This window comes from Citrobacter sp. RHB35-C17 (assembly GCF_013816795.1).
Classification (GTDB): Bacteria; Pseudomonadota; Gammaproteobacteria; order Enterobacterales; family Enterobacteriaceae; genus Citrobacter_A; species Citrobacter_A amalonaticus.
In genome coordinates this window covers 980,418-1,038,088 of sequence record NZ_CP057150.1, presented here as the reverse complement: position 1 = coordinate 1,038,088, position 57,671 = coordinate 980,418, and the positions used below count along the sequence as shown (strand labels likewise).

Annotated in this window: 50 protein-coding genes (2 of these 50 cut by a window edge); 16 read left to right on the top strand and 34 right to left on the bottom strand. The window is 54.7% G+C overall.

Translation table 11 applies throughout. From position 1 onward, the window contains the following. On the top strand, positions 1-814 hold the 3' portion of the coding sequence (locus HVZ37_RS04940) for a YaeF family permuted papain-like enzyme (protein ID WP_125339474.1). Its footprint begins 11 nt before the window's first position; only the last 814 of its 825 coding nucleotides appear in the window; its start codon lies beyond the left edge, outside the window; it ends in the stop codon at positions 812-814. A 78-nt stretch (positions 815-892) separates the two neighbouring features. Here the strand turns inward: HVZ37_RS04940 and nlpE are convergent, their stop codons facing one another. The 3 genes from nlpE to HVZ37_RS04925 are packed head-to-tail and all read right to left on the bottom strand — an operon-like array spanning position 893 to position 2,585. After that, positions 893-1,567, bottom strand: a complete 675-nt coding sequence (gene nlpE / locus HVZ37_RS04935; RefSeq protein ID WP_192926956.1) for an envelope stress response activation lipoprotein NlpE — start codon at positions 1,565-1,567, stop codon at positions 893-895. A gap of 56 nt (positions 1,568-1,623) precedes the next feature. Then, on the bottom strand, positions 1,624-2,043 hold the full coding sequence (gene arfB, locus HVZ37_RS04930; RefSeq protein ID WP_181628157.1) for an alternative ribosome rescue aminoacyl-tRNA hydrolase ArfB: 420 nt from the start codon (positions 2,041-2,043) through the stop codon (positions 1,624-1,626). After that, positions 2,040-2,585: a YaeQ family protein gene (locus tag HVZ37_RS04925; protein ID WP_044327028.1), complete on the bottom strand. Its 546-nt coding sequence runs from the start codon at positions 2,583-2,585 to the stop codon at positions 2,040-2,042. Before HVZ37_RS04925 ends, arfB begins: the two co-directional genes overlap by 4 nt. Before the next feature lie 187 nt (positions 2,586-2,772). Here HVZ37_RS04925 and HVZ37_RS04920 point away from each other — a divergent pair, with 187 nt between their 5' ends. Beyond that, positions 2,773-2,973 (top strand): YaeP family protein, encoded by a 201-nt coding sequence (locus tag HVZ37_RS04920; RefSeq protein ID WP_042323658.1) that lies wholly within the window; start codon positions 2,773-2,775, stop codon positions 2,971-2,973. Continuing rightward, on the top strand, positions 2,960-3,220 hold the full coding sequence (rof, locus tag HVZ37_RS04915) for a Rho-binding antiterminator (RefSeq protein WP_042323659.1): 261 nt from the start codon (positions 2,960-2,962) through the stop codon (positions 3,218-3,220). Before HVZ37_RS04920 ends, rof begins: the two co-directional genes overlap by 14 nt. 28 nt (positions 3,221-3,248) lie before the next feature. On the opposite strand, the gene tilS is transcribed toward rof, so the two are convergent. From tilS to rpsB, 20 genes are all read right to left on the bottom strand, one after another. Beyond that, positions 3,249-4,556: a tRNA lysidine(34) synthetase TilS gene (gene tilS, locus HVZ37_RS04910; RefSeq protein ID WP_181628156.1), complete on the bottom strand. Its 1,308-nt coding sequence runs from the start codon at positions 4,554-4,556 to the stop codon at positions 3,249-3,251. Positions 4,557-4,618: 62 nt separating this feature from the next. After that, positions 4,619-5,008, bottom strand: a complete 390-nt coding sequence (locus tag HVZ37_RS04905) for a VOC family protein (protein WP_181628460.1) — start codon at positions 5,006-5,008, stop codon at positions 4,619-4,621. Positions 5,009-5,073: 65 nt separating this feature from the next. Continuing rightward, positions 5,074-7,212 carry a lysine decarboxylase LdcC gene (gene ldcC / locus HVZ37_RS04900; RefSeq protein ID WP_181628155.1) on the bottom strand — a complete coding sequence of 713 codons (2,139 nt, stop codon included), beginning with the start codon at positions 7,210-7,212 and terminating at the stop codon, positions 5,074-5,076. 98 nt (positions 7,213-7,310) lie between these two features. After that, positions 7,311-8,270 carry an acetyl-CoA carboxylase carboxyl transferase subunit alpha gene (accA, locus tag HVZ37_RS04895; protein ID WP_042997855.1) on the bottom strand — a complete coding sequence of 320 codons (960 nt, stop codon included), beginning with the start codon at positions 8,268-8,270 and terminating at the stop codon, positions 7,311-7,313. Positions 8,271-8,282: 12 nt separating this feature from the next. Then, the gene (gene dnaE, locus HVZ37_RS04890; protein WP_042997856.1) at positions 8,283-11,765 is read right to left on the bottom strand and encodes a DNA polymerase III subunit alpha; all 3,483 of its coding nucleotides are present in this window, start codon (positions 11,763-11,765) and stop codon (positions 8,283-8,285) included. 24 nt (positions 11,766-11,789) lie between these two features. Continuing rightward, positions 11,790-12,386 carry a ribonuclease HII gene (rnhB, locus tag HVZ37_RS04885; RefSeq protein WP_042997857.1) on the bottom strand — a complete coding sequence of 199 codons (597 nt, stop codon included), beginning with the start codon at positions 12,384-12,386 and terminating at the stop codon, positions 11,790-11,792. Then, entirely contained in the window at positions 12,383-13,531 is a 1,149-nt protein-coding gene (gene lpxB / locus HVZ37_RS04880; protein ID WP_181628154.1) for a lipid-A-disaccharide synthase, read from the bottom strand. Before lpxB ends, rnhB begins: the two co-directional genes overlap by 4 nt. Further along, complete coding sequence (gene lpxA, locus HVZ37_RS04875; protein ID WP_042997859.1) at positions 13,531-14,319, bottom strand: acyl-ACP--UDP-N-acetylglucosamine O-acyltransferase; 789 nt, start codon at positions 14,317-14,319, stop codon at positions 13,531-13,533. The genes lpxB and lpxA overlap by 1 nt, the downstream gene beginning before the upstream one ends. 3 nt (positions 14,320-14,322) lie before the next feature. Next, positions 14,323-14,778 carry a 3-hydroxyacyl-ACP dehydratase FabZ gene (fabZ, locus tag HVZ37_RS04870; RefSeq protein WP_003018528.1) on the bottom strand — a complete coding sequence of 152 codons (456 nt, stop codon included), beginning with the start codon at positions 14,776-14,778 and terminating at the stop codon, positions 14,323-14,325. Between the two features lie 103 nt (positions 14,779-14,881). Beyond that, entirely contained in the window at positions 14,882-15,907 is a 1,026-nt protein-coding gene (gene lpxD / locus HVZ37_RS04865; protein ID WP_042997860.1) for a UDP-3-O-(3-hydroxymyristoyl)glucosamine N-acyltransferase, read from the bottom strand. Positions 15,908-15,910: 3 nt separating this feature from the next. After that, on the bottom strand, positions 15,911-16,396 hold the full coding sequence (gene skp, locus HVZ37_RS04860) for a molecular chaperone Skp (RefSeq protein WP_042323679.1): 486 nt from the start codon (positions 16,394-16,396) through the stop codon (positions 15,911-15,913). Between the two features lie 125 nt (positions 16,397-16,521). Continuing rightward, on the bottom strand, positions 16,522-18,951 hold the full coding sequence (gene bamA, locus HVZ37_RS04855; RefSeq protein ID WP_044255371.1) for an outer membrane protein assembly factor BamA: 2,430 nt from the start codon (positions 18,949-18,951) through the stop codon (positions 16,522-16,524). A 31-nt stretch (positions 18,952-18,982) separates the two neighbouring features. Continuing rightward, the gene (gene rseP, locus HVZ37_RS04850; RefSeq protein WP_044255374.1) at positions 18,983-20,335 is read right to left on the bottom strand and encodes a sigma E protease regulator RseP; all 1,353 of its coding nucleotides are present in this window, start codon (positions 20,333-20,335) and stop codon (positions 18,983-18,985) included. Between the two features lie 11 nt (positions 20,336-20,346). Continuing rightward, complete coding sequence (cdsA, locus tag HVZ37_RS04845; RefSeq protein ID WP_042997863.1) at positions 20,347-21,204, bottom strand: phosphatidate cytidylyltransferase; 858 nt, start codon at positions 21,202-21,204, stop codon at positions 20,347-20,349. A 12-nt stretch (positions 21,205-21,216) separates the two neighbouring features. Beyond that, entirely contained in the window at positions 21,217-21,975 is a 759-nt protein-coding gene (gene ispU, locus HVZ37_RS04840; protein WP_042997864.1) for a (2E,6E)-farnesyl-diphosphate-specific ditrans,polycis-undecaprenyl-diphosphate synthase, read from the bottom strand. A 313-nt stretch (positions 21,976-22,288) separates the two neighbouring features. Then, a complete protein-coding gene (gene ispC, locus HVZ37_RS04835) occupies positions 22,289-23,485 on the bottom strand; it encodes a 1-deoxy-D-xylulose-5-phosphate reductoisomerase (protein WP_142764878.1) in 1,197 nt (398 codons plus the stop codon). Between the two features lie 92 nt (positions 23,486-23,577). Next, positions 23,578-24,135, bottom strand: coding sequence for a ribosome recycling factor (gene frr, locus HVZ37_RS04830; RefSeq protein WP_042323692.1), 558 nt, complete (start codon positions 24,133-24,135; stop codon positions 23,578-23,580). Positions 24,136-24,407: 272 nt separating this feature from the next. Next, complete coding sequence (pyrH, locus tag HVZ37_RS04825) at positions 24,408-25,133, bottom strand: UMP kinase (protein ID WP_042997866.1); 726 nt, start codon at positions 25,131-25,133, stop codon at positions 24,408-24,410. A 152-nt stretch (positions 25,134-25,285) separates the two neighbouring features. Further along, positions 25,286-26,137: a translation elongation factor Ts gene (gene tsf, locus HVZ37_RS04820; RefSeq protein ID WP_042323696.1), complete on the bottom strand. Its 852-nt coding sequence runs from the start codon at positions 26,135-26,137 to the stop codon at positions 25,286-25,288. A 259-nt stretch (positions 26,138-26,396) separates the two neighbouring features. Beyond that, positions 26,397-27,122 (bottom strand): 30S ribosomal protein S2, encoded by a 726-nt coding sequence (gene rpsB / locus HVZ37_RS04815; RefSeq protein ID WP_012133990.1) that lies wholly within the window; start codon positions 27,120-27,122, stop codon positions 26,397-26,399. A gap of 322 nt (positions 27,123-27,444) precedes the next feature. On the opposite strand from rpsB, the gene map reads away from it, so the two are divergent. From map to HVZ37_RS04795, 4 genes are all read left to right on the top strand, one after another. Next, positions 27,445-28,239 (top strand): type I methionyl aminopeptidase, encoded by a 795-nt coding sequence (gene map, locus HVZ37_RS04810; RefSeq protein WP_042997867.1) that lies wholly within the window; start codon positions 27,445-27,447, stop codon positions 28,237-28,239. A gap of 108 nt (positions 28,240-28,347) precedes the next feature. Continuing rightward, positions 28,348-31,020, top strand: coding sequence for a bifunctional uridylyltransferase/uridylyl-removing protein GlnD (gene glnD, locus HVZ37_RS04805; protein ID WP_042997868.1), 2,673 nt, complete (start codon positions 28,348-28,350; stop codon positions 31,018-31,020). A 30-nt stretch (positions 31,021-31,050) separates the two neighbouring features. Further along, the gene (dapD, locus tag HVZ37_RS04800; protein ID WP_042997869.1) at positions 31,051-31,875 is read left to right on the top strand and encodes a 2,3,4,5-tetrahydropyridine-2,6-dicarboxylate N-succinyltransferase; all 825 of its coding nucleotides are present in this window, start codon (positions 31,051-31,053) and stop codon (positions 31,873-31,875) included. 109 nt (positions 31,876-31,984) lie between these two features. Continuing rightward, a complete protein-coding gene (locus HVZ37_RS04795; RefSeq protein ID WP_042997870.1) occupies positions 31,985-32,371 on the top strand; it encodes a DUF3461 family protein in 387 nt (128 codons plus the stop codon). 97 nt (positions 32,372-32,468) lie between these two features. Here HVZ37_RS04795 and cdaR read toward each other — a convergent pair whose 3' ends face one another. From cdaR to dgt, 3 genes are all read right to left on the bottom strand, one after another. Continuing rightward, complete coding sequence (gene cdaR / locus HVZ37_RS04790; protein WP_044255383.1) at positions 32,469-33,626, bottom strand: DNA-binding transcriptional regulator CdaR; 1,158 nt, start codon at positions 33,624-33,626, stop codon at positions 32,469-32,471. Positions 33,627-33,776: 150 nt separating this feature from the next. Then, positions 33,777-35,204, bottom strand: coding sequence for a serine endoprotease DegP (degP, locus tag HVZ37_RS04785; RefSeq protein ID WP_044255385.1), 1,428 nt, complete (start codon positions 35,202-35,204; stop codon positions 33,777-33,779). Positions 35,205-35,333: 129 nt separating this feature from the next. Beyond that, complete coding sequence (dgt, locus tag HVZ37_RS04780) at positions 35,334-36,851, bottom strand: dGTPase (protein WP_042997873.1); 1,518 nt, start codon at positions 36,849-36,851, stop codon at positions 35,334-35,336. Positions 36,852-36,933: 82 nt separating this feature from the next. Between dgt and mtnN the strand changes: the two genes are divergently transcribed. From mtnN to HVZ37_RS04765, 3 genes are read left to right on the top strand one after another with little or no spacing between them, the layout of a single operon-like run. Continuing rightward, the gene (mtnN, locus tag HVZ37_RS04775) at positions 36,934-37,632 is read left to right on the top strand and encodes a 5'-methylthioadenosine/S-adenosylhomocysteine nucleosidase (protein WP_042997874.1); all 699 of its coding nucleotides are present in this window, start codon (positions 36,934-36,936) and stop codon (positions 37,630-37,632) included. After that, a complete protein-coding gene (gene btuF, locus HVZ37_RS04770) occupies positions 37,625-38,425 on the top strand; it encodes a vitamin B12 ABC transporter substrate-binding protein BtuF (RefSeq protein WP_181628153.1) in 801 nt (266 codons plus the stop codon). Before mtnN ends, btuF begins: the two co-directional genes overlap by 8 nt. A 36-nt stretch (positions 38,426-38,461) precedes the next feature. Beyond that, positions 38,462-39,085 carry a TRIC cation channel family protein gene (locus tag HVZ37_RS04765; RefSeq protein WP_042997876.1) on the top strand — a complete coding sequence of 208 codons (624 nt, stop codon included), beginning with the start codon at positions 38,462-38,464 and terminating at the stop codon, positions 39,083-39,085. A gap of 66 nt (positions 39,086-39,151) precedes the next feature. Here HVZ37_RS04765 and erpA read toward each other — a convergent pair whose 3' ends face one another. Both erpA and clcA read right to left on the bottom strand, forming a co-directional pair. Further along, complete coding sequence (erpA, locus tag HVZ37_RS04760; RefSeq protein WP_042997877.1) at positions 39,152-39,496, bottom strand: iron-sulfur cluster insertion protein ErpA; 345 nt, start codon at positions 39,494-39,496, stop codon at positions 39,152-39,154. 81 nt (positions 39,497-39,577) lie between these two features. Next, positions 39,578-40,999, bottom strand: a complete 1,422-nt coding sequence (gene clcA, locus HVZ37_RS04755; RefSeq protein ID WP_042997878.1) for a H(+)/Cl(-) exchange transporter ClcA — start codon at positions 40,997-40,999, stop codon at positions 39,578-39,580. 168 nt (positions 41,000-41,167) lie between these two features. Between clcA and hemL the strand changes: the two genes are divergently transcribed. Further along, on the top strand, positions 41,168-42,448 hold the full coding sequence (gene hemL / locus HVZ37_RS04750; RefSeq protein WP_058587660.1) for a glutamate-1-semialdehyde 2,1-aminomutase: 1,281 nt from the start codon (positions 41,168-41,170) through the stop codon (positions 42,446-42,448). 111 nt (positions 42,449-42,559) lie between these two features. Here the strand turns inward: hemL and fhuB are convergent, their stop codons facing one another. From fhuB to hrpB, 6 genes are all read right to left on the bottom strand, one after another. After that, a complete protein-coding gene (gene fhuB / locus HVZ37_RS04745) occupies positions 42,560-44,542 on the bottom strand; it encodes a Fe(3+)-hydroxamate ABC transporter permease FhuB (RefSeq protein WP_044328511.1) in 1,983 nt (660 codons plus the stop codon). Continuing rightward, a complete protein-coding gene (gene fhuD / locus HVZ37_RS04740; protein WP_042997881.1) occupies positions 44,539-45,429 on the bottom strand; it encodes a Fe(3+)-hydroxamate ABC transporter substrate-binding protein FhuD in 891 nt (296 codons plus the stop codon). The genes fhuB and fhuD overlap by 4 nt, the downstream gene beginning before the upstream one ends. Then, positions 45,429-46,226, bottom strand: a complete 798-nt coding sequence (gene fhuC, locus HVZ37_RS04735; RefSeq protein ID WP_044255394.1) for a Fe3+-hydroxamate ABC transporter ATP-binding protein FhuC — start codon at positions 46,224-46,226, stop codon at positions 45,429-45,431. The genes fhuD and fhuC overlap by 1 nt, the downstream gene beginning before the upstream one ends. 47 nt (positions 46,227-46,273) lie before the next feature. Next, positions 46,274-48,526, bottom strand: coding sequence for a ferrichrome porin FhuA (gene fhuA / locus HVZ37_RS04730; RefSeq protein WP_181628152.1), 2,253 nt, complete (start codon positions 48,524-48,526; stop codon positions 46,274-46,276). A gap of 283 nt (positions 48,527-48,809) precedes the next feature. Then, complete coding sequence (mrcB, locus tag HVZ37_RS04725) at positions 48,810-51,338, bottom strand: bifunctional glycosyl transferase/transpeptidase (protein ID WP_044255398.1); 2,529 nt, start codon at positions 51,336-51,338, stop codon at positions 48,810-48,812. A 124-nt stretch (positions 51,339-51,462) separates the two neighbouring features. Next, positions 51,463-53,892 carry an ATP-dependent helicase HrpB gene (gene hrpB / locus HVZ37_RS04720; protein WP_181628151.1) on the bottom strand — a complete coding sequence of 810 codons (2,430 nt, stop codon included), beginning with the start codon at positions 53,890-53,892 and terminating at the stop codon, positions 51,463-51,465. A 73-nt stretch (positions 53,893-53,965) separates the two neighbouring features. Between hrpB and thpR the strand changes: the two genes are divergently transcribed. The 5 genes from thpR to pcnB form a co-directional block, all read left to right on the top strand. Beyond that, a complete protein-coding gene (gene thpR, locus HVZ37_RS04715) occupies positions 53,966-54,496 on the top strand; it encodes an RNA 2',3'-cyclic phosphodiesterase (RefSeq protein WP_156595603.1) in 531 nt (176 codons plus the stop codon). Between the two features lie 15 nt (positions 54,497-54,511). Continuing rightward, positions 54,512-55,216 carry a DNA/RNA nuclease SfsA gene (gene sfsA, locus HVZ37_RS04710; RefSeq protein WP_042997887.1) on the top strand — a complete coding sequence of 235 codons (705 nt, stop codon included), beginning with the start codon at positions 54,512-54,514 and terminating at the stop codon, positions 55,214-55,216. Between the two features lie 177 nt (positions 55,217-55,393). Continuing rightward, entirely contained in the window at positions 55,394-55,849 is a 456-nt protein-coding gene (dksA, locus tag HVZ37_RS04705; RefSeq protein WP_003829221.1) for an RNA polymerase-binding protein DksA, read from the top strand. A gap of 108 nt (positions 55,850-55,957) precedes the next feature. Next, complete coding sequence (gene gluQRS / locus HVZ37_RS04700) at positions 55,958-56,854, top strand: tRNA glutamyl-Q(34) synthetase GluQRS (protein ID WP_042997888.1); 897 nt, start codon at positions 55,958-55,960, stop codon at positions 56,852-56,854. 80 nt (positions 56,855-56,934) lie between these two features. Further along, positions 56,935-57,671, top strand: partial view of a polynucleotide adenylyltransferase PcnB gene (gene pcnB / locus HVZ37_RS04695; protein ID WP_205685287.1) — the 5' portion only. It continues 661 nt past the right edge of the window; 737 of the gene's 1,398 nt are visible here — the first part of the coding sequence; its start codon is at positions 56,935-56,937; its stop codon lies beyond the right edge, outside the window.

Below are 57,671 nucleotides of genomic sequence, written 5' to 3'. Positions count from 1 at the left end.
CACGGCGTATTACCGCCTGTTCCTCCCTTGCCTTCTTTTGATTTCGGCCTGCACCGTTGACGTCAGCCCACCGAATAAATCCGCCGCCGCCATTGATGCACAATCCAAAAAATGGGCGGTTACATTCCAGCGCCAGAGTTCATTCACGAATAAAGCACTCGTCGAAATTACCGATACCGACCTTAAGCCAGGCGATCTGTTGTTCTCCTCCAGCCTCGGGGTGACCTCATTAGGCATCCGCGCGTTCAGCAATGCTTCCGTAAGCCATGTTGCCGTCTATCTGGGCGATAATGAAGTCGCAGAAGCCACCGGTGCTGGGGTACAAATCGTGTCACTCAAACAGGCGATGAAACACAGTGATAAACTTTTTGCCCTGAGAGTCCCGGAGCTGACTCCGCAACAGGCCGCTGAGATCAAAACCTTCGCCTATAAAATCAAAGACAGCGGCTATAACTATCGCGGTATCGTAGAATTCATTCCGTTTATGGTGACTCGCCAGATGTGTTCGCTAAACCCCTTTTCTGCGGATTTCCGGCAACAGTGCGTCAGCGGGCTGGCGAAAGCGCAGTTGAGCGATCCCCGCGAGGGAGAAAAAACGGCGTGGTTTTGCTCCGAATTCGTCACTGATGCGTTTACCAAAGCGGGACATCCGCTAACCCTGGCGCAATCGGGCTGGATCAGCCCTGCTGACCTGATGCACATGCGGGAAGGCGACGTTGCCGCATTTAAGCCAGAAACGCAGCTACGCTATGTCGGTCATTTGAAGTTAGGGATTTATATCAAGACGGGACGTTTTGTAGGACTGACGCGTTAAGCGCGATACACAATAGCAAAACTGCGGGTAAGACGATAACTGTCCAGTCACCCGGACAGCTATCATTGAGTCCATCACTCAGTCGGTGCAGCTCTTACCCGGAATAAATTTAATCTCTTTATCGGCCATCAGCGTTTTCACCGGCTCATGGGTATCCGGATTCGCCTCCAGCGTGAAGTGCCCTTCGACGGACAACAGCACCGGTTTCTCACTGGTGCCACGCGCCGCAAGATAACCGCGTTCCAGTTCTGCGTTACTGGCAACAGAAACCTGCTTTCCGGTTGCGCAGTCGGTAAAGGTCGCGGCATCCGCCATATAGAAATACATGCCACGCATCGCCATTGGCGTTACCGGCAAACTGGATTTCACCGGTTCAAGCGTATAGTTAAATTGTGATTCAACCGGATTGCCTTCCCGATCCAGCATCTCCAGCGCTTCGCCTTTCGCGCGATAATAAGACTTCTCACCCTGACTGTCGGTCAGCACCAGTTTATCGGCCGTGCGCGCCCAGGTGCCGTAGGAAGCAAAAGAAGACGGCTCTTCACGCACGCCCTGATAGCGTTCGTTCATTACCCATGTGCCATCTTTCTCCAGAAACAGTGAGGTCTCAATACCCTCGCAGTCGGCACAAGGCAGAATGCCCCGCCAGCTTTGCTGCATCGGTTTTAATTCTGCAACCTGAGTCGGCTGGATAACATCAACCTCTGAACGGTTGTTACAGCCAATCAATGCGAAGAGCGTAAATGCCGCCATCGCTGAAAGTAGTGTTTTTTTCACCCTGACTCCCTATCACATTTTATTCCTGCCCGTCAGTCATCACGACGGACTTTACCGCGAAGGGCTTTTACTGAGGATTTCTGCGCCTTCGAGTTTAATCTTCGCTCTTTCGATGCCCGCGTCGGTCGGGTTGCGCGTCGGCTTTTTTGTACTGCGGTGAGCTCTTTTATAACCGCTACCAGTCTGGCAAGCGCCGCTTCCCGGTTGAGTTCCTGGTTGCGGTACTCCTGCGCCTTAATAATCATCACGCCATCAGCGGTAATCAGATGATGGCTGGCAGCCAGCAGACGTTCCTTATAATACTCTGGCAGGCTGGAGGCCCGAATGTCAAAACGCAAATGTATCGCCGTTGAGGTCTTATTGACGTTCTGTCCTCCTGCGCCCTGGGCGCGAATGGCGGTGATCTCCAGCTCATCGTCGGGGATCGAGACAGTCCGCGAAATGACGATCATACCGGTTGTTGCCAAGGCGTCAGATGAATTTCCAGATTATTCTGAGAATCAGACAGCCAGATCGCCCCGTCCTGAATTGTCGCCTGTAGCGTCATGGTACGGCTCGCAAAGGCGCTAAGCTGGGCCAGTTGTTCATCATCCAGATACCAGACAGTGAGATTCGAAAACTGCGCGCATTTGCTTTGATTCTGCTGCCACCAGATCTGCGCCGCCCGGCTATTGTAGGCAAACAGCGCCACATCAGCAGCCTGAGAACACGCTTTCTTAATACGGCGCTCATCCGGTAGCCCCAGTTCAACCCACAAGTCGATACCCAGATGATCGTTACGCAACCACGCTTCCGGTTCATCCTCTGCGCTTAAACCACGCGTAAACTGGAGACGCTCATCCGCATACTTAATCCACGCCAGCAGACGCAACATCATTCGTTCCTGGGTTTCAGAGGGGTGACGCGCCAGCGTCAACGCCGCATCAAGAAACTGGTTGCGGTCAAGGTCAGCCACGTTGACGACGGCTTTATAAATTGTCGCTTTAAGCGCCATGGAAAAACTCCTTTCGAATCAGGCAGCCATTGTAGCGAAAAAGGAGCCAAAAGGCTGTCCGGGGATCATCAATCAGGCGCTGATATTGCGTGAATGGCTGTGGTATAGTCACCTTGCTAAACAGAGTTTATCTTCGTAGGCTTAGACTTGCATCCACGGTTAAGTCAGAATGCTGACAGGAGGGCATGTGGAAAAATATTGTGAGTTAATACGCAAGCGGTATGCGGAAATCGCCAGCGGAGACTTAGGGTATATCCCGGATGCGCTGGGTTGCGTATTGAAGGTGCTTAATGAAATAGCGGCAGACAGTGCCCTTTCAGAGTCGGTCAGGGAAAAGGCGGCGTATGCTGCGGCGAACTTACTGGTGAGCGATTATGTCAATGAATGATACATACCAACCCATCAACTGTGATGACTACGACAACCTTGAGCTCGCCTGCCAGCATCATTTATTACTGACGCTGGAACTGAAAGATGGTGAAGTTTTGCAAGCGAAAGCCAACGATTTGGTTTCACGGAAAAACGTGGAATACCTAATCACCGAGGTTGCGGGTGAAACGCGCGAGCTTCGTCTCGATAAAATTGTCAGCTTCAGCCATCCGGAAATCGGTACCGTGGTGGTTAGCGAATCCTGAACCCATATTGCCTGGTGGCGCTGCGCCATCAGGCATTTCCACCGATTTGATCCCACACCAGTCTCACCCCCGACTCCTCACCCGCCGCGCCGTCACGCGTGACAAATACGCCTGCAGCCGCAATCAGCGTTTCGCCGTAAAACAGCAATGGCGTGGTATCTCGTCGCCAGGAAGGTACATTCAACTCCTGCCAGATTTTCTTGAGCTTGCGGCCACCGCTACGGCCAACGATATGCAGCATTCCCGGCGCTTTAAAACGGATACTGACACGCTCATCCTCATGAGGCGCGCGTAATTCGTCCCCCACCAGTAACCGCAGATGGCCCAGCCCGGCAGGCAACGTGAGCGGTAACTGCCAGCGAGGCCAGGGCAGTATTGTCTCACTTTGTTCGACAACAGATTTAATCCACCACAGCTGTCCCTGAAAGCGCCGCACCTCGTACTCGCCGAAACGCAGGCACGGTGACGCATCTTCACGCGCCAGCGCCACCTCCTGCCAGAGACGTTCCAGTCCATCGCGTGAAGGCATCGGCGCATTTTTCGCCGCCAGCCAGCGGCGAAGTAGCGCAGCGCGCCGGACACGGGTCATCGCCATGAGCGGCGTTAACTCCAGCGTGCCGTTATCTGTGGTGCAAGAAGACAGTTCATCGGCAAGCAGTTCATCCAGCAGACTCTCTTGTTCAGCACACAGCGCTGCGCTGCGTGCCGTGGCGTCAGCGAAATGCGGCCAGCGCTGTTGCAGAAGCGGCAGAACCTGCAAACGCAGGAAGTTGCGATCGTAGGCGTCATCCTGATTGCTTTCATCTTCAATCCAGCGAAGCTGATGCTGCATTGCCCATTGCTCCAGTGCCGCACGGGGTTGTGTCAATAACGGACGAATGAGTAACGTGCCCGCAAACTCAGCACTCTCCGCCATTGCAGACAGCCCAGCCGGTCCGCTGCCGCGTTTGAGCGCCAGCAAAAAGGTTTCACACTGATCGTCAAGATGCTGGGCAGTCACCAACACCTCACCGGGCAATAGCGCATCGGCAAATGCCTGATACCGCGCCTGCCGGGCCTGCGCTTCGATTCCCAGCCCGGCGTCCACCAGCGTGACCCGCTCCACCACCAGCGGAACCTGCCATTGCGCGCAGACGGCTTCACAGTGTGCCACCCACTCATCGGCGTGAGCGCTAAGTCCATGATGGATGTGCATGGCGCGAAGCGAGAGGGTCGGTTGTTGCATCCGCCATTGCACCAGTTGGTGTAAAAGCACGGTAGAGTCCAGACCGCCGCTAAAGGCGACTAGTATCTGTCGGGAAGTGATAAGCGAGGTGTTCAGCGTGAGTGTTGTCATAGCGGTTATTTACAGTGACGATTGCCCGGCACGTTACCGGGCAATCGTCACAATAACAAGCCTTACTGCTCATACAATTCGAGCGGCAGGCCATCCGGGTCTTTAAAAAAGGTGAAGCGCTTGTTGGTGAAGGGATCAATGCGGATGGCTTCACAATTTACGTGATTCGCTTCCAGATGCGCTACCGCATTATCCAGGTTATCCACGCTGAACGCCAGATGGCGCAAGCCACAGGCTTCCGGATGCCCTGGACGCGCCGGCGGGAAAGGAAATGAAAAAAGCTCAATCACATATTGTCCATTCAGCGCCAGATCGCCCTTCCACGAGTCTCGTTCTGCGCGATAGGCCTCGCTCAGCAGCGTAAACCCCAAAATATCGCAATAGAAGGACTTACTCGCGGCATAGTCTGTCGCAATAATCGCAATATGGTGAACCCGTTTTAATCCCAGCATAGTGTCTTCATCTCCGTTATTTATCATCAGCACGTTACCCGCCCGGGAGCGCTGAAGGCAAGTCGTCATGCCGTTTTTAAGACTCGTACGAGGTATACGCCGTCGTCATCCTGTTTCGCCCCGTGAATATCCGTTTCAAAGCCCGGATAACGCTGACCAACAGAACAGAGCATCAGCAGAAAATCGAGTACGGCGCGACTCTGCTCGGTGAGCATTTCTCCCGGCATCAGCAGCGGAACGCCGGGAGGGTATGGCAGGATCATATTCGCCGACACGCGTCCCACCAGTTGATCGAGGGGGACCGTTTCGACTTCGCCTTTGATCTGTCGCTGCCAGGCCTGATGCGGCGTCATGATCATTTCCGGCAATGTATCAAACGCACGCAGCATCAGACCGGAAAGATCGTGTTGGCGGATGAGCTTGTGGATCCCTTGCGCCAGATCCTGAATACGCATGTTGCGATAAAAATCAGGATCTTCTGCATACAGATCCGGCAGCATATTCTTCACGCGCAAATTGAGATCGTAAGAGCGTTTAAATTCGGTCAGTCCACGCAACAGCCCCATTGCCCGGGTTTTATCGATACCAATACTGAAGAGAAACAGCAGATTGTACGGCCCGGTTTTCTCCACCACCACGCCGCGCTCATCAAGGAATTTCGCCACCAGCGCGGCGGGGATCCCCTCGTCACTCATCTCCCCTTGCTCGTTCATACCGGGCGTCAGGATCGTGACTTTTACCGGATCGAGGAACATATGGTCATCGTCGGCATCGGTAAATCCGTGCCAGTCTTCACCGGGTGCCACCGGCCAGCACGCGGCTTCATCAACCTCTTCCGGCTGCCAGATATCAAAGAACCAACCGTCAGACTCTTCACGTAGCCGCTGCACTTCTTTGCGAAAATGTAACGCGCGCTCCACAGAGCGATTGATTAATCGCTTACCGGAATTTCCCCGCAGCATCGCTGCCGCCGTCTCGATGGAGGCGACAATCGGATAACTCGGTGAGGTCGAGGTGTGCATCATAAACGCTTCGTTGAAGGTTTCTTCGTCATAGTCTCCTTTAATATGGATCAGCGACGCCTGCGATAGCGCCGCCAGCATTTTGTGGGTGGATTGCGTTTCGAAAATCACCTTGCCCTGCACCCGTTCACCGCTCATCCCGCTTTTCCCCTGATAAATGGGATGAAAGTGGGTATAGGGCACCCAGGCAGAATCGAAGTGGATAGAAGGGACATCCAGCGTCTGTTTGATCCAGTTAGTGTTATACAGCAGGCCGTCATAGGTCGAGTTAGTGATCACGGCATGAACTGGCCACTGCGCCTGCGCCGTGGTGGCAACTTTGTTCGCAATACTCTCGCGCGTGAACTCACGCTTCGGAATGCCGCCCAGAATACCGAGCGCATTACGCGTTGGTTTCAGCCAAATCGGGACGACGTCGCTCATCATTAACAAATGCGCGAGCGACTTATGGCAGTTACGGTCAATCAACAGCGTACTGCCGGTTGGCGCGGCATACATCCCCACAATTTTGTTTGAGGTGGAGGTGCCGTTAGTCACCATATAACTCTGCTCTGCGCCGAACGTTCGGGCGATATACTCTTCGGCCTCCAGATGTGGCCCGGTGTGATCGAGTAACGAACCCAGTTCAGTGACTGATATCGACACATCCGCTTTCAGGGTATTGCCACCGAAAAAGTCATAGAACAGGCAGCCAACTGGACTTTTTTGATAGGCCGTTCCGGCCATGTGACCCGGCGTGCAGAAGGTGTATTTTCCCTCTTTCACATAGGTGAACAGCGCTCTGGTAAAAGGCGGCGTGATATTGTAGAGGTACTCGTTGGTGTACTGGCGAATGCGCGTCGCGATATCTTCCGCCTGCCCGAGCGCATACTCGAAAAACCATAGCGCCATGCGCATGTCGTGAACGCTGACATCCATCGTCGAATGCGTGTTGATAAACGCATACAGCGGTAAATACTCATTGAGCTGGTTAATCTCACTGCACAAATCGAGACTGTACTCATCCCAGTCAAAAATCACCCCACAAATGCGCGGGTTGTGTTCGATAAATTTCAGTAGGTCGACGCTGTTTTGCGGCCAGATAATCTGAAATCCCTGTGATTGCAGCGCACGCTCAAGCTCGTTAATGGGCTCGTCTTTATAAAAAACCCCGTGCGGCCCCATAATGGCGATGATATTCATGCGTTCCTCCTGGAAAAACCTTAGCTAATCATAGCCTGTTCAAACCGCAGGTAAAAAAAAGGGCCACAAATTGTGGCCCTTTTCGGAATGGTCAACGCTTAGGCGTAGCCGTAGCTCATCAGACGCTGATAGCGACGGTTCTTCAAATCTTCTGTGCTCAATACATCGAGATCCGCGAGGTCAGCCAGCAGCTGCGCTTTCAGCGAAGCCGCCATCGCTTCCGGATTGCGATGCGCGCCGCCCAGCGGTTCCGGGATGATGGAATCAATCAGCTTCAGCTCTTTCAGACGCGGCGCAATGATCCCCATCGCTTCTGCGGCCAGCGGCGCTTTGTCTGCACTTTTCCACAGAATGGAAGCACAGCCTTCCGGAGAGATAACGGAATAGGTGCTGTATTGCAGCATATTCACTTTATCGCCCACGCCGATCGCCAGCGCGCCACCGGAACCGCCCTCGCCGATCACGGTGCAGATAACCGGCACGCTCAGACGTGACATTTCACGCAGGTTACGGGCGATAGCTTCGGACTGACCGCGCTCTTCGGCACCCACGCCTGGGTAAGCCCCCGGAGTGTCGATAAAGGTAATGATCGGCATGTTGAAACGCTCGGCCATTTCCATCAGACGCAGCGCTTTACGATAGCCTTCCGGCGCCGGCATCCCGAAGTTACGACGGATTTTCTCTTTGGTCTCGCGGCCTTTCTGATGACCAATGATCATCACCGGACGACCGTCCAGACGCGCAATGCCGCCGACGATAGCTTTATCGTCCGCATAAGCGCGATCGCCCGCCAGTTCGTCAAATTCATCAAACGCCAGGCGAACATAATCCAGGGTGTAAGGACGCTGCGGATGGCGTGCCAGTTGGGCAACCTGCCATGCGCCAAGATCGGCGAAGATTTTACGCGTCAGTTCTACGCTTTTTTCACGCAGACGATGCACTTCTTCATCGATGTTAATATCCAGTTTCTCGTCCTGACGGCTCACCGCAGTCAGAGAATCGATTTTTGCTTCCAGCTCTGCAATCGGCTGTTCAAAATCAAGGAAATTCAGACTCATAGTATTCCTGTATTAGTCAAACTCCAGTTCCACCTGCTCCGAACCAATGAGGCCACGGAGATCGTTAAGCAAACGATCGCTCGGAGAGACACGCCACGTCGCGCCAAAACGCAACCGCGCACGTGCATCCGCCCTCTGATAGTAGAGATGTACTGGAATTGTCCCCGAGCGGTGGGGTTCCAGAGACTGACGGAGTCGGTTTAAAAGCTGGTCATCAATTTGCCTGTCCGTCAGCGAGATAGCAAGCCCGCGAGCATATTTTTCCCGGGCTTCGTCAATATCCATCACTTCGCGGGCGGTCATTTTAAGCCCCCCGCTGAAGTCATCAAAGCTGACCTGTCCGCTGACGATAAGTATGCGGTCTTTTTCCAGCAATTGCTGGTATTTATCCAGGGCGTCGGTAAATAACATCACCTCCAGACGTCCGGAACGGTCATCCAGCGTACAGATGCCGATACGATTGCCGCGCTTGGTGACCATAACCCTTGCGGCAATGACGAGCCCCGCAGCCGTGGTCACTTTACCACGTTCTGTCGGATGCATGTCTTTCAGCCGGTAGCCTCCGACATAGCGCTCAATTTCTTTCAAATACTGGTTGATCGGGTGACCCGTCAGGTACAACCCCAACGTTTCGCGTTCCCCATCTAACACCACCTGCTCTGGCCACGGCTGGCAGCTGGCGTAGGATTGTTCAATTTGCTCCGGCTCTTCCGCCAGCACGCCGAACATATCTGCCTGACCAATCGCTTCTGCTTTCGCGTGCTGATCGGCGGCTTTCAGCGCATCGCCCAGCGAATTCATCAGTGCAGCACGATGCGGCCCCAGCCTGTCAAATGCCCCGGACATGATCAATTTTTCCAGCACCCGCCGGTTGAGCTTTTTGGTATCGGTGCGCGCGCAAAGATCAAACAGCTCACGGAAATAGCCGCCGTTGTTACGCGCCTCAATGATCGCCTCGATCGGGCCTTCACCCACGCCTTTGATCGCGCCGATACCGTAGACAATCTCGCCATCGTCGTTGACGTGGAAGTGGTACAGCCCGGAGTTGATATCCGGCGGCAGGATTTTCAGCCCCATGCGCCAGCATTCATCCACCAGCCCCACCACCTTCTCGGTGTTGTCCATATCGGCAGTCATTACCGCCGCCATAAACTCAGCAGGATAGTGCGCTTTCAGCCACAGCGTCTGGTAAGAGACCAGCGCGTAGGCAGCAGAGTGCGATTTGTTAAACCCGTAACCGGCGAATTTCTCCACCAGGTCGAAGATTTTCATCGCCAGTTCGCCGTCAATACCGTTTTTCTTCGCGCCGTCTTCAAAGATGGAGCGCTGTTTGGCCATCTCTTCCGGCTTTTTCTTACCCATCGCACGACGCAGCATATCCGCACCGCCAAGAGTATAGCCAGAAAGCACCTGGGCAATCTGCATGACCTGTTCCTGATACAGGATGATGCCGTAGGTTGGCTCCAGTACTGGTTTCAGGCTTTCGTGTTGCCACTGCACATCCGGATAGGAGATCTCTTCGCGCCCGTGCTTACGATCGATGAAGTTATCTACCATCCCGGACTGCAACGGCCCCGGACGGAACAGGGCCACCAGGGCTATCATATCTTCGAAGCAGTCAGGCTGTAGACGCTTAATCAGGTCTTTCATGCCGCGGGATTCAAGCTGGAAGACCGCCGTGGTTTCCGAGCGTTGCAGCATATCGAAGCTTTTCTTATCGTCCAGCGGGATAGCGGCAATATCCAGCGGCGGCTCACCGTTCTTTTCACGGCGGGCGTTAATCATCTCCAGCGCCCAGTTAATGATAGTGAGTGTACGCAAGCCAAGGAAGTCGAACTTCACGAGGCCGGCATATTCCACGTCGTTTTTATCAAACTGGGTAACCGGATGCAGCCCCTGTTCATCACAGTACAGCGGCGCAAAATCGGTGATTTTCGTCGGGGCGATAACCACACCACCGGCGTGTTTACCGGCGTTTCGGGTCACGCCTTCCAGCTTACGCGCCATGTCGATCAGCGCTTTAACCTCTTCATCTGCCTCGTAGATTTCTGGCAGTTGCGGTTCAGCCTCGAAGGCTTTCGCCAGCGTCATCCCCGGATCGGGGGGCACCAGTTTCGAAATACGATCGACAAAGCCGTACGGGTGGCCCAGTACGCGACCCACGTCGCGGATCACCGCTTTCGCCGCCATCGTACCGAAGGTAATAATCTGCGATACCGCATCACGGCCGTACATGTCGGCCACGTGTTCAATCACCTGGTCGCGTTTCTCCATACAGAAGTCAACGTCGAAGTCAGGCATCGAGACACGTTCCGGGTTAAGGAAACGTTCGAACAGCAGGTCAAATTCCAGCGGGTCGAGGTCGGTAATTTTCAGCGCGTAAGCCACCAGCGAGCCCGCACCGGAACCACGGCCTGGCCCTACCGGCACGCCGTTATCTTTCGACCACTGGATAAATTCCATCACGATGAGGAAGTAACCCGGGAACCCCATCTGGTTGATCACCTGCAGTTCAATATCCAGACGTTCATCGTAAGGCGGCCGCTTTTCTTTTCGCACGGCTTCATCCGGGAACAAGAAGGCCAGACGCTCTTCCAGCCCTTCTTTCGATTTCTGGACCAGGAAATCTTCCGTGGTCATATCGCCGGTCGGGAACTGCGGCAGGAAATACTCACCAAGACGTACCGTTACGTTACAGCGTTTGGCAATTTCAACGGTGTTTTCCAACGCTTCCGGAATATCAGAGAAGAGTTCGCACATCTCCTCTTCCGAGCGCATATATTGCTGCGGCGAGTAATTACGCGGACGTTTGGGATCGTCGAGGGTGAAACCATCGTGGATAGCAACGCGAATTTCATGCGCGTCAAAGTCATCACTGTTGATAAAGCGCACGTCGTTGGTGGCGACCACCGGCAAACTGCGCGCTTCCGCCAGCGCAACGGCAGCATGAAGATAGTTCTCTTCATCGGGACGACCAGTGCGGATAAGCTCAAGGAAGTAACGATCCGGGAAGTGTTCTTCATAGAACGCGACACACTCATCAACCAGCGCGCCGTTACCGCGAAGCAGACTGCGCCCGACGTCACCCATGCGCCCGCCGGAAAGCAGGATCAACCCTTCTTTCAGTTCGATCAGCCAGTCACGGTCTATGATCGGTCCCGCCGCGCCATAGCCGCGCTGATAAGCTTTGGATATCAGCAGGGTAAGATTTTGGTACCCGGTGTTATTGGCAGCAAGCACGGTCAGATGCGTCAGTTCATCACCCATCAGCTCGCTCTGAACATGGAAATCGGCACCAACAATGGGTTTAATCCCTGCGCCATGACCCGCTCCGTAGAACTTCACCAGACCACAGAGGTTAGTAAAATCGGTGATCGCCAGCGCAGGCATGCCCAACGCGGCCGCCTTTTTCACCAGCGGCCCGGTTTTTGCCAGCCCATCGATCATGGAGTAGTCGCTGTGCACCCGCAGGTGGACGAAACGAGGTTCAGACATCTTCAGATTCCTTCGACACAAGAATCAGGACGCGAGTCCCAGTGCGCGTTTAACGGGAGCAAAACTACGTCGGTGATGCTCCGTTGCGCCATGTTCAGCCAGTTTTTCCAGATGGAAAGCGGTTGGATACCCTTTGTGCTGGGCAAAACCATATTGCGGGAAAACGCTATCCAACGCGGCCATTTCGGCGTCACGCGTGACTTTTGCAAGAATAGACGCGGCGCTGATCTCCGCCACCCGACTGTCGCCCTTCACTACCGCCAGAGACGGCACAGGTAATGCCGGACAGCGATTACCATCGATCAGCACATATTCCGGCGCAATATGTAACCCCGCCACCGCTCGCTGCATGGCCAACATCGTGGCGTGGAGTATATTCAGCTCATCGATCTCGTGCGGTTCCGCACGACCGAGGCTCCAGCTCAACGCTTTTTCTTTGATTTCGTCATACAGCGCCAGACGGCGCTTTTCAGATAATTTTTTGGAATCGTTAAGACCCACAATCGGGCGAGCCGGGTCGAGGATCACGGCTGCGGTAACGACCGCGCCAACCAACGGACCACGTCCGACTTCATCCACACCCGCCACTAAGTGCGTGTGTGGATAAACAAATTCGATCATCGTGCTAACTCCAGGACCGCATCCGCCGCCTGCTCATCAGCATTACAGCGGATCTGCTGATGCAGTTCGCGGAAAGTATCGTGCATCGCATGACTGGTTTTACCGTTCGCCAGTAAGGGGAGAAGCGCCTCAGCCAGCTTTTGCGGCTCGCACTCTTCCTGCAACAGCTCTTTCACCAGTTCCCTTCCCGCCAGCAGGTTTGGCAGCGAGACATAATCTGTCTTCACCAGTCGCTTCGCCAGCCAGAACGTAAAGGGCTTCATGCGATATCCCACCACCATCGGGCATTTGGCCAGCATGCACTCGAGCGCAGCGGTACCGGATGCCAGCAACGCGGCATCGCTGGCAATCATCGCTTCTCGCGCCATCCCATCCAACATATGGACGGAAAGCGTCGGGGCGACTTCTGCTTTGATCCGCTCAAACTGCTCGCGCCGTTTGGCGTTCACCAATGGCACCACCACCTCAAGATCAGGATAGGTCTGGCGCAACAATTGGGCCGTTTTCAGGAAGTCGGCGCTGAGCATTTCGACTTCCGCACCGCGACTGCCGGGTAATAACGCCAGACAGTGCGCGTCACGGGGGATCCCCAGCACATCTCGCGCCGCATTTTTATCCGGGTCCAGAGGCATCGCGTCCGCCATGGTGTGACCGATAAAACGGCACGGCACGTTGTACTTGTCGTAAAACGCTTTTTCGAAAGGCAGAAAAGCCAGAACCATATTGGTGGATCTGCCTATTTTGAAAACGCGTTTCTGTCGCCACGCCCAGACGGACGGACTGACGTAATGAATCGTTTTGATACCCTGTTTTTTCAGATTCCCTTCGAGGGTGATATTGAAATCGGGTGCATCTATACCAACGAAGACATCGGGCTGCAGCTCAGTGAATCGACGAGTCAGATCGGCGCGGATATGCAGCAGACGACGCAGGCGTCCAAGCACTTCCACAATGCCCATCACCGCCAGTTCTTCCATTTCATACCAGGCTTCACAGCCTTCGGCCTGCATACGTGGGCCTGCGACGCCGACAAAACGCGCGTCGGGAACACGCGCCTTCAGCGCCCGGATTAAGCCAGCACCAAGAATATCGCCGGAGGTTTCTCCGGCGACCAGGGCAATCGTTAAGGGGCGCTGCTCAGCCATTAACGAATCAAACCGCGCGTTGAGCGGGCAAAGAAATCGCTGAACGCCTGTACTTCCGGATACTGCTTCGCCAGTTCGGCGATTTCCGGTTTTACATCTTCCAGCGTTTTGCCACTACGGTACAACGCTTTGTAAGCATTGCGGATGGCGGTGATCGCTTCGCGAGTAAATCCGCGACGCTTCAGCCCTTCGATGTTGACGCCAAACGGCGTCGCGTGGTTGCCCTGCGCAATAACGTACGGCGGAACGTCCTGAGCAACGCCAGAACAGCCGCCAACCATCACGTGTGCACCAATAATGCAGAACTGGTGCACAGCGGTCATGCCACCGATGATGACATAATCATCCAGCGAGACGTGACCCGCTAGCGTGGCGTTATTAGCCAGAATACAGCGATCCCCTATTGTGCAATCGTGTGCCACATGAGCATTGATCATCAGTAAGTTATCGCTGCCCACCTTCGTCAATCCACCGCCCTGCACTGTGCCACGATGAATGGTAACGCTTTCGCGAATGCGGTTACGATCGCCAATTTCCACACGGGTCGGTTCACCAGCATATTTCAGATCCTGGTTCACTTCGCCAATGGAGGCGAACTGATATATCTCGTTATCGCGGCCAATTTTGGTATGACCATTCACGACAACGTGAGACTTCAGTACGGTACCCTCACCAATTTCAACATGGGGTCCAACAAGGCAAAAAGGACCAATGTGAACGTTAGCGCCAAGTGAAGCGCCCTCTTCCACAATGGCGGTCGGATGAACAAAGGCGGAATTATCAATCACGTATCAGGCCTCCCGGCTACGAGCGCACATCATCGTTGCTTCGCAAACTACTTTACCGTCGACCAGAGCAACCCCTTTGAAGCGGGTCAGGCCACGGCGCGTTTTCTCGAAAGTGACTTCCATGATCATCTGATCGCCTGGCACGACAGGACGCTTAAAGCGCGCTTCATCGATACCGGCGAAATAATAGAGTTCTCCCGGCTCCAGTTTACCAACGCTTTTAAACGCCAGAATACCGGTAGCCTGTGCCATGGCTTCCAGAATCAGCACGCCAGGGAAAATCGGTTTACCCGGGAAATGCCCCTGGAAAAACGGCTCGTTAACGGAGACATTTTTCACTGCGCGCAGAAAACGACCTTCTTCAAAGTCCAGCACGCGATCAACCAGTAAAAACGGAAAACGGTGCGGCAGAAGTTCTAAAATCTCTTCAATATGCAGAGTATGAGTGTTAGTAGTCAAAATACTCTTCCTGTCCAAATATGCTAAAAGCCAATAATAACACGGCCTGCCGCAATCGTATGAATGCCGACAGGCCGTAAAGTATGTGTGACCGGGTGAGAGTTTAGTCTTGTTGATTAACCTTGCGCTCAATGGCTTTGAGGCGCTTGCTCATATCATCAATGTTCATCACCAGTGCGGCTGTCTTACGCCATACTTTGTTAGGTTGCAGCGGAATGCCTGAGGAATAGACGCCCGGTTCAGTGATGGGACGCATCACCATCCCCATGCCCGTCACGGTCACCTTATCGCATATTTCCATATGCCCGTTGATTACGCTAGCACCGCCGATCATACAGTAACGGCCAATCTTCAGGCTGCCCGCCATAATGACGCCACCGGCAACCGCCGTATTGTCGCCAATCACAACGTTATGTGCAATCTGGCACTGGTTATCAATGATAACCCCATTGCCGATCACAGTGTCATCCAGTGCGCCACGATCAATAGTGGTACAAGCGCCGATCTCCACACGATCGCCAATAATAACGCGACCTAACTGCGGGATCTTCACCCAGTTGCCGCGATCGTTGGCATAGCCAAAACCGTCAGCACCAATGACCGTACTGGACTGGATCAGGCAATTCTCACCGATCTGAATGTCGTGGTAAACCGATACATTCGCCCACAGACGCGAACCGGCCCCAATTTTCGTATTTTTCCCGACGAAGCAGCCCGGGCCGATAACCACGTTATCGCCAAGCTCCACGCCAGACTCAATAACCGCATTTGCGCCAATTGAAACATTGCTACCCAGCGTTGCCGTCGCATCAACTACTGCACTCGGTGCAATGTTCTGTGCCGGCTGCGGCGTGGTATCTAAAATTTGCGCCATTCGCGCGTACGTCAGGTAAGGATTTTTCACTACCAACGCAGCACTCTTAGCAAAAGGAAGATCGTCCTGCGTCATGACAACGGCAGACGCCTGGCATAAGGCCAGGTGCTCACGGTATTTTGGATTCACCATGAAGGTGATGTGACCCGTTTGCGCAGATTGCATGGACGCAACGCCGGTGATGACGATATCGCCATCACCGTGTAATTCTGCATCCAACTGTTCTGCTAAATCAGCCAGTCGAATTGAAGGCATTACTTATTTAACCTGTTTCAGTACGTCAGCGGTGATGTCTTTTACATCGCTGCTGTTGTAAGCAACGGTGTTTGCGTCAACGACCAGATCGATGCTCTGGCTGCTGGCAACAGATTTCACTGCAGTCTGGATACGGGTAACCAGTTTGCCACGTTCTTCGTTGGAACGACGTGCACGATCCTGCTCAAAAGCCTGCGCTTTTTGAGAGAAGGTCTGGCGCTGAGCCATCACGTCTTTTTCCAGCTTAGTACGATCGCTGCCCGCTTTCATGGACTGCAGACGCTGCATTTTAGATTGCAGATCGGATTCCATACGCTGCAGTTCGCTCGCGCGGCCTTTAAACTCATTTTCCAACGTGTTGGAAACACCGGTCTTCTGTGCAACCTGCTGGAACAGGCTACCCATGTTGACGATAGCAATTTTGTCAGCAGCCTGTGCAGACGTAACCATTGCTAAACCGAGACCTGCCGCTAATAACCACTTTTTCACAATAAACTCCTTACCATCCCATTTGCACCCGAAGGTGCAGTTCTTTGCGTGGCCAGGCGATCCCATGCAAGATGATCGCCTTAAGTCATCGCTACACTACCATTACATTCCTTTGCGAAGAACAATTACCAGGTTTTACCAATGTTAAACTGGAACTGCTCTTTTTTGTCTCCATCGTAATCCTTAAACGGCTGGGCGTAGGAGAAGACCAACGGCCCCAATGGGGACATCCATTGTAATGCGATACCAGCAGACATACGGATATTGCTTGGATCACTGTAGTCTGGATAACCGGAATATGCACTTGAATCCCAGTTAGTATCCCAGACGGTACCCATATCCCAGAAGAACGAAGTACGTACCGAGTTGGCGTATTTATCACTGATGAACGGCGTTGGGGTAATGAACTCCAGGCTGGCGACAGCCATGGCGTTACCGCCCACTGCATCATCCGATTTACACGGCGCCGATTGCGTGCTTTCACATTCGTTATCGTAGTCGCTATCGCCATCATGACGACTGCTGGATGGATAATAAACGGCTTTCGGACCAATGGTATTGGACTGGAAGCCACGCACGGTGCTGGAGCCACCGGCATAAAAGTTCTCATAGAACGGCATCTCTTTACCGCCGATTCCATCCCCATAACCCCAACGGGTACGACCGAGGACCACCCACTTATGATCGTCGTCGATCGGTACGTAGGTTGCGGTATCCAGTGTCGCTTTGTAGAACTCGTTATCAGAGCCAGGGATCGTCACCTTACCGTTCAGGTTGATACGCGTCCCTTCCGTCGGGAAGAAGCCACGGTCAAGCTTGTTATAAGTCCAACCATAGTTGAAGGTGAAGTCGTTGGCGCTAAAGGAGTTGCGGTCATTCGATTCACTCGGGTATTCACCCACGGAGTTCAAATAACGCCACATCGCGACCTGCGGCTGCATATTAGACAGGGAGTTATGCACATACCCTAAACCCGCACGCAGAGTGTTGTATTCGTTGACCGGGAAGCCCAGCGTGACGTCTGTACCATAACTTTTGTTGGTATAGTCAGACAGATCCGCATCGTTCGCATCAAAGTCGTTATAGAAGATGCGCCCACCCAGACTCACGCCATCAACGGTGAAGTACGGGTTGGTGACGGACAGTTCGCTGTAGGTCTGGTAATCGTTCTTGGTACCGTTAATCCCTACCGCGTAACCCGTGCCCAGCCAGTTATCCTGCTGAACACCGGCCTGGAAGCTTACCCCGCTTTCCGTACCGTAACCGACACCAAAGTTAAAGCTACCGGTGTTACGCTCTTTCACCTTATAGACCACGTCTACCTGGTCCGGGCTGCCCGGAACACGCTGCGTGTCGGTGTCGACCGTTTCAAAGTAACCCAGACGGTTCAGACGCTCTTTACCCTGATCAACCATATCACTGCCCAGCCATGCCCCTTCCATCTGGCGCATTTCGCGACGCAGGACGGCATCTTTGGACGTGTCGTTACCTTCAAAACGGATCTTACGCACGTAGAAACGGTTACCCGCATCAACGTTTACGCGCAGCATAACGGTTTTGTCAGTATCGTTGATTTCCGGCTGTGACTGAACACGCGGATAGGCGTAACCATAGCGACCCAGAAGCTTCTTAATATCATCTTCCATTTTGGTCACTTTGGTGCCGTTATAGAGTTCGCCCGGCTCAATTTTGGTCAGGCTTTCGATCTCCGCAGAGTGCCCCGCCAGGTTCCCCGTTACCTGAACGCCAGAAAGCTTATACTGCTCGCCTTCCGTGATGTTCACGGTAATGTAGATCCCTTTCTTATCCGGGGTCAGGCTGACCTGCGTTGAGTCGATGTTGAAACGCGCGTAACCGCGATCCAGGTAGTAACTGCGCAGGGTTTCAAGGTCACCCGCCAGTTTCTGCTTCTGGTATTTGCGATCGCCAACAACGTTCCACCACGGAACTTCATCACGCAACTGGAAGTGAGAGATCAGTTCATCCGTGCTGAAGGCATGATTACCGACGATATTGATCTGCTGGATCTTCGCCGATACCCCTTCCTGGAACACCAGTTTAAGGTCAACACGGTTGCGCGGCAGTGGCGTGACAACGGCTTTCACGCTGGCACTGTATTTACCGACGCTGTAGTAGAAGTCTTCCAGACCTTTCTCGATATCGGCAATGGTGGTGCGATCCAAAGATTCGCCAACACGCACGCCAGAAGCCTCGAGGTTTTGCTTCAGCATGTCATCTTTCACCGATTTGTTACCGGAGAAGGTGATGCTGGCAATAGTCGGACGTTCTTTTACCTGAACCAGAAGCGTATCGCCATCGCGAAGGACACGAACATCCTCAAAGTTGCCAGTGGCAAACAGTGCGCGAATGGTATTACTGATATCTTCATCATTAACCGTGTCGCCTGTGCGCACCGGCATACTGAGGAGGGCCGCACCAACGGCGACACGCTGCAGGCCTTCGAAATGAATGTCCTTCACTACGAACCCTTCAGCACCGTATACGGTCGCGCTGCTAAACAGCAGCGACGCTATGAGCAACTTTTTCATCGCCATCGTTATTATGCGTTCTTCCTAACTAACTCTCTTACAACCGAGAGAAATCATTGAAAAGTGCAAGCCCCATTAACAGCACCAGCAATATCGAGCCAATGCGATAACTAAAGTCTTGAACCCGCTCGGATACCGGTCCGCCCTTAAGCTTTTCAATCGCCAGGAACAGCAGATGCCCCCCGTCAAGAACGGGCAACGGAAACAGGTTGATTATCCCTAAGTTCACGCTAATCAGCGCAAGGAACATCAGATAATAAATCACCCCGAACTCCGCTGACATCCCAGCCCCCTGAGCGATAGAAATCGGCCCACTGAGGTTGTTCAGTTTCACATCACCGGTTATCAATTTTCCCAGCATACTGACCGTCAGCTTCATCAACTGCCACGTTTTATCCGTGGCCTGTGCAATGGCGCTGAATGGTCCATACTGGCGTACTGTCTTGTACTCATCCGGCAGAGGAATGATTTTCGGCACAACACCGGCAAACCCTTCTGCCTTCCCATTACCCGGTTTCGAATCCGGAATTAATGTTAAAGACAAGGCACTGCCCTGCCTTTCAATTTCCAGCGCTAACGGCTGACCCGGATTATCGCGCACCAGGTTCACGAACGTCATCCACTGCGTTAGCGGTTGACCATCGACTTTAACGATCCTGTCGCCAGCTTGCAAACCCGCCTTACTTGCGGCGGACTGAGCCTGGACTTCTGACAGCACCGGTTCAATCTGTGGTCCGCGCGGTCGAATCCCTAAAGAAGATACAGGATCTTCCTTATCAGGCTCAAATGCCCACTGCCGCAAATCCAGCGTTTTTTCCTGTCGCTGGTTGCTGCCGAAAGGCGCCACGCTGATTGTCGTCTGTTCGTCGCCAATTTTTGCGACCAACTGTAAACGCACTGCGTCCCAATCAGGGGTTTCGATACCATCAACGGCTTTAAGTTCCGTGCCAGGAATAATTTGCGCCTGAGCGGCAATCGAGTTGGGCGTAATTTCACCAACAACCGGACGAACACCGGGGACGCCGATGATAAACACCAGCCAGTAAGCGAAGATGGCAAAGAGGAAATTGGCAACCGGACCGGCGGCAATGATCGCGGCGCGCTGGCCGACGGTTTTGTTGTTGAAAGCGTGGTGGCGCAGCTCCGGGATCACCGGTTCCGCGCGCTCATCCAGCATTTTGACATAACCGCCCAGCGGGATCAGGGCGATGACATATTCGGTCCCAGACCGATCGGTACGGCGCCAGAGCGCTTTACCAAATCCAATGGAAAAGCGCTCGACACGGACACCGCAGCGCCGGGCAACCCAGAAATGACCAAATTCATGCACGGTGATCAGCACACCCAGTGCGACAATGAATGCAGCCAGATTCCAGAGAATACTCAGCATAAAACCTTCCGTTAAAGCGTCTTGAATACCAGTAACAACAGGCAAGCAAAGACCGGTACTGCCGCCGTCAGGCTGTCAATACGGTCCAGAATACCACCGTGTCCTGGAATCAAATGACCGCTGTCTTTAATTCCTGCTTCACGCTTAAACATGCTCTCAGTCAGATCGCCCAGCACGGAGGCCAGCGCAGCGACAATAGAACAGATTAATAAGGTGACAGGCGCAACATCCAGATTCGCCCACATGCCGTAACCCCAGGAGATCACAGCCGCTGTGGCAAGGCCACCAAAAAAGCCCTGCCAGGTTTTCCCCGGCGACACTTTCGGCGCCAGTTTATGTTTGCCAAACAGTTTGCCAAACATATACGCCCCGGAGTCCGCCCCCCAGACCAGGATCATGACATAGAGCAGCCATATTGCGCCACTGTAATGATTCTCGTCATAGTGCCATGCACGCAGCGCCAGCATTCCCCAGAAGAAGGGAACGATCGTGAGCACGCCAAAAATTATGCGTAATGTCTTCGAATTACGCCAGATCGTCGCCGAGTCGGGGTAAAAAAACACCAGCACTAACGCAACAACCCACCAGCCCAGCGATGCCCACAACGAGGCTTCGACCATCGGCTGATGAATATTATGATGATATTCCGGCAACAGAAACAGCATCAGTGCGAGCAATAGCCCACACAGCACCGCCAGCCAGACGCGTTGCGTGCGCGTGGCAAAACCGCTTAACTGTCCCCATTCCCACGCGGCCAGCATACAAACAACCAACGTCACAATGGCGAACCCCACCGGCGGCAGCAGAAACAGCGCCGCGATGACCACGGGTATTAAAACGAAAGCAGAAATTAGGCGATACTTCAGCAAAAGCGACCCCCATCAGGCTTTGTCATCACCGGGCTCGGTGCCGCCGAAACGACGCTCTCGATTAGCAAAGGCATGCAGTGCACCTTCAAAGTCTTGTTCATCGAAATCGGGCCAAAGAACATCTGTAAAGTAAAGTTCGGCATAGGCAATTTGCCAAAGCAAAAAGTTACTTATTCGATGCTCTCCCCCAGTCCTAATTACTAAATCCACCGGAGCCAGTTCATGCATACAGATTTGTTGGTTGAGCATGTCTTCATCAATCTGATCAGGACGCAGTAAACCTTCCTGCACCTGTTCTGCCAGTTGTCTGACTCCCTGGACAATGTCCCAACGTCCGCCGTAATTCGCCGCAATATTCAGCGTCAGCCCGGTATTCTGGGCGGTAAGCGCTTCGGACTTACGAATACGTTCTTGCAAACGCGAGTTAAATCGACTGGTGTCGCCAATAATGCGCAGGCGGACGTTATGGCGATGCAGGCTTTTCACTTCACTATCAAGCGCCCACACAAATAGCTCCATTAACGCACTCACTTCCTGCGCCGGTCGGTTCCAGTTTTCACTACTAAAGGCATACAGCGTTAACGCATCAATACCATTGTTGGCAGCAAAAGAGACGGCACGGCGGACGGATTTCGCTCCGGCCTTATGCCCAAATGCGCGAATCTTCCCTTGCTTTTTCGCCCAGCGACCATTGCCATCCATAATGATCGCGACATGGCGACAGCCATGTGCAGGCAAATTTTCGCTTACTGGTTGAGTTGCAGACAACATAACGCGTTTATAGTCCCTGAAAGGATTTAGCGGTACTCAGGAATACTGAAGCCTTTTGCTCTTCATCCTTCAGGCTGCCTCTTCGTTGGCTGTGATCATTCGCCTCAGTCACATACTCTTTGTATGCGCCTGGAAACTCATTCACTTGCCACCTTGATGCAACCTGAATGATTTTGTGCATCCACAAAAAAGCCGTGTCAAACCACGGCTTACCTGACCGAAAAAAGCCAAATACCTGCGATCAGGTGGCGCAGACTATATCACTGAAGCACAACGCTAACAAATAGCACGATCTCCTCCGGGAGGATAATCCTCAGCTTGAGAGTCGCATCACTTGTTTTCTGGCGACTTCTCGCGCAATCGCATCGACCTTAAGTACGTCATCGACGCTCTGTGGTTCTTGTAGATCCATCTGCTCCAGCACGGCTAAATTGAGATCGGCGATATCGGTAAAGCGTATTTCTTCAGCAAGAAATGCAGCAACGACAATTTCATTGGCTGCATTCAGCGCGGTTGTAGCGGCCTGCCCCTGCTCAAACGCCTCCATCGCCAGTTTCAGGCACGGGTAACGTTGGTAATCCGGCGCGCTAAACGTCAACGCACTGAGTTTGCAGAAATCGAGCGGTGCAACACCAGAGGTTACGCGATTCGGCCAGGCCATCGTATGTGCGATAGGCGTGCGCATGTCTGGCTCACCCAGTTGCGCCAGAACGCTGCCGTCCTGATAACGCACCATCGAGTGAATCACCGACTGCGGGTGAATCAGCACTTCCATCTGACGGGCACTGGCGTTAAACAACCAACGCGCTTCAATGTATTCCAGACCTTTATTCATCATAGTGGCTGAGTCGACGGAGATCTTACGTCCCATCGACCAGTTCGGATGACGGCATGCCTGATCGGGCGTCATCGACACCAGTTCATGCAGCGGCGTTTCCCGGAACGGGCCACCAGACCCGGTAAGCAAAACGGACATCACGCCATTCTGCTCCAGGTCAGCGTATCCCAGATTGTGTTGAATGGGTTGGGGCATACTCTGAAAAATAGCGTTATGTTCGCTGTCTACCGGTAAAAGTCGGGCTTTACTGTGCTTCACGGCGTCCATGAACAGGCGCCCACAGGTCACCAAAGATTCTTTGTTTGCCAGCAGAATGGTTTTTCCCGCGCGAATGGCGGCAAGCGTTGGCAGCAGGCCCGCCGCGCCAACGATGGCCGCCATGACCTGATCGACCTCATCAAGCGCTGCCATATCACAAGCCGCCTGTTGCCCGCTGAGAACGTCCGTATGGCTACCATGCTGCTTCAGCGCGTCATTGAGAAGGCGCGCGCTGGCGTCATCGTCCATCACGGCATAACGCGGGGAGAATTCCAGGCACTGCTCCACCATACGGCTGACATTTTTACCTGCCACCAGCGCGATAACGCGGAAGTGCTCAGGGTTTTGACGCACCACGTCCAGCGTGCTGCAACCGATAGAGCCGGTCGAACCCAGAATGGTTAATTGCTTCATCAAACATCCGAAAAAATGAGACAGGATAAAAAGCAAAACGCCGCCAGCCGATCGTATGATCTTCTGAGCGGCGTTTTGAGCGTACAGCGGAATCAGAACTGCATCAGTTCTGCTTCTTTATCTGCCAGCGCCGCATCCACTTTCTTGATGGCGGCATCCGTCATTTTCTGTACGTCGTCCTGAGAACGGCGATCGTCATCTTCGCTGATCTCTTTGTCTTTCAGCAGTGCTTTCACTTTGTCGTTCGCGTCACGGCGGACGTTACGTACGGCAACACGCGCCTGTTCAGCTTCGCCACGAACGATTTTCGTCAGATCTTTACGACGCTCTTCCGTCAGCGGAGGCAGCGGAACGCGAATATCGCTGCCTGCGGAGCTCGGGTTCAGACCGAGGTCAGAAGCCATAATCGCTTTCTCAACGGCCGGGCTCATGGAGCGATCAAACACGTTGATTTTCAGGGTACGGGAATCTTCTACCGTTACGCTTGCCAGCTGACGCAGCGGCGTTGGCGTGCCGTAATATTCCACGACAATGCCATCCAGCAGGCTGGGAGAAGCACGACCCGTGCGTATTTTGCTGATTTGGTTTTTGAACGCTTCTACGCATTTTTCCATGCGTACTTCAGCATCTTTTCTGATATCGCTAATCACGTTACGAATCCTTGGATACTAGTCTCAGTCAGACCAGACAGCACACAATACACTTCATCCTTCAAGCTGGCTCTGCGTTGACTGCAAGCGTTCACTCCAGTCACGTACTCAGGTACGCTCCTGGAGATTCACGCTCTTGTCGCCTTGACGCAGCATGAATGACTTTGTGTATTCAGAATGTGCTCAGTATAGTCTCGTTTAATTTATGACACAGGATATAAAAGTCCCGCCGGGTAAAGGCAAATCTTACCCGTAATTGGCCAATACGGGAATTATTCCGTAATTAATGTGCCTTCTTTTTCACCCATGACGACGCGACGCAGTGCACCAGGTTTGTTCATGTTAAAGACACGAATCGGCAATTTGTGGTCACGCGCCAGCGTAAACGCCGCCAGATCCATCACTTTCAGTTCTTTATCCAGAACTTCATTGTAGGTCAACTGCTCGTACATCGTAGCAGCAGGATCTTTCGCCGGATCGGCAGTAAAGACGCCATCGACTTTCGTCGCTTTCAGCACCACGTCGGCTTCGATTTCAATGCCACGCAGGCACGCCGCAGAGTCAGTGGTGAAGAAAGGATTACCGGTACCCGCAGAGAGGATAACCACGCGGTTATTACGCAGCAGGCTGATAGCCTCTGCCCAGCTGTAGTTGTCGCATACGCCATTCAGTGGGATAGCGGACATCAGGCGAGCGTTCACATAGGCGCGGTGAAGCGCATCGCGCATTGCCAGGCCGTTCATCACGGTGGCCAGCATGCCCATGTGGTCGCCCACAACGCGGTTCATACCCGCTTTCGCCAGACCAGCACCACGGAACAAGTTACCGCCACCAATCACCACACCAACCTGAATACCCAGTTCAACCAGTTCTTTGATTTCCTGAGCCATACGATCCAGTATGCTTGCGTCAATACCGAAGCCTTCCGAACCCTGCAGAGCTTCGCCACTTAACTTAAGCAGAATGCGTTTATAGACGGGTTTTGCATTGGTAGCCATGTTTCTTTCCTGAGACTGTCAACGATTAAAAATGGGGGTAAATTCTGGCGACAATGATATGTCGCTACTCAGTACAACGAAATAAGAGCCATACTGATTTTGCGAGACGGGTGACAAAAAGAAGCCGCCCTCAGGCGGCTCCTTTTCGACAATTAAGACTGCTTGGACATCGCAGCAACTTCTGCTGCAAAGTCAGTCTCAACTTTCTCGATGCCTTCGCCCACTTCGAAGCGGATGAAGCCAGTAACGTCAGCGTTGTGCTCTTTCAGCAGCTGACCAACAGACTTGCTTGGCTCCATAACGAAAGGCTGACCCGTCAGAGAAACTTCGCCGGTGAATTTCTTCATGCGGCCTTCAACCATTTTCTCTGCGATTTCTTTCGGCTTACCAGACTGCATCGCGATGTCCAGCTGAACCTGGTATTCTTTTTCTACCACTTCAGCAGACACGTCTTCCGGCTTAACAAATTCAGGCTTGCTTGCAGCAACGTGCATTGCCAGCTGCTTAACCAGCTCTTCGTCTGCGCCTTTAGCGGCAACCAGAACACCGATGCGCGCACCGTGCTGGTAGCTACCCAGAACGTCACCTTCCAGGGAAGCGATACGGCGGATGTTGATGTTCTCACCGATTTTCGCTACCAGCGCAACGCGCTCTTCTTCGAACTGCGCTTTCAGCACTTCAACGTCAGTGATTTTGCCAGCAACAGCGGCATCCAGCACTTTGTCAGCAAATGCCTGGAAACCACCATCTTTAGCAACGAAGTCAGTCTGGCAGTTAACTTCCAGAATGAAAGCGATGTTGCCGTCGATTTTGGTTTTAATCACGCCGTCAGCAGCAACGTTGCCTGCTTTTTTCGCCGCTTTGATAGCGCCGGACTTACGCATGTTTTCGATTGCCAGCTCGATGTCGCCATTAGCTTCAGTCAGTGCTTTTTTGCAATCCATCATGCCTGCGCCAGTACGCTCACGCAGCTCTTTTACCAGGGATGCGGTAATTTCAGCCATTCTAAAATCCTCGGAAGATTTGATCTGCCCGGCGTCAAACCGCACAGATTTAAAAGTGAAAAAGGGGGCCATATACAGGCCCCCTAACCAAACATGATACTACCTGGTTTATAAGGGCTCTTCCCCTTCATATTCCGAACCGCAGGAGCGTTTTCTTCGCTCGCTCATCCCAGTCACTTACTGATGTAAGCTCCCGGGAATTCTCGAGCTTGCCGCCTTCCTGCAACTCGCACTATTTCAGGGAAGTTATCAAGCCTTATTATTCAGCTTCTACGAAGCTTTCTTCCGCCTGGGAAGCCAGATCCTGAGAACGGCCTTCACGAACGGTTGCAGCAACAGCGCCCAGGTACAGGCTAACAGCACGGATTGCGTCGTCGTTACCCGGGATAACGAAGTCAACACCATCCGGATCAGAGTTGGTATCAACAATAGCAAATACCGGAATACCCAGGTTGTTTGCTTCTTTGATAGCAATGTGCTCGTGGTCAGCATCGATGACGAACAGAGCGTCCGGCAGACCGCCCATGTCTTTGATACCGCCCAGGCTGTTTTCCAGTTTCTCAAGCTCACGAGTGCGCATCAGCGCTTCTTTCTTGGTCAGCTTTTCGAAAGTACCGTCCTGAGACTGAGTTTCCAGGTCTTTCAGACGTTTGATGGACTGACGAACGGTTTTCCAGTTAGTCAGCATACCGCCCAGCCAGCGATGGTTCACGAAGAACTGGTCGCAGCTGTTAGCAGCGTCTTTCACCGCTTCGCTTGCAGCGCGTTTAGTACCAACGAAAAGGATTTTACCTTTACGAGAAGCAATCTTGTTCAGTTCAGCCAGCGCTTCGTTGAACATCGGTACAGTTTTCTCAAGGTTGATGATGTGAACTTTGTTACGCGCACCGAAGATGAACGGCTTCATTTTCGGGTTCCAGTAACGGGTCTGGTGACCGAAGTGAACACCAGCCTTGAGCATGTCGCGCATGGAAACAGTTGCCATGATTAAAACCTCTATAGATAAAGTTGGGGTTATGCCTCCACGTATCCCATATTACCGACCCCAAAGGGCACCCCGGAATATGTGCCGATACGTGTGTGTTGTTACACAAAGTGAGATTTGTCGCTTCCGTCCATTCTGTGTATACGAAATGAGATCGGAAGTCCGGCGCGCTTTATACCACAAATACGCCGTGGACACCAATAATTGTTGGCTTGCTGTGCTGTTAATGATTCTCAATTTGGCAGCATGTATGCTGGACTGATACCATTGACAGCACTTACACAATTATTGTCGAAATAATCGACACTGATGGACAGAATTCATGGCTATCTCAATCAAGACCCCTGAAGAAATCGAAAAAATGCGCGTCGCGGGCCGTCTGGCCGCGGAAGTGCTGGAGATGATCGAACCGTATATCAAACCGGGCGTTAGCACGGGTGAACTGGATCGTATCTGTAACGACTACATCGTTAACGAGCAGCATGCGATTTCGGCCTGTCTCGGCTATCACGGTTATCCGAAATCCGTCTGCATCTCTATTAATGAAGTGGTATGTCACGGGATTCCGGATGATGCCAAACATCTAAAAGATGGCGATATCGTCAACATCGACGTGACCGTCATTAAAGACGATTACCACGGCGATACCTCCAAAATGTTTATCGTTGGCAAACCGACCATACTGGGCGAGCGTCTGTGCCGCGTCACCCAGGAAAGCCTGTATCTGGCGCTGCGAATGGTGAAACCAGGTATCCGTCTGCGTACGCTCGGTGCGGCGATCCAGAAATATGCGGAAGGAGAAGGTTTCTCCGTGGTGCGTGAATACTGCGGACACGGCATTGGTCGTGGCTTCCACGAAGAGCCGCAGGTGCTGCACTATGATGCGGATGACGGCGGCGTGGTGCTGAAACCGGGCATGACCTTTACCATCGAACCGATGCTCAACGCCGGTGATTACCGTATCCGCACAATGAAAGACGGCTGGACGGTCAAAACCAAAGACCGGAGCTTGTCTGCACAATACGAGCATACTATTGTGGTGACCGATAACGGCTGTGAAATTCTGACGTTACGTAAGGATGACACCATCCCGGCGGTCATTACGCACGACGCATAACTTTTTTGCCTGATGGCGCTCTCGCTTATCAGGCCTACAAATGGCACTATTCCGTAGGCCGGATAAGGCACTTTCGCCATATCCGGCTTTTTTAATGGGTGGCGCATAATGAATACACTTCCTGAACAACACGCGAATACCGCACTCCCCACCCTCCCCGGTCAGCCGCAGAACCCGGGGACCTGGTCTCGCGACGAACTCACCGTCGCCGGAATCAAAACGCATATCGACGCGTTCCAGCAATGGCTGGGCGATGCCTTCGACAGCGGGATTTCCGCCGAACAGCTGATTGAAGCCCGGACCGAGTTTATCGACCAGTTGCTGCAACGTCTATGGATCGACGCCGGTTTTGGACAGATTGCCGATCTGGCGCTGGTCGCCGTCGGTGGCTACGGACGCGGTGAGCTTCACCCGCTTTCCGATATCGACCTGCTCATCCTGAGTCGTAAAAAATTACCGGACGATCAGGCGCAAAAGGTCGGCGAGCTGCTGACATTGCTGTGGGACGTCAAACTGGAGGTCGGGCACAGCGTACGTACGCTGGAAGAATGCCTGCTGGAAGGGTTGTCGGACCTGACCGTCGCCACCAACCTGATTGAGACCCGTCTGTTGATTGGTGACGTGGCCCTTTTTCTGGCGCTGCAAAAACATATCTTCAGCGAAGGTTTCTGGCCCTCCGACAAGTTCTACGCCGCCAAAGTGGAAGAGCAGCATCAGCGCCACCAGCGCTATCACGGCACCAGCTATAACCTCGAGCCGGATATCAAAAGTAGCCCCGGCGGTCTGCGCGATATCCACACGCTGCAGTGGGTCGCCCGTCGCCATTTCGGCGCTACCTCGCTCGACGAAATGGTCGGCTTCGGCTTTTTGACTCAGGCAGAGCGCGCTGAGCTCAACGAGTGCCTGCACATTCTGTGGCGCATTCGTTTTGCCCTGCATTTAGTGGTCAGTCGTTACGATAACCGCCTGCTGTTCGATCGCCAGTTGAGCGTCGCTCAGCGCCTGAATTACAGCGGCGAAGGCAACGAGCCGGTTGAGCAGATGATGAAGGATTACTTCCGCGTCACCCGCCGCGTCACGGAACTCAACCAGATGCTGCTGCAGCTGTTTGACGAAGCGATCCTCGCGCTGTCCGCCGACGAAAAGCCGCGTCCTATTGATGACGATTTTCAACTGCGCGGCACGCTGATCGATCTGCGTCAGGACGATCTGTTCATCCGCGAACCGGAAGCGATCCTACGGATGTTCTATACCATGGTACGCAACAGTGCGATCACCGGGATCTACTCCACCACCCTGCGCCATCTGCGCCATGCGCGCCGCCACCTGAATCAGCCACTGTGCTACATCCCGGAGGCGCGATCGCTGTTTCTCAGTATGCTGCGTCACCCTGGTGCGGTCAGCCGCGGTCTGCTGCCGATGCACCGCCATAGCGTGCTGTGGGCCTACATGCCGCAGTGGTCACGTATTGTCGGGCAAATGCAGTTTGACCTGTTCCATGCTTACACGGTGGACGAACACACGATTCGCGTGATGCTGAAGCTGGAAAGTTTTGCCAAAGAAGAGACCCGTCAGCGCCACCCATTGTGCGTGGATCTCTGGCCGCGTCTGCGCCAGCCTGAGCTCATTTTCATCGCCGCGCTGTTCCATGATATCGCCAAAGGACGCGGAGGCGACCACTCGGTGCTGGGCGCACAGGACGTGCTCAAGTTTGCGGAACTGCACGGTCTGAACTCGCGCGAAACGCAGCTGATTGCCTGGCTGGTTCGCCAGCACCTGCTAATGTCGGTGACCGCTCAGCGCCGGGATATTCAGGACCCCGAAGTGATTAAGCAGTTCGCAGAAGAGGTACAGACGGAACATCGCCTGCGCTTCCTGGTTTGCCTGACGGTGGCGGATATATGCGCCACTAACGAAACGCTATGGAACAGCTGGAAGCAAAGTTTGCTGCGCGAGCTGTACTTCGCCACGGAAAAACAGCTGCGTCGGGGGATGCAAAACACGCCGGATATGCGCGAACGCGTGCGCCATCACCAGTTACAGGCGCTGGCGCTGCTGCGGATGGATAACATTGATGAAGAAGCGTTGCACCATATCTGGTCGCGCTGTCGCGCCAACTACTTCGTGCGCCACAGCCCGAACCAGCTGGCCTGGCATGCGCGTCATCTGTTGCAGCACGATCTCAGCGAGCCGCTAATTCTGCTCAGCCCGCAGGCAACGCGCGGCGGGACGGAAATCTTCATCTGGAGTCCGGATCGCCCGTATCTGTTTGCCGCCGTCTGCGCCGAGCTGGACCGGCGTAACCTCAGCGTCCACGATGCGCAGATTTTCACCACCCGCGATGGCATGGCGATGGATACCTTTATCGTACTGGAACCAGACGGCAGCCCGCTGTCGTCAGACAGGCATGAAGCCATCCGCTTTGGGCTGGAACAGGCAATCACCCAGCGCAGCTGGCAGCCGCCGCAGCCGCGCCGACAGCCGGCAAAATTACGCCACTTTACCGTCGATACCGAGGTCACATTCCTGCCCACGCACACCGACCGCAAATCGTTCCTCGAGCTTATCGCGCTCGATCAGCCAGGGCTGCTGGCGCGGGTCGGGCAAATTTTTGCCGATCTGGGAATTTCGCTTCATGGCGCCCGAATTACAACCATTGGTGAGCGAGTAGAAGATTTATTCATAATCGCTACAGCAGACCGGCGTGCACTTAATAATGCGCTGCAGCAGGAAGTGCATCAACGGTTGACAGAGGCCCTCAATCCAAACGATAAAGGGTAGTGTGTTTATTTATAGGGAAAGAGTTTAACAATGCAGCAGTTACAGAACGTTATTGAGACCGCTTTTGAGCGCCGTGCCGACATTACTCCGGCCAATGTGGATACCGTGACCCGTGAAGCGGTGAATCAGGTGATTTCCCTGCTGGACTCCGGCGCGCTGCGCGTGGCAGAAAAGGTAGACGGTCAGTGGGTGACTCACCAGTGGTTGAAGAAAGCGGTGCTGCTCTCTTTCCGTATCAACGATAACCAGGTGATCGATGGCGCGGAAAGCCGCTACTTCGATAAAGTGCCGATGAAATTCGCCGACTACGACGAAGCTCGCTTTCAGAAAGAAGGCTTCCGTGTGGTTCCGCCTGCGGCAGTTCGTCAGGGTGCGTTTATCGCCCGTAACACCGTGCTGATGCCGTCCTATGTCAACATCGGCGCTTACGTTGATGAAGGCACGATGGTCGATACCTGGGCAACCGTCGGTTCCTGCGCGCAGATCGGCAAGAACGTTCACCTCTCCGGCGGCGTCGGCATCGGTGGCGTACTGGAGCCGCTGCAGGCGAACCCGACCATCATCGAAGATAACTGCTTTATCGGCGCACGTTCTGAAGTCGTAGAAGGCGTGATTGTCGAAGAAGGCTCGGTGATTTCGATGGGCGTTTATATTGGTCAGAGCACCCGCATTTACGACCGTGAAACCGGTGAAGTCCATTATGGTCGCGTTCCGGCAGGCTCCGTTGTCGTTTCCGGCAACCTGCCGTCGAAAGATGGCAAGTACAGCCTGTACTGTGCGGTAATTGTGAAAAAAGTCGACGCCAAAACCCGTGGCAAGGTCGGCATCAATGAGTTATTGCGTACCATCGACTAACGGCGATTTGAAAAAGCGGGCTTAGCCCGCTTTTTTTACATCTGCGAGTGGCAGAAACAGGGCTTTTCGTTAATTATTCAATAGTTATAGTGAGCTTAAGGGTACCGCTATGTATGACAATCTGAAAAGTCTGGGCATTACTAATCCTGAAGAAATCGATCGTTACAGCCTGCGGCAAGAAGCCAATAACGATATCCTGAAAATCTATTTCCAGAAGGATAAAGGTGAGTTCTTTGCCAAAAGCGTGAAGTTTAAATACCCCCGCCAGCGCAAAACCGTGGTTGCCGATGGAGTGGGTCAGGGATACAAAGAGGTACAGGAGATCAGTCCCAACCTGCGCTATGTGATCGACGAACTCGATCAGATCTGCCAGCGCGATCGCACGGAAGTGGATCTGAAACGTAAGATCCTTGATGATTTACGCCATCTGGAAAGCGTGGTGGCGAATAAGATCACCGAAATCGAAGCCGATCTGGAAAAACTGACGCGTAAATAAGCTGTTTGTTGCCGGATGGCGGCGTCATACGCCTCCTTATCAGGCCTACAGGCACATCCGCGTAGGCCTGATAAGCGTAGCGCCATCAGGCAATGAATCAATGCTGCTCATCCAGCTGTAACGCCACGTACAGCAGCAGCCGATCATCGAAATTCCCCAAATCCAGCCCGGTCAATTCTGAAATGCGATTCAGTCGATATTCCAGCGTATTCCGGTGAATAAACAGTGCCTTAGAGGTCGCCAGCGGCTGCACGTTGTGGCGAAACCACGCCGCCAGAGTGCGGCGCAACAGGCCGTTATTGTCCATCGCCTTCAGCCGCACCAACGGACGCGCCAGCTCATTGGCCTGCCAGCCGCCGCGCAGACTGTCGAGCAGTACCGGCAGCATCAAATCCTGATAAAAGTAGCTGCGGCTTTCCGGCATTCGTTGTTTGCCGACCATCATCGTCGTGCGCGCAGTACGGTACGAACGCGCGATACTGCCAGGCCCGGTAAAATAGTTGCCCAGCGAAACGCGAAAGCGCAACTGTCCGTTCTCTTTCATGCGCGCAATCAGCTGCTCAACGCGCTTGCGGTGATCTTCGGCATCCCAACGGCCAAACGAATTCAACGCCGGTTTTAACACCACCATCTCGGTCAGCGAAACGATCGCAATCAGGTTATTACGCTCCGGGGTGGTCAGTGCGTTCTGTAACTGCTGCAACTCCGCCATAGCGCTGTCCACGCCGAGTTGTCCGCTGTCCACTTCCACCACCGCCACCACGCGCGGCTGGTTGAGGTCGATCCCTAAACGTTGCGCCCACTCGGTCAACGCTGGCGTGTTCTCTTCCGCCTGAATCAGGTTCATCACCAACTCTTCACGCAGGCGACTGTCCTGGGCCAGCAGATGCATCAGGCGCGACTGCTCCAGCATCATCTCCGCCGTCATGCACACCAGTTCGCCATATTTGCGCAGATGTTCCGGTTCGCCGGTCAGGCCGATCACGCCCACAATTTCGCCTTCCAGGCGCAGCGGCAGGTTGATCCCCTGACGAACGCCATGCAGATGACGCGCAACGGCATCATCGATGTCCACCACGCGGCCCTGAGAGAGGACTAACAGCGCGCCTTCGTGCAATTCCCCAATTCGCTCGCGATCGCCGCTGCCGATGATCCGTCCACGGGCATCCATCACGTTGATATTGGTATCAATAATGCGCATCGTGCGTGCCACGATATCCTGCGCCATTTTGGTATCAAGATGCCAGCCAGCCATAAAGCCCTCCTGTGAGCAGAGCTCCAGCATAAAGAAGATAACAAACGCTGACATTGTGCAGATGCACAAAGCAAAGGGAAGAAGTATGGAGTTGTGGGAAATATCACAAAAAGAAACCCCTTCCTGTGACAGGAAGGGGTTTTGGGGAGATTACTGCATCAACAGGTAGATATTGCTGTCGCCACGCTGAATGTTCAACGCCAGGACAGACGGTTTGCTGTCGAGGATTTTACGCAGTTCGGCGATGTTTTTCACCGGCTGCTGGTTAGCGCCGACAATCACATCCCCTTTCTTGAGGCCAATCTGCGCCGCCGGGGTGTTCGCTTTCACGTTGTTCACCACGACGCCTTTATCCTGACCTTTATTACTCATTTCAGCCCCTTCAATACCGCTGAAGATGGAGCTGGAATCAACCTGAGTCTGGCTGCTCTGCTGCAGTTCCAGATTCACGGTAACCGGCTTACCGTCGCGCAGCAGGCCGAGGGTAATTTTGCTGCCCACCGGCATGGTGCCAACCTGCGCACGCAGTGCGGCAAAGCTGCTGATCGGCTTACCGTTCAGGGAGGTGATCACATCACCGGCTTTAATACCGGCCTTCGAAGCGGACGAGTTCGGCATGACCTGGCTGACAAAGGCACCGCGCTGTGCATCAACTTTCATCGCTTTCGCCAGTTCGGAGCTCAGTTCGGTACCCATGATTCCCAGTTCGCCGCGTTTCACCTGGCCGAACTCCACCATCTGAGAGGTCAGGTTTTTCACCATATTGCTCGGGATCGCAAAACCGATACCGATGTTGCCGCCGTCCGGCGCGAGGATCGCCGTGTTAATACCGATCAACTCGCCGTTCAGGTTAACCAACGCGCCGCCGGAGTTACCGCGGTTGATCGCCGCATCGGTCTGAATGAAGTTTTCATAGTTCTGCGCATTCAGGCCGCTACGACCCAGCGCAGAGACGATACCGGAAGTGACCGTCTCGCCGAGACCAAACGGGTTACCGATGGCGACAGTGTAATCCCCCACTCGCAGGGTGTCGGAGTCAGCCAGCTTAATCGCCGTCAGGTTTTTCGGATCCTGAATCTGGATCAGCGCAATATCAGAGCGCGGGTCTTTGCCGACGATCTTAGCGTCGAATTTACGGCCATCGCTCAGTTGAACCTTAATCACCGTGGCGTTATCCACCACGTGGTTGTTGGTGACGACATAGCCTTTCGCGGCATCAATGATGACACCGGAACCCAGCGCCATAAACTTCTGCTGCTGGCCGCCGCCATTACCGCCCTGTGGGCCGCCCTGGCAGAAAGGCGAACTCTGGAACGGGGAACCGTCCTGGCAGAACGGGGAATCATCACCAAAGAACTGCTGGAAATTACGCGGCATCCGCGGCGTATTGACGGTTGTGCTACCTTCCACGTTAATGCTGACCACCGATGGCATCACTTTTTCGAGCATCGGTGCCAGACTTGGCATCTGCTGTGCGGTCGTCGCTGATGCAGTTTCAGCCGCCGTTGCAGAAAGCGGGGATAACGCCAAACCTAAACTCAGAGCCAGTGCACTCATTGCTAATGTGGTTTTTTTCATGTGTCTCAATCTCAATTAACAGATAACGCAAAATTGCTGTGTACGTCAGATTCATTTTATAGCGCTAAGTTCCGGACAGAAGTTTATGGAAAAGGTAAAAATTTATTGTCCGTCTTTACAAAACTCAGTCTATTGTTCGACCGCCATCAGGCGGCGGTATTCATCCCATGCATAGAGGTCTGTCATGCCACTGATATAATCCTGGATCAGCCGGCAACGATAATAATATTCCAGCACGGGATACTCAGGCGAATCTGGTGTTAATTTACCCACGGCCTCCACATAGGCCAGTCGGTGACGCGTTGACAATTTCTGAAATAAGCGGGATTCGATAGGAAAGCGCTGCAGGCGTTCTTTTTCCACCAGCTCACTGAAATCCGCAAGCGGCAGGCTTAATAAAGGACGGTAGATATCGAGTAAGCCACTGATCACCCGATAGCCCTGTAATTCGAGTTGCTCCACATCAGGATGGCTAAACACATGTTTCATCGCAACATTTTTATAGATTTTCAGCAGACGACTAAAGCTGCTGCCGTCTTCCAGCAATGCCTGATTAAACCTTCCGTCAAAGATTTGTTCCAGGTTATCAATAAAACGCTGCGCGGCGTAGGGCACCAGTTTATTTAGTGTATTCACCCGCAAATACATGAAAAATTGATCTTCAGTACTGCGGCTCAGATAATTCGCCCGTGATTTGTCCCAGGCATTTTCGACAACCTGCGCAAAGAGCGAACCTTTCTCATGCTCCCCCCAGGCCTCATATAAATGATGATAGAGTTGCTCAACGCTGAAGATTCTTTTCTCTACCGCATCTTCCAGATCGGCGACACAATAAGAGATATCGTCGGCGGCTTCCATTATCCACGTTAACGGAAAGCGACTGTAAACCGCCAGATCGAGTTCTTTACGTAACCTCGCAATATACGGTTCTTCAGAAAGGTAATAGCCGGGTTTTTTCATTAAATAGTTGTGCGTCGCGGGCGTTTCTCCCCGCCACCATGCCGGACGGGTATATTTTAAGATCCCGCCGACCTGGGCCCATGTCAGGTTCATTCGCATCAAGGTATGTACCAGCCGAATCCCCTGAGCATTCCCTTCGAAATGACACAGGTCCTGGCGTACTTTACGGCGGATATCGTTCAACGACTCCTCGCCTTCGCGCAGACGCAACGTCGCCACAATGCAACGATCTTCGGTTAAGGGTTGGCTTTCCGCATCCGCCGGATGTAAGCGCTGGCGAAACCAGTCGTTGATCGCCGCCTCGCCAAAATGCCCAAACGGCGGGTTGCCAATGTCATGCATCAGGCAGGACATTTCGACGATGCTCTCAAACGGTCCCGTTAACTCATCCAGGCCGTATGGTTCCAGCAGTTTTTGTTCTTTGAGGCGGCTTAAAATCTCTTTGGCGATATAACGCCCCACCTGCTGAACTTCCATCGAATGGGTAAGGCGCGTACGCACGGCGGCATTACGCTCAAGGGGAAACACCTGGGTTTTCTGCTGCAGGCGACGGATCGCCGGAGAGTTAATAATGCGTCCACGGTCGCTTTCAAAAATGCGCAGGATCTCATGCTCAGTTTTGACCCCTTGCGGTGAACGAAAACGACGGTGCCAGTTTATTTTTTTCCGGAAATCAATCTGTGACATGTCCTCTCCCGCGTGAGAATGCACTTCGCCTTAAGCGCATGATAGACTATGCCTTTAAATCTCACCTGGCGCGAGTAAATCTATGAAAATCGGCATCATTGGTGCAATGGAAGAAGAGGTTACGCTGCTGCGTGACAAAATCGAAAACCGTCAAACTCTCACCCTGGGCGGTTGTGAAATTTACACCGGTCAACTTAACGGAACCGACGTTGCGCTGCTGAAATCCGGTATTGGTAAAGTGGCGGCGGCGCTGGGCGCTACGCTGCTGCTTGAACGCTGCAAGCCGGACGTCATTATTAACACCGGTTCCGCAGGCGGCCTCGCTCCAACCCTGAAAGTGGGCGACATTGTGGTCTCTGATGAAGCGCGCTATCACGACGCTGACGTCACCGCATTTGGTTATGAGTTCGGCCAACTGCCGGGCTGCCCGGCCGGTTTTAAAGCCGATGAAAAACTGATTGCCGCAGCGGAATCCTGCATCGCTGAGCTGAACCTGAACGCGGTACGCGGCTTGATTGTCAGCGGCGATGCCTTCATTAACGGCTCCGTGGGGCTGGCGAAAATCCGTCACAACTTCCCGCAGGCCATTGCCGTTGAGATGGAAGCCACCGCGATTGCGCACGTTTGCCATAACTTCAAGGTACCGTTTGTGGTGGTCCGCGCGATCTCAGACGTTGCCGATCAGCAGTCCCATCTCAGCTTTGATGAGTTCCTGGCCGTTGCCGCGAAGCAATCCACGCTGATGGTTGAATCGCTGGTACAGAAACTGGCGCATGGCTAAATCCTTCTCCAGGGCGCTTGTCGCCCTGCTGTTAGCCCTCCCGGTGTGGCTGCATGCCGCACCGCGCGTGATTTCACTCTCTCCCGCCAACACGGAACTCGCCTTTGCCGCCGGGATCACCCCCGTTGGCGTCAGCAGCTATTCAGACTATCCGCCACAGGCGCAACGTATCGAGCAGATCTCGACCTGGCAAGGCATGAATCTGGAAAGGATTGTGGCGCTGAAGCCGGATCTGGTCCTCGCCTGGCGCGGCGGTAATGCCGAACGGCAGGTGAATCAACTCTCCTCGCTAGGCATCAAGGTCATGTGGATCGATGCCGTCACCATCGAACAGATTGCCGACACGTTGCTGACGCTGGCCGACTTTAGCCCACATCCCGAAATGGCAAAGCACGCCGCGCAAACCTTGCTGGACGACTATTCGCAGCTAAAATCTCAGTATGCAGGCAAAGCGAAAAAACGCGTGTTTTTGCAGTTTGGTATCAATCCGCCCTTTACCAGCGGAAAAGGATCGATTCAAAACGAGGTTATTGAGCTCTGCGGGGGAGAAAACATCTTTGCCGGCAGTCGGGTTCCCTGGCCGCAGGTCAGTCGTGAACAGGTGCTGGCGCGCGCGCCGCAAGCGATCGTTGTCGCCGGCGATGCAGGTGAAATTCTCAAAATTAAGCAATACTGGGGTGATCAACTACAAATTCCGGTAATTCCTCTCAACAGTGACTGGTTTGAACGCGCAAGCCCGCGTATTATCCTCGCCGCAAAACAACTCTGTAATGCGCTTTCCCTGGTGAATTAGCGCCTGCCCCAACAGGTGTGTTGTGAGGATTTGATCATGCTCGTCTATTGGCTGGATATTGTAGGCACAGCAGTATTTGCTATCTCTGGCGTGTTACTGGCCGGGAAACTGCGTATGGACCCGTTTGGCGTGCTGGTATTGGGCGTCGTTACCGCCGTGGGCGGCGGGACGATCCGTGATATGGCATTAGATAACGGTCCCGTTTTCTGGGTTAAAGACCCAACCGATCTGGTGGTGGCGATGGTCACCAGCATGTTGACGATCCTGCTGGTGCGTCAGCCCAGACGCTTGCCTAAATGGATGCTGCCGGTGCTGGACGCCGTCGGCCTGGCGGTGTTTGTCGGGATCGGCGTCAACAAAGCATTTATAGCAGGGACGGGGCCGCTGGTGGCTATCTGTATGGGTGTCATCACCGGCGTGGGCGGCGGTATTATTCGCGATGTGCTGGCACGAGAAATCCCGATGATCCTGCGTACGGAAATCTATGCAACGGCCTGTATTATCGGCGGAATTGTCCACGCAACCGCGTATTACACCTTCGCGATGCCGCTGGAAGCCGCCAGTATGATGGGGATGGTTGTGACGCTGGTCATTCGCCTCGCGGCGATCCGCTGGCATCTGAAGCTACCAACATTTGCGTTAGATGAGAATAGCCGTTAAATCCAGGCCGGATTAGACGCTTTGCCCGGTAGCGCCTGCGCTTACCGGGCACATTACAGACAGCACTCAGATGCTGAAGGAAGAGCCACACCCGCAGGTGCTTTTCGCATTCGGGTTGGTAACTACAAAACGAGAACCTTCCAGACCTTCGGTGTAGTCAACGGAACCGCCGACCAGATACTGCAGGCTCATAGGGTCAACCACCAGGCCAACGCCCTGTTTCTCGATGGTCATATCGCCTTCGTTGACCTGGTCATCAAAGGTAAAACCATACTGGAAACCGCTGCAACCGCCACCGGTGATATAGACACGCAGTTTCAGGTTCGGGTTTTCTTCGTCCGCGATCAGGCTTTTTACTTTATTGGCTGCTGCTTCAGTAAATTGCAGTGGCAGCGCTACGTCATCACTCATATTTTTGCTCCAAACGACATCAGCAATTGGGCAAATTCTGACCCAATATTAACGCCATTATCTAATACCCTGGTATTTCATTCAAGTATTCTCGCCAGCGGTGGTCGTCTGACTTTTTGCCGCCTGCTCCGCTTCCTGCTTCGCCAGCGTGCGGGCAAGGATAGTGGAGTATAGCGGTTTTCCGCCCAGGAATTGTGCTAATAGTGTTGCGCCAAGACAGGTAATAATCATTGGCAAAATGAGCTGATAGTTATCGGTCATCTCCAACACCAGCACAATCCCGGTCAACGGCGCGCGCACCGATGCCGCCAGCAACGCGCCCATTCCGGCAATGGCGAACGTTCCGGCCTCAAGCTGATAATGCGGAAAGCCTGCCGCTGCTGCCATACCAAATGCGGTGCCCAACAACGTACCCAGCGCCAGCATCGGCGCAAAGATCCCGCCGGGCGCACCGGAAGAAAAACAGAGCAACGTGGTGATCACTCGCGCGATAAAGATAAACAGCAACAGTCCGACGCTAAAATTGCCCGCCGCCGCAATAGGGATAAGGTTAAAACCGCCGCCAGCCGCCGCGGGTTCAATCAGCCCCAAAATGCCACACAGACCGCCAATCGCCCCGCCCATCAGCACCCATTTAGTGGTGTTTCCATGGTGAAAGCGCTGGAACATATCCTGAGTACGCAGCACCAGCTTATTGAAAACCGGTCCTACACAGCCAAAAATCATCCCGAGGATCAGATACAGCCACAGCGTATTGACCGGTGCGTTGGACAGTTTCCCCACTTCGATAATCGGCGATTCACCGTTGAAAATGCGGAAAACAATGCTCGACATGATCACGCCGGTAAAGACGGCTTTGATCGAGATAAGGTTATAGCGAAACTGCGGGCGCATCTCCTCGATGATAAACAGAATACCCGCCAGCGGTGCGTTGAAGGCGGCAGAAAGCCCTGCCGCTGCCCCGGTTGCCAACAGCGTATGGCGCGCTTCGGCGCTACGCATGCGGAAGATATCCAGCACCATGCGGCCAATATTTCCGCCGATTTGTACCGTCGGCCCTTCGCGTCCCAGCACCATCCCTGCACCCAGCGTGCCCATCCCACCGATAAACTTCACCGGCAACACACGCCACCAACGGACGGGGCGAAGCTCTTCCAGCGCCCCTTCGATCTCCGGGATCCCCGACCCGCCAGCTTCCGGCGCAAATTTACGCACCAGAAAATAGCCGACCATCGCCAGTAATGCAGAGAGAATAAACGCCAGCGGCCAGAGCAGCATCGGATGGTCAGCCACATTCACTAGCGCACCGATACGCAGGTTTTGCACCCAGCTCACCGCTTTTTCGAACGCCACGCCTGCCAGACCGGTAAGCGTCCCCACCACTGCCGCCATCATTAAGATCGCCAGCGGCGTTTTATCTCGCTCCAGCAGTCGACGGATTTGGTCCCTGCGCCGTAAGCGCACAATTTGCTGTGCTTCAAAAGAGGGAGTTTCTGTCTTCATCAGATGATCATTAATTGGTAATACAAATGCAGAGGCGGCATTGTACTCGCCTCTTACCCGAAAATCCCCTGCAAATCGTAATGTTTCAAATGCGCAAAACTTTCATAACCTTCTCTGAATAACTAGAATAGCGGGCATTCACTTTTTCTACGAACCAGGAACCCATCCATGAGTAAGTCTGAAAACCTCTACAGCGCAGCACGCGAGCTAATCCCCGGCGGCGTTAACTCCCCTGTTCGCGCCTTTACTGGCGTGGGTGGTACTCCGCTGTTTATCGAAAAAGCGGACGGCGCGTATCTGTACGATGTCGATGGCAAAGCCTATATCGATTACGTCGGCTCCTGGGGACCGATGGTGCTGGGACACAACCATCCGGCGATCCGCAACGCAGTGATCGAAGCGGCTGAGCGCGGCCTGAGCTTTGGCGCGCCGACCGAGATGGAAGTCAAAATGGCGGAGCTTGTGACCGAACTGGTACCGACGATGGACATGGTACGAATGGTCAACTCCGGTACCGAAGCGACCATGAGCGCCATTCGTCTGGCGCGTGGTTTCACTGGCCGCGATAAGATCATCAAATTTGAAGGCTGCTACCACGGCCACGCAGACTGTCTGCTGGTAAAAGCCGGCTCCGGCGCACTGACGCTGGGCCAGCCGAACTCTCCCGGCGTGCCGGCAGATTTCGCAAAGCATACCCTGACCTGTACTTATAACGATCTCAATTCCGTGCGTGCCGCATTCGAGCAGTTCCCGCAGGAGATCGCCTGTATCATCGTTGAGCCAGTGGCAGGCAATATGAACTGCATCCCGCCGCTGCCGGAATTCCTGCCGGGTCTGCGCACACTGTGCGATGAGTTCGGCGCGCTGCTGATTATCGACGAAGTGATGACCGGCTTCCGCGTGGCGCTGGCTGGCGCACAGGATTACTACAGCGTGGTGCCGGATCTGACCTGTCTGGGCAAAATCATTGGCGGCGGTATGCCTGTAGGAGCGTTCGGCGGTCGTCGCGACGTGATGGACGCGCTGGCCCCGACCGGCCCGGTTTATCAGGCGGGCACCCTCTCCGGCAATCCCATTGCCATGGCGGCCGGTTTTGCCTGTCTGACCGAAGTGGCGCAGCCGGGCATTCACGAAACGCTGGATGAACTCACGACGCGCCTGGCGGAAGGTCTGCTGGAAGCGGCAGAGGAAACCGCGATCCCGCTGGTCGTTAACCACGTTGGCGGCATGTTCGGGATTTTCTTCACCGACGCGAAAACTGTCACCTGCTATCAGGACGTGATGGCCTGTGACGTGGAACGCTTCAAGCGCTTCTTCCACATGATGCTGGACGAGGGGATTTACCTTGCGCCATCCGCGTTTGAAGCGGGCTTTATGTCCGTAGCGCACAGCATGGAAGACATCAATAACACTATCGACGCCGCGCGTCGGGTGTTTGCAAAGCTGTAACAGAGTACGTTTTAAACCGTAGGCCGGGTAAGGCGAAGCCGCCACCCGGCTTTTTTATTGCCGGATGGCGACGCGAAGCGTCTTATCTGGCCTACACGAAAAACATCCGAATCAACGACTCTGCTTACGTAACAGATAAATAAAGTACGGCGCACCGATAAACGTCGAGAGTATCCCCGCCGGGATCTGATACGGAAACAGCACCATCCGCCCGCACCAGTCGGCAAAGATGAGCAATAATCCTCCCGCCAGCGCCGACATCACAATATGCGGCATCGTTCGACGAAAACCTAACATCCGCGCGATATGCGGCGCCATCAGCCCGACAAAACTCAGCGGGCCGATTGTCATTGTGGCGGCAGCCGTCAGACTGGCTGCCAGCAGCAGCAGGCCAACCCGCGACGGTGTCAGCGCGATACCGACTGCACGGGCGGTATCACCGCCCAGCGGCAAAATCGTCAACCAGCGACGGCACAGTGGCGTGATCGCCAGCAGGATCGCCATCACCACCCCGGTATGCAGCACCTGCTGACCCGTCGCATTATAGGTCGAACCGGAGATCCAGGTCAGTACCCCGGCCATGCGCGGATCGCCGCTTGCCTGTAGCATCATCAGCAGCATGGTGAAGGCCGTGCTGAGCGCCATCCCGGCCAGCAGCATACGGTGGGGGGAGAACCCTCCCCGTCCGGCGGCAATCATAATGATCAACAGCGTGGCGGCAGCACCGAGACTCCCGGCGGGCAACAGCCAGCCAAACGCATCGCCCGGCACCAGAAACAGCATCAGCACAACGCCGAACGCCGCGCCGGAGCTGATCCCCAGCACCTCAGGACTCGCCATCGGGTTCCCGGTCAGCCGCTGGATGATACACCCCGCCACTGCCAGCATCACCCCGGCGATCATCGCCGCCAGAATGCGCGGCCAGCGCCAGGGCATCAGTTCTTCCAGTTGCACGCCGCTGGCCCAGCTCCAGCCCTGCGCGTCACGCCCCAGCGACAGCGCGACATATGCCCCGATCAACAGCAGCACGCCGCCGATCAGCGCATAACCCAGCACATGCTGACGTTCCGTCGTCACCCGGTCGCTGACGTTCATGTCCGGCGCGCTCATACTACGCAGGCGCGGTAGCAGCCACAGCAGCAGCGGTGCGCCGATCAGTGCCGTCACAGAACCGGTGGACACTTCCATCCATACGCGGGTCAGCCAGAGAATAACCTGATCGGACAGCCACAGAATCAGCGCCCCAATCAGCGGAGCCAGCATCAGGCGCGCCAGCAGACGACGCGCGCCCAGCATTTTCGCCAACAGCGGCGCAAACAGACCGATAAAACCGATAATCCCTACCGCATTGACCAGCAGCGCGCTAAGTACAATCGCCAGCGTCAGCGCCGCCAGACGCGCCAGCGACAGCGCCAGCCCTAAGTTGCGCGCAACGCCATCATCCAGCCCCATCAGGGTTAGCGGGCGCAACAACAACAGAGTGAGCATGACGCCGCCCAGCAGCTGCGGCCACAGACGCTGCACACCGCCCCAGTCAGTTTGCGTCAACGTTCCGGTACTCCACAGGAACATGCTCTGCAACTGATCGTGGTGAAAGATGACTAACAGTTGGTTGATGGCCCCGCAGTACAGACTGACCACCAGACCGGCGAGGATCAGCGTGACGGGAGAAAGTCGTTTTCCCCAGGCGACGCCAAACACCAGCGCCCCGACAATACAGGCGCCCGCCAGAGCGGCAAACTGCCCGGCCATCACGCCCGGTATCGCCCACAATGTCGTGACCGTCATCCCTAACTGTGCGCCGGTCGCCACGCCCAGCGTGGTCGGTTCGGCCAGCGGGTTACGCAGCACCTGTTGAAAGAGCACGCCAACCAGACCCAGCCCGGCCCCAACCAGCAGGGAGATCACCAGACGAGGGAGAAGGCTGTAATGGAAAATCATCTGCTCGATGACGTCGATATCCGGTGACCACAGCGCCTGCTGCCACTGGGTACGCGGCAGCGCAACGGTGAAATTCGTCCAGGTTAACCCTACGGCGACGATAAACAACAGCGCCAGCAATAACGCCGGGAAACGTGCAATACGTTGACTCACGCCTTGCCCCCCAGCGCATTATCCAGAATACGGACAAAATTCATGGTCGACAGTGTGGCGCCATAAAACCACACGGGCGGTACGCGCTGGAAACGCCCTTCACGCACGAACGGCATCGCCTGCCAGAGCGGCGTTGCCATCAGCGTGGCCATCTCTTTGTTATTCCCATGATCAAAGCAAAGCACATCGGCATCTTTGTAGGCTGCAAGGCGATCGATTCCGACCACCGTACTGCCCCAGAAATTGGTTTCTCCCTGCCAGGCGTTGCGAATCCCGTATTCATCCAGCACGTCCTGGAACAGGCAGTTCGGGCCGAAAACCAGCATATGGCGAGGATCGAGGAGAGTGATCAACAGCAGCGGGCGCTCTCCGCGCTGCACAAAGCGCGATTTCCGGCTGGCAATAAACTGGTCGTATTCCGCCAGATGTCGCTCAGCCGCAGATTCCAGATTCAGCATCTGCGCCATATCGATCAGAGATCGACGCGCCACGGCTAAGGGCTGTTTGCCATCGCTGAAGTTGAAGCCACGTCCGGGCGCAATTCGCGCCAGCGTTTCGGGAGAAGGGCCGTACCCTGTCGACCAGAACATATAGGAGGGTTTCATTTCGGTCAGCAGCTCAAGGTTCGGCTCGGTGCGTAATCCGACATCAATCACCGATGCTGGCAGCGGCGGTTCATTCACCCACAGGCGGTAGTTAGGAATGTCTGCCACGCCATAGGGCGTCACGCCAAGCGCCAGCAACAGCTCGACCGGCAGCCACTCCAGCGCCACGATACGATGTGGATCGACAGCGGCTGCGCGCGCCGGTTTCATCTGCCAGAGCAGCGGGGAAAGTGCCATCGCCGTTAATAAACGACGACGTGTTATGTGGTGTAAGCCGCTCATCAATACACAAAACTCACAGGTGCAGCGCCTGCCGGATGCGGCAGGATCCCCATCGGGATGCCATAAATACGTTCCAGGGTTTCGCTACGCATTAGGTCGGCGGGCGTTCCCTGGGCAATCATTTCGCCCCCGCGCAAGGCGACTAAGTAGTCACAGTAGCGGGCAGCCATGTTGATATCATGCAGCACAGCGATCACCGTCAGGCCACGCTCCTGGCTGAGTCGATGAACCAGCGCCAGCACATCCACCTGGTGGGCAATATCCAGCGCCGAGGTGGGTTCATCGAGCAGCAGACAGCGACTGTCCTGCGCCACCAGCATCGCAATCCACGCGCGCTGACGTTCACCGCCGGAAAGACTGTCGACCAGACGATGCGCCAGGGGTTTTAACCCTACCAGCGCGATCGCCTCTTCCACTTTTTCTCTGTCCGCGACGCCAAAACGGCCCAGCGCCCCGTGCCACGGATAGCGACCAATCGCCACCAGTTCACGTACGGTCATCCCTTCCGCCTGCGGCAACTGCTGCGGTAAATACGCCACCTTACGGGCAAACGCTTTGCTGTTCCAACTGTTCAGCGGTTGCGCATCGAGCAGGATATCCCCTTCTGACGGCGGCTGATGGCGACCCAACATTTTTAACAACGTGGATTTACCTGAACCATTGTGACCAATCAGGCCAGTCACTTTACCGACGGGAAAAGTTAACGACAGAGGGTGCAGAAGCGTGCGACCTGGCACGCGAAAGGAGACATCACGCAGTGCAAACGTGGTATCGGGATGATGAGTCTGTTCCTGCATAGCGGCCAACTTGTAAAGCGGGCACGCAATGCGTGCCCAAAGAAAAATTAGAAACGGAAGGTTGCGGTAGCAACGACCTGACGTTCCGCGCCCCAGAAGCAGCCATAGGTGTTAAAGCAGCTGGCGACGTATTCGCGGTCAAACAGGTTGTTGACATGCAGCGCGACGTTGGAACCTGCCATGCCAAGGCGTGCCAGATCGTACCGAACCAGCGCATCCACCAGGGTGTAGCTGCCGACTTTAAAGGAGTTAGCCGGATCGCCATAGCTGGAGCTGGTATAGCGAACGCCGGTGCCCAGAGTCAGACCGGAAAGCGGGCCGTCAAACATCGTGTAATCGCCCCATAGCGACGCCATATGTTTTGGCACCTGCGCCGGGGTGTTGCCTTTGTAGTTGGTGTCGGTGGTGTATTCCGCATCCGTATAAGTGTAGGAACCGACCACGTTAACGCTGGCAGACAGCGCCGCTTTTGCTTCCACTTCAACGCCGCGTGAACGAATCTCACCGCCTTCAACCGAGAAGAACGAACCGTTAGGATCGGCCATCAGGTTGTTGGTTTTGGTCAACTGATAGACCGCACTGGTGATCACGATCGGACGATCGTTCGGGACATATTTCACGCCCGCTTCGTACTGCTTGCCTTTAGACGGCGCAAAGATGCTGCCGTTCGCGCCCACGGTAGAAGCCGGTTCGAACGACTCGCTGTAGCTGAAGTACGGAGTCACGCCGTTGTCGAACAGGTAGTTTACGCCGCCGCGCCAGGTAAACTCGTTATCATTACGCGAGTGCTGAGTATTCGCTTCACGATCCAGAGTATCCTGCTGCGCCCAGTCATAACGTCCGCCCAACGTCACCAGCACTTTATCCCACTGCATCTGATCCTGGGCGTACACGCCGGTCTGCTTCTGCTTGTTCAGCACGCGATAGGCGGCGCCAGGCCCTGGATGGGATCCGAAGTCGAAATCGCTGCGATCAAGGTTGTAGATGTCAGATGGCGCAACTGAACCAGCCCAGCCAAACCAGGAGTCGATGTCGTTACGCATACGCATAAAATCAACGCCGGTCAGCAGGGTATGATCCAGAGAACCGGTCGCAAACTTGCTTTGCAGTTGGGTATCCACAGAGAAGTTCTGCAGTTTTTCGTTATCATCCACATACTGACGGGTCAGCGTATGCCCCCACTGTGACTGCGGTACGCTGGCGCAAGGGCTGGTGATCGGGTTGCTCGAATAGAGCGGATCGGAACACATGCCGTAACCATATACACTGTTCTGCGACACTTTGTTTTCCGCGTAACGCAAGTTCTGACGCACGGTAAAAGTATCGTTGAATTCATGGTCGAAGCTATAACCGACCATCTTCTCATTACGAGAGTAGGTATTGTTTTTCGCGCCTTCGTTGAAGTCTGTCGACAGACGCTTACCGTTCGGCAGCGTGCTGACAGTCCCCTCTTTCGGCAGCCAACCGTAGTAACCGGTCTCAGGTTCGTTCTGGAAGTAGGACAGGAACGTAAAGTTGGTTTTGTCATCCGGACGCCAGCTAAAGGACGGCGCAATAGCATAACGCTGTTCTTCCGCCCCCTGCTGCTGCGCATTCGCCGAGCGAGCCAGACCTGTTAAGCGATAAGAGTAAACGCCGTCGTCATCCAGCGCATCGCTGAAGTCAAAACCGGTCTGGAACAGGCTGTTAGTGCCCATTTTAAACTGAACTTCTTTCAGCGGCTCGGTGGTTGGACGCTTGCTGACCATGTTCAACAAACCGCCTGGGTTGCTCTTACCGTACAGAACAGAAACCGGCCCACGCATCACTTCCGCGCGTTCCAGCATATAAGGATCAATCACCGCATCGTTGTAAAAGTTCCCCTGCATCTTCAGGCCATTCAGATAGTTATTCTGACTTTGGCCGTCGGCAGCGAAACCGCGAATGATCAGGTAGTCATAGGTGTTAGATGCGCCACGCGTGCCCACGGCAACGCCTGGGGTATAGCTGAGCGCCTCTTTCACGGACTTCGGCTGGTGTAGCGCCATCTCTTCGGCAGTCACCACAGAAATAGACTGGGGAACTTTCTGAATCGGGGTATCCGTTTTGGTCGCGGTGGCTGACTGGCGTGCCGCGATGGTTGCCGCCGGTCCCCATGCACTTTCCTGCGGAGCAGGAGCCGCGGTGACGGTGATAGTGTCTTCTTTTTTCGGTTCAACCGCCGCCTGTGCATAGACAGACATGCCGCTAACCGCTGTGGCTACTACGACTGCAATTTTACGCAGCGAGTGTTTTGGCTGAGCAGTTTTTTGACGCGCCATTGGTATATCTCTGATGGAAAGTGAATGATAACGTAAACGAGAATTATTATTATGACGGCAGAATAATATTCGAAACGCGGCCGCGATAGCAAGCGATACGCGTCCCTACCAAAACTGAGGGGTTAAGAAATATCCAGATGAAAAGAAAGGGTTAAAAAGAAGCCGGAAATGTTTCTGTGAAGGCATTGCCGGATGGCGGCGAAAACGCCTTATCCGGCCTACCAACCCAATACTTGCATGAGCCCAGTAGGCCGGATAAGCGAAGTGCCATCCGGCACGGCGGTTAGTTACCGCCAAACATATCCTTAATCCATCCCGCCACGCCATCGCTGTCTTTCTTCTCTTCCTTCGGCGGCTGTTGCTGCGGTTGCTGTGGCTGAGAAGATTGATCGAACGGGTTCCCGGTCGGCTGCTGCATCATTTCGCCCTGCTGGCAGAGCGAGTCGGGATCGGAGGTCCAGACTGGCAACGTGCGCATACCGCCACTGCAGACAAAGTTGCCGTCATAGTCGACGCCCATCTCCGCAATATCTTCCGGTGGCGTCAGCGTGAGCGGCGTTGGCGTCTGGTTAGCCAGATAGCGCTGATAAATCGACATCGCCCCGCTCGCCCCGTACAGCTTCGTCGGCTGGTTGTTATCGCGACCCACCCAGGTGATGGTCACCTGACTGCCGTCAATACCGGCAAACCAGGTATCGACGTTGTTGTTGGTGGTCCCGGTTTTACCCGCCAGATGCAGATTCGGGTACTTCGCGCCCAGCTGACGACCGGTACCACGCTGCACCACCTGCTGCATCGTCCACAGCGTCATATAGGCGGCCTGCGCCGGAACGGCACGCTCCGCCTGCGGGAAGCTCTGATACAGCACAGTGCCGTCTTCAGCGATGACCGAACGCAGCGCGGAAAGCGGCGCACGATTACCGCCGCTGGCAATCGTCTGGAACGCCTGTGCCACTTCGATCGGCGTCAGGTTCAGCGCCCCCAGCAGCATAGCCGGAACCGGATGCAACTGCTCTTTCGGCACGCCCAGCTTCAGCCAGGTGTCGGTGACAGCCGGCAAGCCAAGCGCCATCCCCAGATTGACCGTCGGCACGTTCATAGAACGCGTCAACGCATCCACCAGCATCACTTTTCCGCTTTCGCTGTAGCGACGGTCATCGTTCTGCGGCGACCACACCTGGCCGTTTGGTTGACGCAGCGCAATCGGCGCATCGGCAATCCAGGTGTTCAGGCGATAGATTTTCGGCTGGCTCAGCGCGGTCAGATAGGTTGCCGGTTTGGCCAGTGAACCAATCGAGCGACGTGCCTGCATCGCGCGGTTATAGCCTGCAAACTGCGGCTCAGCGCCGCCGACCATAGCGCGGACTTCGCCACTGAAGCGGTCTACCACTACAATCGCCGTTTCAAGATCGCTCAGTTTGCGCTGTTTCTTCAGTTCCGGAATGCCATCAACGGCGGCTTTCTCAGCGGCATCCTGGGCGACAGAGTCAAAGGTGGTGAAGATCTTCACGCCGGAGAGATCTTTTACTTTATCACCCAGCTTCGCCTGCAACTCCTGACGCACCATCTGCATAAACGCGGGCTGTGGTGAGATCACCCCACCGCGCGGCTGCACGCCTAACGGACGCGCGCTCAGCATGTCGTAGAGTTCCTGATCGATCACCTGTTGTTGTTGCAGCAGGCGCAGCACCAGGTTACGACGTTCAAGCGCCAGTTTCGGGTTGCGCCAGGGGTTGTAGATTGAGGCCCCTTTCACCATCCCTACCAGCAGCGCCTGCTGATCAAGGCTCAGTTCCTCTACCGGACGGCCAAAGTAGTACAGGCTCGCCAGCGGGAAGCCACGGATCTCATTATCACCGCTCTGACCGAGATACACCTCGTTCATATACAGCTCAAGAATACGATCTTTGCTGTAGCGCGCATCCATCAGCAGCGCCATATAGGCTTCGTTAGCCTTACGCCAGTACGAACGTTCGCTGGAGAGGAACAGGTTTTTCACCAGCTGTTGGGTCAGGGTACTTGCCCCCTGTACCGTGCGTCCGGCGGTCAGGTTCGCCAGCACCGCGCGACCGATGGAGTACAGACTCACCCCGTCATGTTCATAGAAATGACGGTCTTCCGTCGCCAGCAGCGTATCCACCAGCAGATCCGGGAAGCCACTACGCGGGACAAACAGACGCTGTTCACCGTTTGGCGACGACAGCATGGTAATCAAACGCGGATCGAGACGGAAGAAACCGAACTGACGGTTGTTGTCCATGTTGACGATGGTATCCAGGCGGCCGCCATCGAACGTCAGACGCGCGCGCACCTGACCCTCCTTGCTGTCCGGGAAATCAAACGGACGGCGGATCATCTCAATACTGTTCGCCTGCACGGTAAACTCGCCAGGACGCGTCATTTTGCTGACCTGACGGTACTGGGTGGCTTCCAGCAGCTTAACCATTTCGTTTTTGCTGACCGACATCTCCGGCTCAAGGTTGACCATCCGGCCATATACCGCCGCCGGCAACTGCCAGACTTTGCCATCGATACGGCTACGGATTTTTTGATCCAGATAGACGCCGTAAATGGCAAGCAGTACCGCAAAAACAATCGCAATTTTCAGCAGCAGCCACAACCAGCCGCGCTTACCACGAGGCTTACGCCCTTTGCCTTTACCTTTACGCGGCATCGGTTCTTCATCCTCATAGTCATCATCATATTCGTCGTCGTACTCATCATCTCTGAGTTGGCGACGGCTCACCTTTTGTTTCACCGGACGCGTGGGTTTCCCTTTGCGTCCAATTGGCTCGCGGTCATTCCCGGCCATGCTTTTTCTCCGCAACATTCAGGCGCAAAGGCCTGATTCTCTGTTCTTCCGTCAGAAGACAGAAGAAGAAATCTCTCAATTTTACTGCTCTTTTGCCGGATGCGGCATAAACGCCTTATCCGGCCTACGAATACTTTTTGGTTCGCCGCGTCGGCACCGTGTTCGCCGGATCGTCCGGCCAGACATGTTTGGGGTAGCGCCCTTTCATCTCTTTTTGCACGTCGCGATACGACCCTTGCCAGAACGCGGCCAAATCCTGAGTAATCTGCAACGGTCGCTGCGCGGGGGATAAGAGCTCCAGCACCAGCGGCACGCGGCCCTCCGCAATAGTCGGCGTTTTGGCCTCGCCAAACATCTCCTGCATTCTGACCGCCAGCGCCGGCGGGTTATCTTCGTGATAACGAATGGCTATCCGACTTCCCGTCGGCACAGTGTAATGTGTGGGTAACGAACTCACCAGACGTTGCTGCAGGGAATAATCCAGTAATCCGCTCAATGCCTGGTGAACATCCAACGATTTCAGGCCGCGCAGCGAATGCACGCCGCTCATATGCGGCAGCAGCCAGTTCTCCAGCGTGGCCAGCAATGTCCTGTCGTCCACCGCAGGCCAGTCATACTCCGGCAGCCATTTCGCCGCACAATGCAAACGTAACCGCAGTTGTTCTGCCGCAGGCGTCCAGTTGAGCACGCTCAGGCCTTTATCGCGGATACCGTTAAGCATCGCCAGATGCAACTCGTCTTCAGACGGTTTTGCCAGCGGCTGGACTTTAACCGTCAGTTCGCCTATCCGCATTCTACGCCAGGCTTTCAGCGTCCCCTGCGCCTCATCCCACTCAATGGTATCAGACTGCTGTAGCAGTTCAGGACAACGCGAGATAAGCGCGTCGATATCGAGCGGCAGCGCCAGCAGGATCCGCGCATCCGGCGACGCGCTCCCCTGCAGCAACAGAGGCGCAATCAACCATTCGTGCCGCCCCAGCGCATCATCGACATCCAGCGCCGCGCCCATACCGTTCGCCAGTTGATAACGCCCGTCCTGGCTGCGTCGACGCGCGATGCGATCGGCAAAGGCCTGGGCCAGCAGTGGGGCGATGCGCGACGCATCCGCTTCGCCGTTACGAACATTCAGACGTTTGAGAAGTTGCTGACTGCGCTGCTGCCAGGCAGGCTGATGGCGGGAAAACGCCACGCCCAGATCGGTATTGCCCATCCGCGGCGGCTCCTCAAGAATGGCTGCCAGCTTTGCTGCCGTAGCTGCATCGTCGGGCGTGGCAGCACTGACTAGCATCGCGGCCAGGCGCGGATCGTTACCCAACGCCGCCATTTTTTGCCCTATCGCACTGAGCTGCTCGCCATCCAGCGCGCCCAGCATGTGCAGTAATCGTTTCGCCGCCTGTACGTTGACGGCGGGTGGCAAATCCAGCCAGGTGAGTTGCGCGGGATCGCGACATCCCCACTGCAACAACTCCATCAGCAAACCGGAGAGATCGCTGTGCAACATCTCAGGATCCCCCTGTGCTGCCGCGCGTTCCGCCTGCTCTTTCGCCAGCAGATGCAGACAAATCCCCGGCTCCAGACGCCCGGCACGCCCGGCGCGCTGGGTCATTGAGGCCTGGCTAATGCGCTGAGTGATAAGCCGGGTCAACCCGGTTCGCGCATCAAACCGCGCCACCCGCTCCTGCGCGCAATCCACCACCAGTCGAATCCCCTCAATGGTCAGACTGGTTTCCGCAATATTGGTTGCCAACACAACTTTGCGCATCCCGTCCGGGGCCGGCAAAATCGCTTTGCGCTGATCGTTGAGCGACAGCGCGCCATACAGCGGACACAGCAGCACATCGCTGCCGACTCGCGTACTTAATTGCTCCTGTACGCGCAGGATCTCCCCGACACCGGGTAGAAACAGCAGCAGCGAGCCTGGCTCTCTGCGCAGCAGCTCGGCGCAGGCGACCGCCACGGCTTCGTCGAAACGCAATTGCGACGCCAGCGGTTGATAACGCCGCTCAACGGGAAAGGCGCGCCCTTCGGAAACGATCACCGGCGCATCCGGCAGGCACTGTTGCAGGCGATCGTTATCCAGCGTGGCGGACATAATCAACAGTTTGAGATCGTCGCGCAGCCCTTGCTGCACATCCAGCAGCAGCGCCAGTGCGAGATCCGCCTGCAAACTGCGTTCGTGAAATTCATCGAGGATCACCAGCCCAACGCCACTGAGTTCCGGGTCACGCTGGATCATACGCGTCAGAACCCCTTCGGTAACCACCTCAAGCCGTGTTGCTGGCCCGACGCAGGATTGCGATCGCATCCGGTAACCGACCGTCTCACCGGGCTTTTCATTGAGCAGTTCCGCAAGCCTTTGCGCCACGTTTCGTGCCGCCAGACGACGCGGTTCCAGCAGGATAATCCGCCCTTCGAACCCTTTATGTGCCAGAAACTGTAGCGGTAACCAGGTTGACTTACCGGCCCCCGTCGGCGCGCTCAGCAGAACCTGCGGCGCAGAATCCAGAGCGGTAAGCAATTCAGGCAGTACAGCGGCAACAGGTAACGACGTCACAAATGGCTCCAGAGGGTTAACATTCTTCGCGCCGCATTGTAGCATCGCGTTAATTCATAACCGAGTACCTAAGATGTCTGAGCCGAAACGGCTGTTTTTTGCCCTCGAACTCCCCACCACCGTGCGCGAAGAGATAATACAGTGGCGAGCGGCGCATTTCCCCCCTGAAGCGGGGCGACCGGTCGCGGCCGAAAATCTGCATTTAACGCTGGCGTTTTTAGGCGATGTGAGCGCAGACAAACAACAGGCGCTGATCGCCCTTGCCGGGCGCATTCGCCAGCCCGGTTTTACGTTCAATCTCGATGATGCCGGGCAGTGGTTACGCTCTCGTGTGGTCTGGCTGGGGACGCGTCAGTCCCCACGTGGGCTGCTGCAACTGGCCAATATGCTGCGAGCCCAGGCGGCGCGCAGCGGTTGTTATCAGAGTCCGCAGCCGTTTCACCCTCACGTCACGCTACTGCGCGATGCAAGCCATGCGGTGGCGATCCCGCCGCCGGGCTTTTTCTGGTCCTTTCCGGTGACAGAATTTGCCCTCTATGCCTCGACCTTTGCACGCGGTCGCACGCGTTATACGGAACTTCAGCGCTGGACGCTCAGCGACTAATTAAGGAAATGCGCGATGCAATTTACTCCTTCTCTCCAGCGCGCGACGCTGGTTCAGCGGTATAAACGCTTTTTAGCCGATGTGATCACACCTGACGGGACTGAACTCACGCTACACTGCCCTAACACCGGGGCGATGACCGGGTGTGCAACGCCCGGTGATACGGTCTGGTATTCGACGTCGGAGAATAGTAAACGCAAATATCCGCACACCTGGGAATTAACGCAAACCCAGACGGGCGCGTTAATTTGTGTGAATACGTTATGGGCTAACAGGCTGACGAAAGAGGCCATTGAACAGGGGCGAGTTTCAGAACTTTCAGGTTATTCCACGCTGAGAAGCGAAGTAAAATACGGAGCCGAACGGAGCCGCATTGATTTTATGTTACAGGCAGATTCGCGGCCTGACTGCTATATTGAAGTGAAATCGGTAACGTTAGCGGAAAAGGATTTTGGTTATTTTCCCGATGCCATCACTGAACGAGGTCAGAAACATCTTCGGGAACTGATGAGCGTAGCGGCTGAGGGCAAACGCGCAGTGATTTTCTTTGCCGTCCTGCACTCCGCCATTACACGGTTTTCACCCGCGCGCCATATTGACGCGAAATATGCGCAACTATTGTTCGAAGCACAGCGTAAGGGGGTAGAAATTCTGGTTTATAAAGCGGAACTTTCTGCCGATAGTATGACTCTGATAGAGCCATTAACTGTCACTTTATAGTGTTGTAAACAATTGGTTATTTAGTATTCTGGTCGCGTGCGCAAATACGCTTTTCCTCACAGGGTTGTCAAGTGTTACGTTTAGTTAATTGCTATCCGGAAAAGCATCTGCTATTTATAGCGACCTGATTTTTCCCCCGAACATGGGGATCGATAGTGCGTGTTAAGGAGAAGCAACATGCAAGAAGGGCAAAACCGTAAAACATCGTCCCTGAGTATTCTCGCCATCGCTGGGGTGGAGCCGTACCAGGAGAAACCGGGCGAAGAGTATATGAACGAAGCCCAGCTGTCGCACTTCAGGCGTATTCTTGAAGCATGGCGTAATCAACTTAGGGATGAAGTCGATCGCACCGTTACTCATATGCAGGATGAAGCTGCCAACTTCCCGGACCCGGTAGACCGTGCCGCACAGGAAGAAGAGTTCAGCCTCGAACTGCGTAACCGTGACCGTGAGCGCAAACTGATCAAAAAGATCGAGAAAACGCTGAAGAAGGTTGAAGACGAAGATTTCGGCTACTGCGAATCCTGCGGTGTGGAAATTGGTATTCGTCGCCTGGAAGCGCGTCCAACAGCCGATCTGTGCATCGACTGCAAAACGCTGGCTGAAATTCGCGAAAAACAAATGGCGGGCTAAGGCCTGGCGTTTGAAACGTTTACAACAGGCGGGGCTTTCCCCGCCTGTTCATTTTTACATAAAGATGAACAGGCGGGGCTTTCCCCGCCTGTTCATTTTTACATAAAGATGACTGACTCACACTACATTGGCCGATTCGCTCCTTCGCCTTCCGGTGAACTGCATTTTGGCTCCCTCATTGCTGCGCTGGGCAGCTACTTACAGGCTCGCGCCCGTCAGGGAGTATGGCGAGTACGTATAGAAGATATTGATCCCCCTCGTGAAGTTCCCGGTGCCGCTGACACTATTCTGCGTCAACTGGAACATTACGGCCTGCACTGGGATGGCGACATTTTATGGCAGTCACAACGCCATGACGCCTACCGCGAAGCGCTCGCCTGGTTATACGACCGGGGGCTGAGCTACTACTGCACCTGTACCCGTGCGCGGATCCAGAGCATTGGCGGAATATATGATGGTCATTGCCGTGAGTTACATCACGGGCCGGAACAGGCGGCGGTGCGGATTAAACAGCGGCATCCTGTCACCCGTTTTCACGATCGGCTGCGCGGAGACATTCAGGCTGACGAACGACTGGCGAGAGAGGATTTCATTATCCATCGCCGTGATGGGCTGTTCGCCTATAACCTGGCGGTGGTGGTGGATGACCATTTTCAGGGGGTCAGCGAAATCGTGCGCGGCGCCGATTTGATCGAACCGACGGTGCGACAAATTTCACTGTACCAGCAGTTCGGCTGGACGCCTCCCGACTATATTCATCTACCGCTGGCGCTCAATGAACAAGGCGCTAAACTTTCCAAACAGAATCATGCCCCTGCCTTGCCGCACGGCGATCCACGCCCTGTTCTAATCGACGCGCTACGCTTTCTCGGGCAACAGAGCGATTTGCCGTGGCAGGAGATGCGCGTCGATGAGATCCTGGCATCCGCCGTGGCAAACTGGACGCTTTCGACGATACCTGAATCGGCGATTGTAAATCCGGCATTCTCAAATACGTCGTGCTGAGCTATGATTAGCCGCTATTTTTACACAGCCAACGATTTGAACTGAATTCTGAATATTGTTTGACACTACCGAGGTGCACTATTTTTACCCGAGTCGCTAATTTTTGCCGCAAGGTGCTAAGCCGCGAGGAGAGCGAGGCCGAAATTGCCGTCGCCCGTCCGCGTATGACGGTCATCCCGCGCGAGCAGCACGCTATTTCACGCAAAGATATCAGTGAAAATGCCCTGAAGGTAATGTACAGGCTGAATAAAGCGGGATATGAAGCCTGGCTGGTTGGCGGTGGCGTCCGCGACCTTCTGCTCGGCAAAAAACCGAAAGATTTTGACGTCACAACCAATGCGACGCCGGACCAGGTGCGCAAGCTGTTCCGCAATTGCCGTCTTGTTGGCCGCCGTTTCCGTCTGGCGCACGTCATGTTTGGCCCTGAGATTATTGAAGTCGCCACCTTTCGAGGTCACCACGAAGGCAGCGAAAGCGACCGCACCACGTCCCAGCGCGGACAAAACGGCATGCTGCTGCGCGACAACATTTTCGGCTCCATCGAAGAAGACGCCCAGCGCCGTGACTTCACCATTAACAGCCTTTATTACAGCGTCGCCGATTTCACCGTTCGCGACTATGTCGGCGGCATGCAGGATCTGGAAGATGGCGTGATTCGCCTGATCGGCAATCCGGAAACCCGCTATCGCGAAGATCCGGTGCGGATGCTGCGCGCCGTGCGTTTCGCAGCCAAGCTCGATATGAAGATCAGCCCGGAAACGGCAGAGCCGATCCCGCGCCTGGCCACGCTGCTCAACGATATCCCGCCTGCGCGTCT

What these genes read in the sequence shown, in the direction of transcription:
- nlpE (WP_192926956.1), bottom strand. Translation starts at nt 1,567, where the DNA reads ATGGCGGCATTTACGCTCTTCGCATTGATTGGCTGTAACAACCGTTCA.
- arfB (WP_181628157.1), bottom strand. Translation starts at nt 2,043, where the DNA reads ATGATCGTCATTTCGCGGACTGTCTCGATCCCCGACGATGAGCTGGAG.
- HVZ37_RS04925 (WP_044327028.1), bottom strand. Translation starts at nt 2,585, where the DNA reads ATGGCGCTTAAAGCGACAATTTATAAAGCCGTCGTCAACGTGGCTGAC.
- rof (WP_042323659.1), top strand. Translation starts at nt 2,960, where the DNA reads ATGTCAATGAATGATACATACCAACCCATCAACTGTGATGACTACGAC.
- tilS (WP_181628156.1), bottom strand. Translation starts at nt 4,556, where the DNA reads ATGACAACACTCACGCTGAACACCTCGCTTATCACTTCCCGACAGATA.
- HVZ37_RS04905 (WP_181628460.1), bottom strand. Translation starts at nt 5,008, where the DNA reads ATGCTGGGATTAAAACGGGTTCACCATATTGCGATTATTGCGACAGAC.
- ldcC (WP_181628155.1), bottom strand. Translation starts at nt 7,212, where the DNA reads ATGAATATCATCGCCATTATGGGGCCGCACGGGGTTTTTTATAAAGAC.
- accA (WP_042997855.1), bottom strand. Translation starts at nt 8,270, where the DNA reads ATGAGTCTGAATTTCCTTGATTTTGAACAGCCGATTGCAGAGCTGGAA.
- dnaE (WP_042997856.1), bottom strand. Translation starts at nt 11,765, where the DNA reads ATGTCTGAACCTCGTTTCGTCCACCTGCGGGTGCACAGCGACTACTCC.
- rnhB (WP_042997857.1), bottom strand. Translation starts at nt 12,386, where the DNA reads ATGATCGAATTTGTTTATCCACACACGCACTTAGTGGCGGGTGTGGAT.
- lpxB (WP_181628154.1), bottom strand. Translation starts at nt 13,531, where the DNA reads ATGGCTGAGCAGCGCCCCTTAACGATTGCCCTGGTCGCCGGAGAAACC.
- lpxD (WP_042997860.1), bottom strand. Translation starts at nt 15,907, where the DNA reads ATGCCTTCAATTCGACTGGCTGATTTAGCAGAACAGTTGGATGCAGAA.
- bamA (WP_044255371.1), bottom strand. Translation starts at nt 18,951, where the DNA reads ATGGCGATGAAAAAGTTGCTCATAGCGTCGCTGCTGTTTAGCAGCGCG.
- rseP (WP_044255374.1), bottom strand. Translation starts at nt 20,335, where the DNA reads ATGCTGAGTATTCTCTGGAATCTGGCTGCATTCATTGTCGCACTGGGT.
- ispU (WP_042997864.1), bottom strand. Translation starts at nt 21,975, where the DNA reads ATGTTGTCTGCAACTCAACCAGTAAGCGAAAATTTGCCTGCACATGGC.
- ispC (WP_142764878.1), bottom strand. Translation starts at nt 23,485, where the DNA reads ATGAAGCAATTAACCATTCTGGGTTCGACCGGCTCTATCGGTTGCAGC.
- pyrH (WP_042997866.1), bottom strand. Translation starts at nt 25,133, where the DNA reads ATGGCTACCAATGCAAAACCCGTCTATAAACGCATTCTGCTTAAGTTA.
- tsf (WP_042323696.1), bottom strand. Translation starts at nt 26,137, where the DNA reads ATGGCTGAAATTACCGCATCCCTGGTAAAAGAGCTGCGTGAGCGTACT.
- rpsB (WP_012133990.1), bottom strand. Translation starts at nt 27,122, where the DNA reads ATGGCAACTGTTTCCATGCGCGACATGCTCAAGGCTGGTGTTCACTTC.
- map (WP_042997867.1), top strand. Translation starts at nt 27,445, where the DNA reads ATGGCTATCTCAATCAAGACCCCTGAAGAAATCGAAAAAATGCGCGTC.
- glnD (WP_042997868.1), top strand. Translation starts at nt 28,348, where the DNA reads ATGAATACACTTCCTGAACAACACGCGAATACCGCACTCCCCACCCTC.
- dapD (WP_042997869.1), top strand. Translation starts at nt 31,051, where the DNA reads ATGCAGCAGTTACAGAACGTTATTGAGACCGCTTTTGAGCGCCGTGCC.
- HVZ37_RS04795 (WP_042997870.1), top strand. Translation starts at nt 31,985, where the DNA reads ATGTATGACAATCTGAAAAGTCTGGGCATTACTAATCCTGAAGAAATC.
- cdaR (WP_044255383.1), bottom strand. Translation starts at nt 33,626, where the DNA reads ATGGCTGGCTGGCATCTTGATACCAAAATGGCGCAGGATATCGTGGCA.
- degP (WP_044255385.1), bottom strand. Translation starts at nt 35,204, where the DNA reads ATGAAAAAAACCACATTAGCAATGAGTGCACTGGCTCTGAGTTTAGGT.
- dgt (WP_042997873.1), bottom strand. Translation starts at nt 36,851, where the DNA reads ATGTCACAGATTGATTTCCGGAAAAAAATAAACTGGCACCGTCGTTTT.
- mtnN (WP_042997874.1), top strand. Translation starts at nt 36,934, where the DNA reads ATGAAAATCGGCATCATTGGTGCAATGGAAGAAGAGGTTACGCTGCTG.
- btuF (WP_181628153.1), top strand. Translation starts at nt 37,625, where the DNA reads ATGGCTAAATCCTTCTCCAGGGCGCTTGTCGCCCTGCTGTTAGCCCTC.
- HVZ37_RS04765 (WP_042997876.1), top strand. Translation starts at nt 38,462, where the DNA reads ATGCTCGTCTATTGGCTGGATATTGTAGGCACAGCAGTATTTGCTATC.
- erpA (WP_042997877.1), bottom strand. Translation starts at nt 39,496, where the DNA reads ATGAGTGATGACGTAGCGCTGCCACTGCAATTTACTGAAGCAGCAGCC.
- clcA (WP_042997878.1), bottom strand. Translation starts at nt 40,999, where the DNA reads ATGAAGACAGAAACTCCCTCTTTTGAAGCACAGCAAATTGTGCGCTTA.
- hemL (WP_058587660.1), top strand. Translation starts at nt 41,168, where the DNA reads ATGAGTAAGTCTGAAAACCTCTACAGCGCAGCACGCGAGCTAATCCCC.
- fhuD (WP_042997881.1), bottom strand. Translation starts at nt 45,429, where the DNA reads ATGAGCGGCTTACACCACATAACACGTCGTCGTTTATTAACGGCGATG.
- fhuC (WP_044255394.1), bottom strand. Translation starts at nt 46,226, where the DNA reads ATGCAGGAACAGACTCATCATCCCGATACCACGTTTGCACTGCGTGAT.
- fhuA (WP_181628152.1), bottom strand. Translation starts at nt 48,526, where the DNA reads ATGGCGCGTCAAAAAACTGCTCAGCCAAAACACTCGCTGCGTAAAATT.
- mrcB (WP_044255398.1), bottom strand. Translation starts at nt 51,338, where the DNA reads ATGGCCGGGAATGACCGCGAGCCAATTGGACGCAAAGGGAAACCCACG.
- thpR (WP_156595603.1), top strand. Translation starts at nt 53,966, where the DNA reads ATGTCTGAGCCGAAACGGCTGTTTTTTGCCCTCGAACTCCCCACCACC.
- sfsA (WP_042997887.1), top strand. Translation starts at nt 54,512, where the DNA reads ATGCAATTTACTCCTTCTCTCCAGCGCGCGACGCTGGTTCAGCGGTAT.
- dksA (WP_003829221.1), top strand. Translation starts at nt 55,394, where the DNA reads ATGCAAGAAGGGCAAAACCGTAAAACATCGTCCCTGAGTATTCTCGCC.
- gluQRS (WP_042997888.1), top strand. Translation starts at nt 55,958, where the DNA reads ATGACTGACTCACACTACATTGGCCGATTCGCTCCTTCGCCTTCCGGT.